At 47.6% G+C, this 57,671-nt stretch carries 50 protein-coding genes and 14 tRNA genes (1 of these 64 running past the window's edge); 54 read left to right on the plus strand and 10 right to left on the minus strand.

All coding sequences use genetic code 11. The features are described from left to right. Nucleotides 1-116 precede the first annotated feature (116 nt). The 17 genes from NFX39_RS04635 (at nt 117) to NFX39_RS04715 (ending at nt 6,196) form a co-directional block, all read left to right on the plus strand. Nucleotides 117-189 (plus strand) — tRNA-Val (locus NFX39_RS04635). Nucleotides 190-223: 34 nt separating this feature from the next. Further along, nucleotides 224-296, plus strand: a tRNA-Thr gene (locus NFX39_RS04640). A 6-nt stretch (nt 297-302) separates the two neighbouring features. Further along, nucleotides 303-374, plus strand: a tRNA-Gly gene (locus tag NFX39_RS04645). 6 nt (nt 375-380) lie between these two features. After that, nucleotides 381-464, plus strand: a tRNA-Leu gene (locus NFX39_RS04650). 6 nt (nt 465-470) lie between these two features. Further along, nucleotides 471-544, plus strand: a tRNA-Arg gene (locus NFX39_RS04655). Between the two features lie 46 nt (nt 545-590). Next, nucleotides 591-664 (plus strand) — tRNA-Pro (locus NFX39_RS04660). A 19-nt stretch (nt 665-683) separates the two neighbouring features. Next, a tRNA-Met gene (locus NFX39_RS04665) sits at nt 684-757 on the plus strand. A 13-nt stretch (nt 758-770) separates the two neighbouring features. Then, nucleotides 771-844: transfer RNA gene (locus NFX39_RS04670), tRNA-Ile, on the plus strand. Between the two features lie 20 nt (nt 845-864). Next, nucleotides 865-954 (plus strand) — tRNA-Ser (locus tag NFX39_RS04675). Between the two features lie 34 nt (nt 955-988). Further along, a tRNA-Met gene (locus NFX39_RS04680) sits at nt 989-1,062 on the plus strand. Between the two features lie 3 nt (nt 1,063-1,065). Continuing rightward, nucleotides 1,066-1,139, plus strand: a tRNA-Asp gene (locus NFX39_RS04685). Nucleotides 1,140-1,159: 20 nt separating this feature from the next. Next, nucleotides 1,160-1,232: transfer RNA gene (locus NFX39_RS04690), tRNA-Phe, on the plus strand. Between the two features lie 32 nt (nt 1,233-1,264). Next, nucleotides 1,265-1,335: transfer RNA gene (locus NFX39_RS04695), tRNA-Gly, on the plus strand. A gap of 5 nt (nt 1,336-1,340) precedes the next feature. Continuing rightward, nucleotides 1,341-1,414: transfer RNA gene (locus tag NFX39_RS04700), tRNA-Ile, on the plus strand. Nucleotides 1,415-1,473: 59 nt separating this feature from the next. Further along, complete coding sequence (locus NFX39_RS04705; protein WP_252443487.1) at nt 1,474-2,685, plus strand: DNA/RNA helicase domain-containing protein; 1,212 nt, start codon at nt 1,474-1,476, stop codon at nt 2,683-2,685. 91 nt (nt 2,686-2,776) lie between these two features. After that, a complete protein-coding gene (locus tag NFX39_RS04710; RefSeq protein ID WP_252443489.1) occupies nt 2,777-4,903 on the plus strand; it encodes an LTA synthase family protein in 2,127 nt (708 codons plus the stop codon). Between the two features lie 369 nt (nt 4,904-5,272). After that, nucleotides 5,273-6,196: an RluA family pseudouridine synthase gene (locus NFX39_RS04715; RefSeq protein WP_252443491.1), complete on the plus strand. Its 924-nt coding sequence runs from the start codon at nt 5,273-5,275 to the stop codon at nt 6,194-6,196. Nucleotides 6,197-6,245: 49 nt separating this feature from the next. On the opposite strand, the gene NFX39_RS04720 is transcribed toward NFX39_RS04715, so the two are convergent. Together NFX39_RS04720 and NFX39_RS04725 are read right to left on the minus strand one after the other, a co-directional pair. Continuing rightward, nucleotides 6,246-6,971: an MIP/aquaporin family protein gene (locus NFX39_RS04720; RefSeq protein WP_252443493.1), complete on the minus strand. Its 726-nt coding sequence runs from the start codon at nt 6,969-6,971 to the stop codon at nt 6,246-6,248. 98 nt (nt 6,972-7,069) lie between these two features. Beyond that, nucleotides 7,070-9,298 carry a copper-translocating P-type ATPase gene (locus NFX39_RS04725; RefSeq protein WP_338030502.1) on the minus strand — a complete coding sequence of 743 codons (2,229 nt, stop codon included), beginning with the start codon at nt 9,296-9,298 and terminating at the stop codon, nt 7,070-7,072. A gap of 476 nt (nt 9,299-9,774) precedes the next feature. Here NFX39_RS04725 and NFX39_RS04730 point away from each other — a divergent pair, with 476 nt between their 5' ends. From NFX39_RS04730 to NFX39_RS04760, 7 genes are all read left to right on the plus strand, one after another. Next, the gene (locus NFX39_RS04730; RefSeq protein WP_252443495.1) at nt 9,775-11,058 is read left to right on the plus strand and encodes a chloride channel protein; all 1,284 of its coding nucleotides are present in this window, start codon (nt 9,775-9,777) and stop codon (nt 11,056-11,058) included. A 134-nt stretch (nt 11,059-11,192) separates the two neighbouring features. Then, nucleotides 11,193-12,854 carry a formate--tetrahydrofolate ligase gene (locus NFX39_RS04735; RefSeq protein ID WP_252443497.1) on the plus strand — a complete coding sequence of 554 codons (1,662 nt, stop codon included), beginning with the start codon at nt 11,193-11,195 and terminating at the stop codon, nt 12,852-12,854. Between the two features lie 409 nt (nt 12,855-13,263). Continuing rightward, the gene (locus tag NFX39_RS04740; RefSeq protein WP_420842958.1) at nt 13,264-14,355 is read left to right on the plus strand and encodes a PTS sugar transporter subunit IIC; all 1,092 of its coding nucleotides are present in this window, start codon (nt 13,264-13,266) and stop codon (nt 14,353-14,355) included. Nucleotides 14,356-14,507: 152 nt separating this feature from the next. Further along, nucleotides 14,508-15,008 carry a TetR/AcrR family transcriptional regulator gene (locus NFX39_RS04745; RefSeq protein ID WP_252443501.1) on the plus strand — a complete coding sequence of 167 codons (501 nt, stop codon included), beginning with the start codon at nt 14,508-14,510 and terminating at the stop codon, nt 15,006-15,008. A 3-nt stretch (nt 15,009-15,011) separates the two neighbouring features. Next, nucleotides 15,012-16,070, plus strand: a complete 1,059-nt coding sequence (locus NFX39_RS04750; protein WP_252443503.1) for an ABC transporter permease — start codon at nt 15,012-15,014, stop codon at nt 16,068-16,070. A gap of 2 nt (nt 16,071-16,072) precedes the next feature. Continuing rightward, complete coding sequence (locus NFX39_RS04755) at nt 16,073-16,747, plus strand: ABC transporter ATP-binding protein (protein WP_252443505.1); 675 nt, start codon at nt 16,073-16,075, stop codon at nt 16,745-16,747. 145 nt (nt 16,748-16,892) lie between these two features. Continuing rightward, nucleotides 16,893-17,651, plus strand: coding sequence for a CPBP family intramembrane glutamic endopeptidase (locus NFX39_RS04760; RefSeq protein ID WP_252443507.1), 759 nt, complete (start codon nt 16,893-16,895; stop codon nt 17,649-17,651). A 52-nt stretch (nt 17,652-17,703) separates the two neighbouring features. On the opposite strand, the gene NFX39_RS04765 is transcribed toward NFX39_RS04760, so the two are convergent. Both NFX39_RS04765 and NFX39_RS04770 read right to left on the minus strand, forming a co-directional pair. Then, on the minus strand, nt 17,704-18,594 hold the full coding sequence (locus NFX39_RS04765) for a metal ABC transporter solute-binding protein, Zn/Mn family (RefSeq protein ID WP_252443508.1): 891 nt from the start codon (nt 18,592-18,594) through the stop codon (nt 17,704-17,706). A 69-nt stretch (nt 18,595-18,663) separates the two neighbouring features. Beyond that, the gene (locus tag NFX39_RS04770; protein WP_252443509.1) at nt 18,664-19,353 is read right to left on the minus strand and encodes a LysR family transcriptional regulator; all 690 of its coding nucleotides are present in this window, start codon (nt 19,351-19,353) and stop codon (nt 18,664-18,666) included. 240 nt (nt 19,354-19,593) lie between these two features. On the opposite strand from NFX39_RS04770, the gene NFX39_RS04775 reads away from it, so the two are divergent. Then, nucleotides 19,594-21,222 carry a malolactic enzyme gene (locus NFX39_RS04775; protein ID WP_252443511.1) on the plus strand — a complete coding sequence of 543 codons (1,629 nt, stop codon included), beginning with the start codon at nt 19,594-19,596 and terminating at the stop codon, nt 21,220-21,222. An 86-nt stretch (nt 21,223-21,308) separates the two neighbouring features. Here NFX39_RS04775 and NFX39_RS04780 read toward each other — a convergent pair whose 3' ends face one another. Together NFX39_RS04780 and rpiA are read right to left on the minus strand one after the other, a co-directional pair. After that, a complete protein-coding gene (locus tag NFX39_RS04780) occupies nt 21,309-22,604 on the minus strand; it encodes a threonine/serine exporter family protein (RefSeq protein WP_420842959.1) in 1,296 nt (431 codons plus the stop codon). Between the two features lie 220 nt (nt 22,605-22,824). Beyond that, a complete protein-coding gene (gene rpiA / locus NFX39_RS04785) occupies nt 22,825-23,502 on the minus strand; it encodes a ribose-5-phosphate isomerase RpiA (protein ID WP_252443515.1) in 678 nt (225 codons plus the stop codon). Between the two features lie 157 nt (nt 23,503-23,659). Here rpiA and rbsK point away from each other — a divergent pair, with 157 nt between their 5' ends. The 7 genes from rbsK (at nt 23,660) to NFX39_RS04820 (ending at nt 29,727) form a co-directional block, all read left to right on the plus strand. Beyond that, a complete protein-coding gene (gene rbsK, locus NFX39_RS04790; RefSeq protein WP_252443517.1) occupies nt 23,660-24,595 on the plus strand; it encodes a ribokinase in 936 nt (311 codons plus the stop codon). A gap of 17 nt (nt 24,596-24,612) precedes the next feature. Continuing rightward, nucleotides 24,613-24,954, plus strand: coding sequence for a hypothetical protein (locus NFX39_RS04795; RefSeq protein WP_252443519.1), 342 nt, complete (start codon nt 24,613-24,615; stop codon nt 24,952-24,954). Between the two features lie 120 nt (nt 24,955-25,074). Further along, nucleotides 25,075-25,698 carry a signal peptidase I gene (lepB, locus tag NFX39_RS04800; protein WP_252443521.1) on the plus strand — a complete coding sequence of 208 codons (624 nt, stop codon included), beginning with the start codon at nt 25,075-25,077 and terminating at the stop codon, nt 25,696-25,698. A gap of 343 nt (nt 25,699-26,041) precedes the next feature. Beyond that, complete coding sequence (locus NFX39_RS04805; protein ID WP_252443523.1) at nt 26,042-26,641, plus strand: hypothetical protein; 600 nt, start codon at nt 26,042-26,044, stop codon at nt 26,639-26,641. A gap of 66 nt (nt 26,642-26,707) precedes the next feature. Next, entirely contained in the window at nt 26,708-27,175 is a 468-nt protein-coding gene (locus NFX39_RS04810; protein WP_252443525.1) for a WxL protein peptidoglycan domain-containing protein, read from the plus strand. Further along, nucleotides 27,142-27,810 (plus strand): WxL protein host-binding domain-containing protein, encoded by a 669-nt coding sequence (locus tag NFX39_RS04815; protein WP_252443527.1) that lies wholly within the window; start codon nt 27,142-27,144, stop codon nt 27,808-27,810. Before NFX39_RS04810 ends, NFX39_RS04815 begins: the two co-directional genes overlap by 34 nt. A 48-nt stretch (nt 27,811-27,858) precedes the next feature. After that, nucleotides 27,859-29,727: a pectate lyase-like adhesive domain-containing protein gene (locus tag NFX39_RS04820; RefSeq protein ID WP_252443529.1), complete on the plus strand. Its 1,869-nt coding sequence runs from the start codon at nt 27,859-27,861 to the stop codon at nt 29,725-29,727. A 92-nt stretch (nt 29,728-29,819) separates the two neighbouring features. Here the strand turns inward: NFX39_RS04820 and NFX39_RS04825 are convergent, their stop codons facing one another. Next, complete coding sequence (locus NFX39_RS04825) at nt 29,820-30,311, minus strand: hypothetical protein (protein WP_252443531.1); 492 nt, start codon at nt 30,309-30,311, stop codon at nt 29,820-29,822. A 261-nt stretch (nt 30,312-30,572) separates the two neighbouring features. Here NFX39_RS04825 and NFX39_RS04830 point away from each other — a divergent pair, with 261 nt between their 5' ends. Beyond that, nucleotides 30,573-31,007, plus strand: coding sequence for a DUF1440 domain-containing protein (locus NFX39_RS04830; protein WP_252443534.1), 435 nt, complete (start codon nt 30,573-30,575; stop codon nt 31,005-31,007). 231 nt (nt 31,008-31,238) lie between these two features. Further along, nucleotides 31,239-31,556: a helix-turn-helix domain-containing protein gene (locus NFX39_RS04835; RefSeq protein ID WP_252443536.1), complete on the plus strand. Its 318-nt coding sequence runs from the start codon at nt 31,239-31,241 to the stop codon at nt 31,554-31,556. Nucleotides 31,557-31,689: 133 nt separating this feature from the next. Here NFX39_RS04835 and NFX39_RS04840 read toward each other — a convergent pair whose 3' ends face one another. After that, entirely contained in the window at nt 31,690-33,651 is a 1,962-nt protein-coding gene (locus NFX39_RS04840; protein WP_252443538.1) for an ABC transporter ATP-binding protein/permease, read from the minus strand. Between the two features lie 138 nt (nt 33,652-33,789). Between NFX39_RS04840 and NFX39_RS04845 the strand changes: the two genes are divergently transcribed. Then, a complete protein-coding gene (locus tag NFX39_RS04845) occupies nt 33,790-34,473 on the plus strand; it encodes an HD domain-containing protein (RefSeq protein ID WP_252443540.1) in 684 nt (227 codons plus the stop codon). Between the two features lie 53 nt (nt 34,474-34,526). Here NFX39_RS04845 and zwf read toward each other — a convergent pair whose 3' ends face one another. Beyond that, nucleotides 34,527-35,987 (minus strand): glucose-6-phosphate dehydrogenase, encoded by a 1,461-nt coding sequence (gene zwf, locus NFX39_RS04850; RefSeq protein ID WP_252443542.1) that lies wholly within the window; start codon nt 35,985-35,987, stop codon nt 34,527-34,529. A gap of 232 nt (nt 35,988-36,219) precedes the next feature. Between zwf and NFX39_RS04855 the strand changes: the two genes are divergently transcribed. The 8 genes from NFX39_RS04855 (at nt 36,220) to dnaB (ending at nt 44,387) form a co-directional block, all read left to right on the plus strand. Continuing rightward, nucleotides 36,220-37,455, plus strand: a complete 1,236-nt coding sequence (locus tag NFX39_RS04855) for an MFS transporter (protein ID WP_252443544.1) — start codon at nt 36,220-36,222, stop codon at nt 37,453-37,455. 20 nt (nt 37,456-37,475) lie between these two features. Continuing rightward, nucleotides 37,476-38,837, plus strand: coding sequence for a Na+/H+ antiporter NhaC family protein (locus tag NFX39_RS04860; RefSeq protein WP_252443546.1), 1,362 nt, complete (start codon nt 37,476-37,478; stop codon nt 38,835-38,837). A gap of 207 nt (nt 38,838-39,044) precedes the next feature. Next, entirely contained in the window at nt 39,045-39,344 is a 300-nt protein-coding gene (rpsF, locus tag NFX39_RS04865; RefSeq protein ID WP_252443548.1) for a 30S ribosomal protein S6, read from the plus strand. Between the two features lie 30 nt (nt 39,345-39,374). Further along, nucleotides 39,375-39,896 carry a single-stranded DNA-binding protein gene (ssb, locus tag NFX39_RS04870; protein ID WP_252443550.1) on the plus strand — a complete coding sequence of 174 codons (522 nt, stop codon included), beginning with the start codon at nt 39,375-39,377 and terminating at the stop codon, nt 39,894-39,896. A gap of 26 nt (nt 39,897-39,922) precedes the next feature. Then, entirely contained in the window at nt 39,923-40,186 is a 264-nt protein-coding gene (gene rpsR, locus NFX39_RS04875) for a 30S ribosomal protein S18 (protein ID WP_213809430.1), read from the plus strand. 162 nt (nt 40,187-40,348) lie between these two features. After that, nucleotides 40,349-42,376 (plus strand): DHH family phosphoesterase, encoded by a 2,028-nt coding sequence (locus tag NFX39_RS04880; protein ID WP_252443552.1) that lies wholly within the window; start codon nt 40,349-40,351, stop codon nt 42,374-42,376. Between the two features lie 58 nt (nt 42,377-42,434). Further along, nucleotides 42,435-42,887: a 50S ribosomal protein L9 gene (gene rplI / locus NFX39_RS04885; protein ID WP_252443554.1), complete on the plus strand. Its 453-nt coding sequence runs from the start codon at nt 42,435-42,437 to the stop codon at nt 42,885-42,887. Nucleotides 42,888-42,890: 3 nt separating this feature from the next. Beyond that, the gene (gene dnaB / locus NFX39_RS04890; RefSeq protein ID WP_252443556.1) at nt 42,891-44,387 is read left to right on the plus strand and encodes a replicative DNA helicase; all 1,497 of its coding nucleotides are present in this window, start codon (nt 42,891-42,893) and stop codon (nt 44,385-44,387) included. A 45-nt stretch (nt 44,388-44,432) separates the two neighbouring features. On the opposite strand, the gene NFX39_RS04895 is transcribed toward dnaB, so the two are convergent. After that, complete coding sequence (locus tag NFX39_RS04895; RefSeq protein ID WP_252443558.1) at nt 44,433-44,933, minus strand: aminoacyl-tRNA deacylase; 501 nt, start codon at nt 44,931-44,933, stop codon at nt 44,433-44,435. Nucleotides 44,934-45,024: 91 nt separating this feature from the next. Here NFX39_RS04895 and NFX39_RS04900 point away from each other — a divergent pair, with 91 nt between their 5' ends. The 11 genes from NFX39_RS04900 to NFX39_RS04950 form a co-directional block, all read left to right on the plus strand. After that, complete coding sequence (locus tag NFX39_RS04900; RefSeq protein WP_252443560.1) at nt 45,025-45,753, plus strand: GntR family transcriptional regulator; 729 nt, start codon at nt 45,025-45,027, stop codon at nt 45,751-45,753. Between the two features lie 188 nt (nt 45,754-45,941). Continuing rightward, nucleotides 45,942-48,395 (plus strand): phosphoketolase family protein, encoded by a 2,454-nt coding sequence (locus NFX39_RS04905; RefSeq protein WP_252443562.1) that lies wholly within the window; start codon nt 45,942-45,944, stop codon nt 48,393-48,395. Nucleotides 48,396-48,500: 105 nt separating this feature from the next. Then, nucleotides 48,501-49,319, plus strand: a complete 819-nt coding sequence (locus NFX39_RS04910) for a Cof-type HAD-IIB family hydrolase (RefSeq protein WP_252443564.1) — start codon at nt 48,501-48,503, stop codon at nt 49,317-49,319. Between the two features lie 128 nt (nt 49,320-49,447). Beyond that, complete coding sequence (locus NFX39_RS04915; protein WP_213809422.1) at nt 49,448-50,428, plus strand: ribose-phosphate diphosphokinase; 981 nt, start codon at nt 49,448-49,450, stop codon at nt 50,426-50,428. A gap of 207 nt (nt 50,429-50,635) precedes the next feature. Next, nucleotides 50,636-51,346: a response regulator YycF gene (yycF, locus tag NFX39_RS04920; RefSeq protein ID WP_252443566.1), complete on the plus strand. Its 711-nt coding sequence runs from the start codon at nt 50,636-50,638 to the stop codon at nt 51,344-51,346. Nucleotides 51,347-51,406: 60 nt separating this feature from the next. After that, entirely contained in the window at nt 51,407-52,417 is a 1,011-nt protein-coding gene (locus tag NFX39_RS04925; RefSeq protein ID WP_252443568.1) for a HAMP domain-containing protein, read from the plus strand. Between the two features lie 17 nt (nt 52,418-52,434). Beyond that, complete coding sequence (locus NFX39_RS04930; RefSeq protein WP_252443570.1) at nt 52,435-53,235, plus strand: ATP-binding protein; 801 nt, start codon at nt 52,435-52,437, stop codon at nt 53,233-53,235. Nucleotides 53,236-53,303: 68 nt separating this feature from the next. Beyond that, nucleotides 53,304-54,428 carry a S1C family serine protease gene (locus NFX39_RS04935; protein ID WP_252443572.1) on the plus strand — a complete coding sequence of 375 codons (1,125 nt, stop codon included), beginning with the start codon at nt 53,304-53,306 and terminating at the stop codon, nt 54,426-54,428. Between the two features lie 139 nt (nt 54,429-54,567). Beyond that, on the plus strand, nt 54,568-55,209 hold the full coding sequence (locus tag NFX39_RS04940; protein WP_252443574.1) for a deoxynucleoside kinase: 642 nt from the start codon (nt 54,568-54,570) through the stop codon (nt 55,207-55,209). Between the two features lie 280 nt (nt 55,210-55,489). Continuing rightward, entirely contained in the window at nt 55,490-56,383 is an 894-nt protein-coding gene (locus NFX39_RS04945; protein WP_252443576.1) for an ROK family protein, read from the plus strand. 34 nt (nt 56,384-56,417) lie between these two features. Next, on the plus strand, nt 56,418-57,671 hold the 5' portion of the coding sequence (locus NFX39_RS04950) for a glucose-6-phosphate isomerase (RefSeq protein ID WP_252443578.1). It continues 99 nt past the right edge of the window; only the first 1,254 of its 1,353 coding nucleotides appear in the window; the start codon lies at nt 56,418-56,420; the stop codon falls past the right edge of the window.

Genomic DNA, 57,671 nt, shown 5'->3' on the forward strand with positions numbered 1-57,671 from the left:
CGAACACAGAAGTTAAGCTCTTTAGCGCCAAAAGTAGTTGCCGGAACGCTGGCTGCGAGGATAGGACGACGCGATGCCTGTACATATAAAACGAGTGAGAAGCTCGTTTTTATTTTGGACGCTTAGCTCAGCTGGGAGAGCACCTGCCTTACAAGCAGGGGGTCACAGGTTCGATCCCTGTAGCGTCCATTGACTAAGGTCAAAACGCCGCGTCGTGCATCCAGCCGACTTAGCTCAGCTGGTAGAGCACCGCTCTTGTAAAGCGGGGGTCGAAGGTTCGAATCCTTTAGTCGGCATATTATGCGAACATAGTTCAGAGGTAGAACATCACCTTGCCATGGTGGGGGTCGCGGGTTCGAATCCCGTTGTTCGCTTGGAATGCCGGCGTGGCGGAATAGGCAGACGCACAGGACTTAAAATCCTGCGATGGAAACATCGTACCGGTTCGATCCCGGTCGCCGGCATCATATGCACCTATAGCGCAATTGGATAGAGCGTCTGACTACGAATCAGGAGGTTGCAGGTTCGACTCCTGCTAGGTGCATCGTCTCAATAAGAGACAACGGGCTAGTAATGGTCCAAAAAAGGAACGGGACGTAGCTCAGCTTGGTAGAGCACCTGGTTTGGGACCAGGGGGTCGCAGGTTCGAATCCTGTCGTCCCGATGGCTGGAAACAGCGGAATCGCGGTGTAGCTCAGCTGGCTAGAGCGTTCGGTTCATACCCGAGAGGTCGAGGGTTCGATTCCCCCTGCCGCGATAGGCTCGAACAGGGACCATTAGCTCAGCTGGTTAGAGCAGACGGCTCATAACCGTCCGGTCGTTGGTTCGAGTCCAACATGGTCCATTTATATGGCCACATATTATGGAGAATTACCCAAGTCTGGCTGAAGGGAACGGTCTTGAAAACCGTCAGGTCGGGAAACCGGCGCGAGGGTTCGAATCCCTCATTCTCCTTAGGGCAAAAGCCCAACAAGTCGAATAATATTATCGCGGGATGGAGCAGTTCGGTAGCTCGTCGGGCCCATAACCCGAAGGTCGCAGGTTCAAATCCTGCTCCCGCAATTTGGTCGCATGGTCTAGGTGGTTAGGACGCCTGCCTGTCACGCAGGAGATCACGGGTTCGAGTCCCGTTGTGACCGTTTTCTTAGTAAGAAAAGTTGGCTCTGTAGCTCAGTTGGTAGAGCAATGCATTGAAGCTGCATGTGTCGGCGGTTCGATTCCGTCCAGCGCCATAGGGTACAACCCCGAAAAGAAAAGATATGATGCGAATGTAGTTCAATGGTAGAATTCCAGCCTTCCAAGCTGGCTATGCGGGTTCGATTCCCGTCATTCGCTTATATGGGCCATTAGCTCAGTTGGTTAGAGCGCTGTGTTGATAACGCAGAGGTCCCTGGTTCGAATCCAGGATGGCCCATCAAACGACATACTTCGGTATGTCTTTTTTTGTGCCTTTAAAAAGCATATACTGAACTTATGAAAACAAGCATTGAAGACAATTTAGATCCCTTTGACCGGGATGAGTTCTCTCCTGAACAAGAGGAAAGCATTTCTGAATTAAAGGCGTACATCAAAAGCTCATTAAGAGACGATGAGCACCACGTTGCTGTTATTGAGGGTTCTGCTGGTACCGGTAAGTCCGTGTTGCTCACAAAGCTTTTTAAGGACATTAGAGAGGAAAAGAGCGAGAAAGCCAGTCCGTATTTTGGTTTAAGGACCGCTTTTACGGTTAACCATCCCGAATTATTGAAAGTCTATGCAGACATGGGCGCTAAGTATCCATTCATCTTTAAAAAGGACTATCAACGACCAACAAGTATCATTAACCGCTTGGACAAGGAAGGAAAAGAACTCGATGTGCTCTTTATTGACGAAGGGCATCTTCTGCTAACGAAGTCGGAGCCTTACATCAAGTTCTTCCAAAATAACCAACTCACTGAATTGATTCGGTTAAGCAAAGTTGTCGTGGTCGTTTTTGACTTTGACCAAGTGATTCAGAGTAAGATGTTTTGGAATCAAAAACTATTGGATAACGTCCTAAAGGGCGTTGACCACAAGGTGTTTCCACTCGACTTTCAGTACCGCATGCAGGCCAATCCTCGTGTCCGTGAATGGATCGATAATTTTGCAGAGGGGAAGCTCAGCCCTTTGCCAAAGGAAAGCGAACGGGCGGGTTACCAGCTGCGTGTGTTTGACCGAGCGGCCGACCTCTTTTCTGAGATAAAGAAGGTCGACAAGGAGATGGGCATGGCCCGCATCGTCTCGACGACAGGTTTTGCACACGATGAAAGCGATGAACACCACGTCAAGATGGATGACTTTGACCAGCCTTGGGATGAGTACGACCCCCAGGAACTGACCTGGGCTAAGCGGCCCGAATCGGTGAACGAAGTCGGATCGATATACACGGTGCAGGGCTTTGACTTGAATTTAGTTGGCCTCATCTTAAGCCCGGCCTATGAGTACGACGAGCAAAACGATGCCATCGTCGTGAATCCTGACAAGGTCATCCACCGCGAAATTTACAAGAAGTCACCTCATCTAACGGAAGAAAAAGACATCGAAAAGGCTAAGCAGGACTTCATGATGCACGCCTTAAACGTCCTTGCGAAGCGCGGTCGCTTCGGCCTGTTTATCACGGCGGCCGACGACAAGCTACGCAAGCGTTTGATGGAACTTGCACGCTAGCAATGGTAATCAAAAGCCTGTTTATAAGCAGGGGTTTTCAGATGGTTTTTCCACTGAAAAGCACATCATTTAACGGTATAATATAACTACTATGAACTGGTTAAAACAAGTCAAACAAAATGGTCGGAACGCTGCTTCCTGGACCTTATCAAAGCTGCAAACACGGATGGGCTTCTTTGTCTTTTCCGTTCTGCTCGTTTGGGCAAAGACACTCTTTGTCTATGGCGCGGACTTCCGCTGGATGCACGTTTCGACACCGCTTCAGGTGGTGCTTGTCATCATCAACCCACTCGGTTTTACGGCCCTCGTCATGGCGTTGCCGCTCCTCTTTAAGAAGAGTCCGCTCTTCTACGGGGCAACCATTGTTTTGAACGGACTCATGACGACTTTCTTATACCTGAACGTCATCTACTTCCGTGAATTCACGGATTTCATGTCCGTGAACACCATGCTGACTTATTCTTCCGTCAACCAAGGAGGAAAGGCTGCTGGAGCCGTTTCCTTTGATTGGCTGGACATTATCCTTTGGATCGATTTGATTGTGTTGATTTACTTGCTCTTCCGTAAGCGAATCAAGATGGACCGCCAATTCATTCCAAAGCGTCGTGTTGCTTCCCTCATGGCAGCAGGCTTCTGCTTCATTATGGCCAACTTGGGTGTTGCTGACATCGAGCGTCCGCAGCTGCTCACCCGTCAGTTTGACCGTGAGTACCTCGTGAAGTACTTGGGCCTTGGACCTTTCCTTGGACTCGACGCTTATAACACCTTTACCACTTCCCAGGTTCGTAAGTCGGCTCGTCCGGAAGAAATGAACCAGGTGAAGAAGTACGTCGATGACAACTACGCCGGCATGAATGTTGATTATGCTGGAAAGGCCAAGGGAAAGAACGTGGTGGTTATTCACTTGGAGTCCTTCCAACAGCTCTCCATCGACCGTCGCGTCAACGGACAGGAAGTCACGCCCTTCTTGAATTCCCTTTACCACAGCAACGATTCCTTGTCCTTTGACAACTTCTTCCACCAGGTCGGCCAGGGTAAAACCTCCGATGCTGAAAACATGTTGGAGACGTCGACCTTCGGCTTGCCGCAGGGATCACTCTTTGCAAAATTGGGGTCGGACCAGACTTTCCAGGCCATGCCAGCCATCTTAAACCAACGAGCAGGCTATTCTTCAGCCGTCTTCCACGGAAATAACGGCTCATTCTGGAACCGCACCAACGTTTACAAGAACATGGGCTACCAGAACTGGATTTCGGGGAACTACTTCAATGCGACCGGCAAGCGCGCAACGGCTTGGGGTTTGAAGGACAAGATTTTGTTCAAGGAATCCATTCCATACCTCGAACAGCTCCCACAGCCTTTCTATGCAAAGTATTTGACGGTCACGAACCACACGCCCTTTGAAATCGATAAAGAAGACCAGGACCCCACGTTCCAAACGACGAATTCTGGTTCCAAGTACATCGATAACTACTTTGTCACGAACCGCTACTTGGACCAGTCCATTCAGGAATTCTTTAACTACCTGAAGAAGTCTGGCCTGTACGAAAACACGGCGGTTGTGCTTTACGGTGATCACTACGGCATCAACAACTCCGAAAGCGCAGAACTTGCCCCAATCCTTGGAAAAGACGCCAACAACTGGACAGATCTGGATAATGTCAACGAACAACGCACGCCGTTGATCATCCATATTCCAGGACTTCAAAACGGTGGTATACAACACACCTATGGTGGTGAAATCGACGTAGCGCCAACGCTCCTGCACCTTTTGGACTTGCCAAGCAAGCGCTACATTCAGTTCGGACAAGACCTTTTGTCAAAGGACCGCGACCAGTTGGTTGTGATGCGAAACAAGGACTGGATCACGCCGGAGTATGCCTCCATTTCCGGAACCATCTGGAACACGCAAACCAACACCATTGTTGAAAAGCCAACCAAGGAGCAAGAAGAACTCTTCGACAAGCTCCAAAAGAAGGCCCGCGAGAAGTTGGCCATTTCCGACACGGTTAACCAGAAAAACTTGCTGCGCTTCTATCATCCAGAAGACTTCAAGAACGTGAACGCCGCCAACTACAACTACGAAAAAGAAGCGACGATGAAACGCCTCCAAAAGGCATCATCCGCTGCCAATTCCTCCTCACTCTTGGCACAAAAGCAATGGAAGAGTACGGCTAACCTGTACGAAACCAACGCACCTGAAGAGACTGGAAAATAAAGAAAAACAGGAGTTTCTCCTGTTTTTTTATTGAGTAATGATAGAATTGAGCTGATTGCAAGGTGGTGTGTTGGAAGGCGGAGTCGTGCATCGTGCGCTGCCACGAGCATGAATGAAAGGCGGAGACGTGCCAAAAGGATGGATGAGAAGGCGGCGCGAGAGGAAATTGTGTTAAGGCGGCGCGACAGGAAATTGTGTTAAGCCTGGTGCTCCAAAAAGATGAGATTAGCAAGCTCACGCCGGTTCAATCGATGAATTGATGGCCCCACGAAGAGGAAATGGTGTTAAGGCTGGCGCGCGAAAAGGATGAGATTAGCAAGCGCGTGCCGGTTCAATCGATGAATCGATGGGCCACGAAAAGGAAAGCAAATGATCTACACAAAAGTGCTGACAATTGAAGAAGGAGCCGCTGGCCACTCGGTTAAAGACTTGTTAACGGCCTGGTACGTGCCTAAACATCTTCGGGGAAAGCTCCGCCAGAGCCGTGGAATCGAAGTGAACGGCAAGTGGGTGTCGACGGCCCACGTCCTCGAAAAAGGCGACGAACTGAAGCTCACCTTTGACGAAGAAGACTTTGAAAAGCAGGGCCCTTATCCTGCCAATTCAAAAGACAAGGTGCCCGTCGTTTTTGAAAACGAGGACTTTTTGGTCGTGAACAAGCCCGCCGGCATGAAGATGCACGCCCATTCCGTCACCGAAGAAGACACACTTTTAAACTACGTGACGGCCGACCTAAAAAAGCGGGGCGTGATGTCGCTTGGCCAACCAGCTTCCGCCTACATGACCCACCGACTTGACCGGGACACTTCCGGTTTAGTCATCATCGGAAAGAATCCGTTGGTCGTGCCCATCATTAACCGCCTGATTAAAGAAAAGAAGGTCGTTAAAAAATACCACGCCCTGGTTTCGGGGGGCTTTACAGAGAATAGCGGTGTGTTCGATGCACCGATCGGACGTGACCCGCAGGATGACCGCCTGAGGACCGTTATGCCGATTGAAGATGGCGGCCAAAGCGCGTGCACCACTTATCAGGTAATCGCGGACTATCCCGAGCTTCAATCAAGCTTGCTCGAGCTAACGCTGCATACGGGGAGAATGCATCAGCTGAGGGTGCACCTCGCAAGCTCAAAGCACGCCATTGTGGGGGACGAATTATACGGGGGAGCACCCGCCTCCCGCCTGCTCTTACAAGCAACAGAGCTCGTGCTGCCGGTGCCGTTTGGTTGGTATGGGGAGCAGTGGGCGTGGTCGTTAGACGACGCCTTTGTCCAGGAGTATTTGAAGACAAAATAAAAGACGACTCGAACAAACGAGTCGTCTTTTTTAATGCTCTTTAAAAAGCTTAGGCAGCTTTCTTGTCTTCCTTTACGAAGTACAAGACAGCCAATCCTGCCAACGCAGCCGCGATGAATTCCACGATCAAGAAGAACCATACGTGTCCCGTTGAGCCCAATCCTGCGAAGAGAACTGGTGCAAAGGCACGTGCTGGGTTCAACAATCCAGAAGTCAATGGGTAAGCCACAAAGGCTGACAAAGTCATACCCAAACCAGCGATTACTGGTGCTTGCTTTGGCATCTTTTGGAAGGCCAAAACCGTGACAAAGACCAAGATAAAGGTAAAGATACCTTCGATCATCAATGACACTGGCAATGAGGCAACAGATGCCGTTGGTTGCAACGTGTCAAAGATTTGTTGTGCCTTCACAGAAGCTGCTTGACCAGTGCTTTGTGCTGATGATGACATTTGTGCGTTGATCACAGGAACCAACGTCGTCACCGCAGCGTATGCACCAACCATGGCACCGATCACTTGTGACAAGAGGTAGAAACCAAACGTCTTCCATGAAATCTGCTTGTTCAAAGCAGCCGCCAATGAAACAGCTGGGTTAAAGTGACCACCGTCTGCAAATTGTCCGAACACGAACATCAACAAAGCGATTGCCAATCCCAACACAGCCATCACATCAAAGAGTTGACCGATTGAGAAAGTTGAAACGTAAATCAAAGCAACCGTTGAAAAGATTACCAAGAAAGCCGTTCCAAGAAATTCTGAGATATACTTACGCATATAAAAAAGCTCCTTTTATTCTTTCTTTACAATTACCTATTGTACGCTTTTTAGAATAAAGGAACTTTAAAATCAGACTATTTTAGAAAATTTTTACGTTATTTATGCAGTAACATCGCGTTTCCGGCCACAATTAACGTTGAAAGGGACATCACGATCGCTCCAATCATTGGGTTAATCATGATACCAAGTCCGGCAAAGACACCCGCGGCCGTTGGGATGGCCAAGATGTTATAACCGGCTCCCCACCAGAGGTTTTGGATTTCCTTCTGGTTCGCGTTGTGGGCCAATGAAATCAAGTCGATGATCTTATAGAGCGACTTGGAAATCAAGACGGCGTCGGCTGAAGCCTGCGCAACGTCTGTTCCAGCACCGATGGCAACAGACAAGTCCGCCTGTGCCAAAGCAGGGGCATCGTTGATTCCATCACCGATCATCATGACCTTACCCTGTTGTTGATACTGCTTAACAATATCAATCTTATCCTGAGGTGACACATTGGCCTTGTACTCATCGATGTTCAAAATCTGAGCTACCTTGGCAGCAGTTTGGTCACCGTCACCGGTCACGATAACTGGCGTGATGTGACGGTCGTGCAGCTGCTTAACGAAGTCAGCGGCTGAATCCTTGATTGAATCACCAAGGGCGATGGAAGCGACGACTTCCTTTCCTTCAATCAAGTAAGAAACCGTACCGTCGGCATCCATCTTTTCGTAATCGATGCCTTGTTCGTCCAAGTAACGACCGTTTACAATGGCGTATTCCTTGCCATCGACGGAACCCTTCACACCGAATCCCTTCATCGTTTGAACGTTTTCCGCCTGCTTAGATGATGCCTTTTCTTCGTTTGCCTTCTTCACAATGGCCTTTGCCAATGGGTGGGAAGACTGGTTTTCCAAGGCTGCCATCACAGCAAGAACGTTTTGTTCATCGTTGTTCTTGCTATCAATCTTTTGCACGTCGAACTGACCCGTGGTCAACGTTCCCGTCTTATCCATCAAGACGTAGTCCAAGTGCTTAGCCTGCAAGACTGCACCGTGCTTCTTAATCAAGATACCGTCCTTAGCAGCGATCGCTTTTGTACGCTGGATAACCAGTGGAATAGCCAATCCCAATGCGTGGGGGCAGGCGATGATTAAGGTCGTGACGGCCATGTTAAAGGATTGGCTGAATCCTGAAATGGCGGTCCAAACAACCAAAGCCAAAACGGCGGATACCAAACCGACCCAGAAGAGCCAGCCGGCAACCTTGTTGGCGAGTGATTCGGCCTTTGAAGAGGACTGTTCCGTTTCGGATAAGGTGCTCTTCAAGTGACCGAGGAAGGAGTCGTCTCCGACGGCCGTGACCCGGACAAGCAACGTTCCATCATCGTTAATCGTTCCTCCGATGACCTTGGCGTCCTTTTCCTTCTTCACTGGCTTTGATTCACCGGTCATCAAGGATTCGTTGACCTGTGAGCTTCCAGAAAGCACAACACCGTCAGCTGGGAATGACTCCCCGGCTTGCACCTGCACTTCCATGTCGGGCTTCAATGACGAAGCGGGCATGTCCATGAAGGAGTCACCGTGCTTCACGTGCGCGGTTTCCGGCGTCAACTTCGACAATTCGGAAGTGGCGTTTCCAGCTGCCATCGTGGCTTGCATCTCAATGACGTGACCAAGCAACATAATGACAACAAGGGAGGCAAACTCGAAGAAGTAGTCCATCGTGTCCATTCCAAAGAAGGTGTTGGCCACAAAGGCGTACATCGAAACCCAGTAGGTGACAAGGAGTCCCATCGAAATCAGGGACATCATCGCAGGTTTCTTATCTTGCAGCTCGCCCTTGGCGCCGGAGAAGAATGGCTTTGTTCCAACCACGTACATGGCCGTTGCCAAAAGGGCTGTTACCCAGTTCGAACCTGGGAAGGTCAGCGTGAATGGTAGGTCAACGCCCATGAAAGGCGTGACGAAGAGGAGCGGAATGAGGAGCCCAAGTGACCACCAGAGGCGCTTCTTCATATCCCCGTGGTTCATGTGCATGTGCATGCCGCCCATGCCCGCCATTCCGGCCATTGAACCGTGGTCCATGTTCATGTGGTCGTGGTCCATCTTGTGCCCATCATGATTCATGTCCATGTGACTCATCTCGTCACTCTTGTGTTGTTGAGCATCGTGCTCGTGCTCCTGGTGATCATGGGTCATGTTACCGTGGTCCATTTTTCCATGGTCCATGTTCATTTTGTGGCCTTCATGGTCGTCGTGATGCATGTGGCCAATCTTTTCGTGGTCCATGTGCCCCATGTCATCCATGTTCATGTCTTTCATTTCTGAATCTTCTTTCTTCATGGAAGGCTCCTTTCACTAGAGAATATGTCTACTGGTCTAGTTTAAATCAAAATATAAAAACGTGCAATAGATTAGATTGAATGTGCTTTATCATCATATTTATCGCTTTTATCTCATGTTATATAGCCACTATCAAAGTCAAACCCGACCCATTCCTCAGAAAAACAAATTCTATTGGTATAGGTCATAATTTCTGAAGTTTGAAGCCGTTCTTGCTTTTTAATGGTGACTTTTGTACATTTAATAGCGTAAGAAAAGCGGTTGTGGCCGCTTTGAATCGTATTAATCGTAGCGTAAGAAAAGTGGCGGTGTCCGCTATATTCGGCCGCTACCCCCCCGTTGGTCCAACACTTCAACGTGTCTTGCGCCAGCACTGATAACTCCCAGCCCGTGTTGTGTCTGCCGAAGCAGGCGAAGGCATAAAACGCGCGGGTCGAATCAAAAACATTTCATTCCATTAATAGAAGGTACTTTTCATGAACGAACAAGCAGCACAACAGAACGGCTTTGACTGGCGCCGCGTCGCCGCGCTCGGCATCGCGACCATCACCCTTGCCGTGATCATCGGTTTTGCCGCCATGCTCCTGTCACTCTTCTTAGATGTCGTCGCCGACTTTTTCATGCAATTCCATGAGAATTACCAGCACGCTGTGCCAAGCGAAGTAGCCCCAATGCGCCGCCTTATCTCCGTTACGGTCGGTGGGGTTGTTGCGGCCCTCGTATGGTATTTGATTCGCCGCAACCAGCCCGCCATTGTCAGCATTAAGGGCGCCTTGGATGGCAAGAAGATGCCGTTTTGGAAGACCATCTTAAACGTTTTGACGCAAATCTTTTACGTTGGAACCGGGGGTTCCATCGGACGTGAACTCGCCCCACGGCAACTCGGTGTCATGCTATCCCAGCGCTACCAGGGCTTGGTGGCCAAGGTCCCGGTGCTAAAAATTGATAGCGCCGATCAAAAGTTGCTCCTGACTGCGGCGGCCGGTGCTGGATTCGCCGGTGTCTACATCGCGCCAATCACGGGAATGCTTTTCTCCGTCGAACTTCTATTGAAGAAAAATTCCATTAAAAACATCGCCGTCTCCATGACGATGTCCACGATTGCCGCTTTGATGGGATCGCTTGCCAAGGGCTTTTCACCTTACTACCTCGTCTTGGACACGCACTTCTCGCTCTGGTTGCTACTTGCCGCCCCCGTGGTCGGACCAATCGCCGGCCTCTTCGGGGCATGGGCCAAGCAGGCCTTTGCCTGGGCGCAAGCCAAGCAGGCGAAGGGGAAGGCGCTCCTCTTAACCATGCCACTCGTTGGTTTGGCCACCGGAATCATCGCCTGGTTTTTTCCTGAAATCATGGGGAACGGACGCGCCGTTGCGCAATCCGCATTCCTCCAGCACAACGAATCGCTGCTCTTTTTCTTCATTATGTTGGGACTGCTTAAATTCGGGATTACCTTCTTCACCCTTTACGGTGGTGGAACGGGTGGAACGCTCACACCTTCCATCGCGCTTGGTTCCGTCGTTGGTCTGGTGATTGCCGCCGGTCTTTCCTGCGTCATGCCGGGCGTTGAACCATGGCACTTCGCTTTAATTGGAGCGGTAGCGCTTTTGGCCGCGAGCCAGCAGGCACCTTTGATGGCGATGTTTATGGTCTTTGAAATCGCGCACCTAGATTCGTCCGCGCTCATTATTTTCGCGGCCACGGTTGCGCTCTCCTCTGCCACGTCAAAGTTGTACCTAACTTGGTGGACGGGTCGGGTCTGACTTTGGCATTGGCGAAAGCTGTAAAAGTCAAAAGCGACCCATCGATGTAAATCGTGCAAAAAGCAGGCAAATGCCTGCCTTTTTTTATGACAAAATTTAGTATACTAAGGTTAAGAAATGCAGGAGGTGTCGGCATGAAAAGTGATATTGAGATTGCCCAAGAGGCAGAGGTTTGGCCGATTCAAGAAATCGCCGAAAAGGCGGGGTTGAAGACGATCGAAATCGAGCCTTACGGGTTCGATAAGGCAAAGATTAACCTGGATAAGAGCCGCCAAAAGGCAGAACTTGGAAAGTTAATCTTGGTGACGTCCATCAACCCAACCCCAGCCGGTGAGGGGAAGTCCACGGTGACGGTCGGTTTGGCCGATGCCCTTTCAATGGCCGGTAAGAAAACGATGATCGCTCTCCGCGAGCCTTCCCTTGGTCCCGTCATGGGCTTAAAGGGTGGGGCAACCGGTGGTGGTTACTCACAGGTCGTTCCGATGGCCGACATCAACCTGCACTTTACGGGTGACTTCCACGCGCTGACGGCAGCTCACAACATGCTGTCCGCCGCCCTGGATAACAGCATCTACCAAGGAAACCCACTCCACATCGATCAACGCCGTGTGATTTGGAAGCGTGTCTTGGACATTAACGACCGTGCGCTCCGCCACACGACAATCGGTCTCGGTGGGCCAACGTCTGGTGTGCCGCGCGAAGACGGTTTCGACATCACGGTGGCCTCCGAAATGATGGCCATTCTTACGCTTTCAACCGACCTCATGGACTTGAAGCGCCGCGTGGAAAACATCGTGGTTGCCTACAACTTCGACAAAGAACCCGTGACGGCCAAGGACCTCGGCGTTGCCGGTGCTTTGACGGTGCTCTTGAAGGACGCCATCAAGCCGAACTTGGTGCAGACGCTGGCCCACACGCCGGCCATCATCCACGGTGGTCCATTCGCTAACATCGCGCAGGGAACGAACTCCGTTCAGGCCACGAAGGCCGCCCTGCAACTCGCGGACTACGCCGTGACGGAAGCCGGATTCGGTGCTGACCTCGGTGGTGAGAAGTTCATGGACATCAAGGTGCCAAAGCTCGGCAAGGCGCCGGACACGGTCGTGGTCGTAGCGACGGTCCGCGCCATCAAACACCACGGTGGCCAAGCACTCGCCGATTTGAACACGGAAAACTTGGCCGCTGTGAAGGCTGGTGTGAAAAACCTCCAGCAAAACATCAAGGCCATGCAGCGCTACGGGGCACCGGTCGTTGTAGCAGTGAACCGCTTCACGGCTGACACAAAAGCCGAGATGGCCATCGTGCAAGAAGCGGCCGAAGAACTCGGCGCAAAGGCGATCGTCGCCGACGTCTGGGCCAAGGGTGGTGCAGGTGCCAAGGAATTGGCCGAAGCGGTCGTGGAAAAGACGGCGGAATCAGCCGACTTCTCCCCACTCTACGCACCAGAAGACGACGCCAAGGTGAAGTTGCAAAAGATTGTTCAGGAAATCTACGGCGGAAAAGACGTGGTACTTTCGGACAAGGCCGAAAAGCAACTCCAATCATTTGCCAAGCACGGCTGGGACAAGTTGCCAATCGTGATGGCTAAGACGCAGTACTCACTTTCAGACGATGCGAAGAAGCTCGGTGCACCAAAGGACTTCACCATTCACGTGCGTGAGTTCGTGCCAAAGCTCGGGGCTGGCTTCCTCGTTGCCTTGACCGGTAATGTATTGACCATGCCAGGATTACCAAAGCATCCGGCGGCCATGGACATCGACATCGATGAGAATGGTCACATCACGGGACTCTTCTAACAAAAAAACAAAATCAAAACACGATTAAAGTCGGCTTTCGCCGACTTTTTTAATTTATTTCTCATTTTTACTTGCATAAGAAATATCTCATGTTATAATAAAATTATCATAAAACAAAGGAAAGGAGGATGACGCTCATGTTTATCCCTGTAATCAAGAACCAAAACACGATCTCATCTGAATTTGCCTTGTTGTTGAGCTTGCTAAGTTAATCCTAGTAAGTTGATTTTGCGTTCAAGTTACTAGGAACAAATCCTAGTAACTGCTCATCACCGAATAGGTCCTGGTAGTTACGACTACCAGGGCCTTTTTATTTTGAAAGGAAACAAGAACTATGGATATGGCACAAAACCCATCACAAGTAAGGCGCGACGATAGCGTCAAGGACTTCGAACAAGCCGAAGAACAAATGTTTGAACAAGAAAACAAGAAGACACCGGTCAAGGAAATGGTTTATAACGTTTCCGCCGCCGTTTCCAACGCCATCTTGGTAACGCTTGGAATGGGACTCTTACTGCAAACCATCGCCGGCTTCATTCACTGGGGCCCAATGGTACAGATGGGGGCAGTGACGAAGGTGATCTTGCCCGCAGCATTCGGAGCAGCCATCGCTTCTCAGATGAAGACGAACACGATGGTGATGTTCTCCGCCATGGCCGCTTCAACGGTTGGTGCAAACGCGGTCTTCTTCACGACGACGCCAATGGTCTTAAAGACGATGACGGGCTTCTCATCCGCCCAAGTGGCAGGGTCAACGGTCATGACGACCGGACAACCAATCTCCGCCGTCTTAGCCGGTGTAATCGCCGTTGTCTTCGGAAAGTGGCTCTCGGGTAAGACGCCGCTTGACATGATTATCGTGCCCGCAGCAACGACGATTGTGGGAACCGTTTCCGGTTACTACCTCGCCATCGTGACGACGCCGTTCCTTGTTTGGCTTGGACACAGCATCGCCTCAATGATTCTGGTTAACCCAATTATCGGGTCCGCAGTCGTTGCCATGGCCTTTGGTGCGATGACGATGACGCCTGCCTCTGCCGCAGCCCTTGCCGTTGCCATCGGTGCGACGGGAATCACGTCACCAGAAGCAGCCGGTGCCATCCTGGTTGGAACGACGGCCGTGTTCGTTTCATACCCAGCCATGTCATTCCACGAAAACAAGATCGGTGCCACGATTGCACAGGGAATCGTGACGCCAAAGATTCAATTCCCAAACGTGATCAAGAACCCAATGATCCTGATTCCACCAATGATTGGTGCCGCTATTGCCGCCCCAATCGCAACGATGATGTTCCACGTAACGGTGCCGTTCACGATGGCTGGAATCGGATTCAACTCCTTCATCGTGCCGCTCGCTCTTGCCGGAAAGAGCATGCCAATGTTCATCGCCTACATGATCGTAGCCGTTGCCATGCCAGTCGTTATCTCATTTTTCACTTACTGGGCAATGCGCAAGATGAACTGGATCAAGAAGGATCAAATGCACCTCGATATGATTTAAGCGCGGATTGCACAATGAATATAAAAGTCAAAGTCGGCCCCGGCCGACTTTTTTACTGCATAAATATTGACACCGTGTCAAAACGGTGTAAAATAGCTCAATGAAGAAATGACACGCTGTCAAAATTCTTAGTCAGCAACAAGGAGGCGGACATGCCTAAAGAAATGTTTTTGAACTTAAAGGATGAAAAAAGAGTCCATCTGGAAGGATGTCTCATTCGTCTCTTTTCCAAAAAGGATTTATTAAACATCTCCGTCAAAGATGTTGTTGAGGAAGCGGGGATTCCCCGTGGTTCTTTTTACACCTACTTTGAAGATTTGGAAGACGCCTACTTGCACGTCTTAAAAATTGTGCTCGAGGAAGTGCACCCGAAGAAATCGGAAAAGGATCCCTTTAAAAAGACAAAGGAATTCTTGAAAGCCGCCGAAAAGACGGCCTACCGTGACTTCTTCCTCCACTACTACGAAATGAACGAGCCGATTCTACTCGCCCAAAAACGGATTCCACAGGAAGCCTTTGGGCAACCTCTAGAAGACTGGTTAGCCGGAATCGCCGTCCACCAGCTCGTCTACGATTACTTCAAGGACGAAGACAAACAAGAACAGGTCCTCCAACGTTTGGATGAACTCAAAGATTATTTTGAAGGGAAGTAAACCATGTTTTTAGCGATTAACGAAATGAAGAAGGAGAAGCTCCGCTACGGGCTTGTCATCGGCGTGATTCTCCTCATCTCATACTTAATTTTCATTCTGTCTGCCTTGGCGGCGGGCCTCTCAAATCAAAACACGGCCGCAGTGATAAGCTGGGACAGCCAGTCCGTTGTGATGTCAAAGGATGCGAACGGGAACCTGGCCCAGTCGCTCGTTAAAAAGCAGGACCTGCCTGGTGATTCTGACAAACAGAAGAACACAGACCTCGTCGGTCTTGCCCAGGGAATTGTGAAGAACGACAAGGATCGCCAGTCCGCCACCTACGTTGGAACAAAGGGTCAGTCCACCATTAAAAAGCAAATTGACATCACGTCCGGTCGCAACTACAGCGCTCAAAACGAGGTTGTGCTTTCAAACAAGCTCGAACAACAGGGTTTCAAGCTCGGCCAAAAGGTTCAAATGGGCCTTTCTGATAACGAATATACGGTCGTTGGATTCGCGAAGAACGCCGTCTATAACATGGCGCCCGTGGTTTACGGTAGCCAGGATAACTGGGCGGACATCAAGGGTGTGGGCAACCAGTTTGTCGGTTCAGGGTTGGTTAGTCAAAAGCAGCTCGAAAACAAAAACGACAATCTTCAGGCTTACAACCGTCAGGAGTTATTCAACAAGATGCCTGGGTACAGCGCTCAGAACCAGACCTTCAAGTTCATGATTGGATTCTTGATTGTCATCTCCGTCGTGATTGTCGCGATTTTCCTCTACATTCTGACGGTACAGAAGCTCGAAAACCTGGCGGTCTTGCGAGCACAAGGAATTCCAACGTCATACTTAATCAAGAACACGCTCGGCCAAACGATTATCATGATGGTCGCCGCGGTCGTCTTGGGAGCGACGCTCGCAGCCCTGACAGCGTTGGGCATTCCAGCCTCCGCACCCATTCTCTTTGATTCGAAGTTGATGGTTGTCACGGGTATCGCACTCGTTGTGACCGGAATCGTCGGTGCAATCATACCGATGCGCATCATTGCAAAGATTGACCCTGTGTCGGTCATTGGAGGTTAACAATGAAAGGTTTAACGTTAGAAAACGTCAACAAAGTCTTTGGTTCTGGACTCAATCAGGTCCAGGCCCTAAAGGAAGTCAATTTTGAAGCGAAGGAAGGGGAGTTAACGCTGATTCTCGGACCTTCTGGATCGGGAAAGTCCACGCTCTTGACGATTCTTGGTGGCTTGCAACAGCCAACGAATGGAACGGTTTTGGTGAACGGCAAGCGCCTCGATAGCATGCAGGGAAAGGCGGCGGACGCCTTTCGCCTGAACAACATCGGCTTCGTTTTGCAGTCCTACAACCTGGTACCGTACCTAACGGTTGAAGACCAGTTCAAGCTGGTCGACAAGGTGAAAAAAGATGGCAATCTCGATGAGAAAACTTTCAAGCGTTACATTGACCGCTTAGGTATCGAGCAACTGCTCCACAAGTTCCCGGGTGAACTCTCGGGTGGGCAGAGCCAGCGTGTGGCCATCGCCCGCGCGCTCTATGCCGACCCCGACTTTATCCTGGCCGACGAACCGACGGCGGCGCTCGACTCCAACCGCGTGAAAGAAGTGGCCCAGCTCTTTAAGGACATCGCCGAGAAATCCGGGAAGGCCGTGGTGGTCGTGACTCACGACCTCCGGCTCAAGGAACAGGCAGACAAAATCTACGAGCTCGTAGACGGTCAAATTTCCCTCGAAAAATAACAATTACCCAAGTCAAAGTCGGCCCCGGCCGACTTTTTTACTGCAGGTAAATCGTCTAGACCCCTAACTGTTTCTTATTGAAATCCACCCTAAAAGCGTGTTATACTGCAAGTATTCCAAACATGTCTGAATAAGGAGGCCCATTTTGGACCAAAACAAAGGATTGAAAAAGTTAATCACGTTGACGGCCATCTTTTTGGTTGTTGACCTCGTTGTTGAACAAATCGGTGTGTACCAGTTGTTGAACTGGGCGTACGACCAATTCCACATGACGCAGTTCCAAGCCAACTTCTCATTCAAGTTGATTGAATTGATCGTTGTGTTGATTTTGAACGCCTTGATTACGAAGCAAAAGTTCTACATGAAGCCAAGCTTCTCTTGGGTTCAGGCCGCTTACTGGGTCTTCATCGTGGCTGTGATGTTGCCATTCCTCTCCGCTGATAACGTGGTGGAAGGATTGCTCACGGGTGCCATGGGTGGTTTCCCTGAAGAATTCCTAGCTCGTGGTGTGTTGCTTGGCCTCTTCTTGACTTACCTCTTGAAGGAAGACTACAGCCGCAAGACGTTGGTGAAGGGAATCTTTTACTCCAACTTGGTCTTCGGTTTGATGCACATGACGAACTTGAGTCACCAACCAGTTGGCTACGTGATTGTACAATGTGTCTTGGCCTTCGTGGCTGGATTGGCATACACGGCCATCTACGTCCAAACGGGTACGATTTTTTCAGCGGTTGCCATGCACTTTGCTAAAGACTTCATGTTGACGGCAACGTCTGGAAGCCAAATGGCAATGGTCGCAACGGCGGCCTTCTCCTACTTCAAGATTTTGTTGGTCATCGTGGCCTTCCTTTACTGGAAGAACCACGAACCAGCACTTTCAAAGAAGATTCGTGGCGCAAAGTAATTCATATAAAAATAAAAAGCTCGGCCAATAAGGGCCGAGCTTTTTTACGTTCTTACGAAATTGCTTTTTCGATCTGTGCTAATTCTGAAAGTTTCCAGTCAACATAGGACGTTTTATCTGGGGAAGTTTCCGTGACATTAATCACCGGAATGTCCTTTTCCTTGGCAACCTTCAAGAGGGACTTCACGTCACCACCGGTCGTCTGAGTGTTTTGAACAAAGATGTTGATTTCCTTGTTTTCCAACTTGGACTTGATGTCCTTCAACACGGCCGGACTTGGGTCGGTTTCCTTTGAAACAGCGGCGGAGAAGTCCTGGCCAACCATCGAAAAGCCGAGGTCTTGGAGCATGTACTCGTAAACTGTTTCCGTTTGGAAGGCCGTCTTACCAGCGGCCTTTTGCTTCAATTCGTTCACCTTGTCGGTCACCGGTTGTAGCTTTTCTTCATAGGCCTTGGCGTTTTGCAGGTACTGGTCCTTGTGTTCTGGATCCTTCTTGGCCAATTCTTCGGCCAAGCCCTGCGCGGTCTTAATCATGTTTTCGGGGTCGTTCCAGAGGTGGGGGTTATCATCTTCATCCTTCTTCAAAATGGATGAGGCCAATACTAACTGCGTCTTCTTCGAAGACTTCGTCAACTTGTTCAACCAGGCGTCGTATCCGGCACCGTTTCCAAGGGCAATGTCCGCCTTTGAAACCTGCTTGGCTACGTTGTTAGTGGGCTCGAAGTCTTCCGGTGAAACGGATTGCTTTTCGATTACCGCTGAGACGTGGGCGTTGTCGCCCGCAACCGTCTTTGCCAATTCGGCGTAGACGTTCGTGGAGGCAACAATCGTGAGCTTGCCGTCCTTCGGTTCACTGTTGTCTGCCTTTGGCCAGAGCGCAACGGCCAAAACGGCCACGAGGGCAACGGACAATCCACCGATTAAAATCCCTGTTTTCTTCATTTTTTACGTTTCCTTTTTCGTTGTGTTTTGTTCGAACACGTTAAGCATACAAAAGTAAAAATCTTATAGTCAAACCTTAGGCATGCGCTCAGTTTTGCTTATAAGGGCAAAGTCAGACCCTTCTGCTACCGATACGGCCTGCCCCAATTCCGAGAGGATGGCCGAAAGCGTGTCGCCGTTTCGTACAGCAGTATCATCCGCCCCCGCTTCTTTGCGATAAGCGAAGCTTAATGTGAAGTCGGGTAGCGAAGAACCGATGGTGTGCTGCAACGCCGGGTGTTTAACTTCCTCAATCACCAGAAAATCACTTTCGTCAATTTCACCAGCGACCAAGGCCGCGTCGATTTTCTTTTCTTTTAATAGAAAGACGGCTTCCGAAGCGGAAATGCTTTTTTTCTTCAAATGAACGAAGAAGTGCTCGGAGAGGTGTTCTTTGATGGCGGGGAAGTAGGCGAGGTCGACGACTTCGGACAAGCCCAACACCAACTTTTGTTCCGCTTCCTTTTGAATTTCTTCTTCGGCCTGGTCGTATTCGTTGACCATAACGCGGGCGTGTTCAGCCAGGATTCGACCGGAGTGGGTCAAAGCAATTTTCTTGTGGCCGGGATCACGCCAGATTAATTCCGTTTTCATTTCCTTTTCCAAGCGTTGCATGGCGAGCGAAATGGTTGGCTGCGAAACAGAAAATTTTTTAGAAACTTGCGAAAAATTCCCCAGTTCGGACAAAGATAGATAATATTTCAAATCTTGAATTCGCATGCGCCACTCCTTTAAAAAAGATAAAAAATATGAAAAAGATAAAATGCTAATAGTGAAAAAATGTACTTAAAGTATAACAGAAAAAATGCCTATTAAAGCGACAGATTGCCTAGATTGTCGGGTTTATGAGACTCGTTCCATTTGACGATACAGTGAATTCGGCGTAAAATATTCAAATAGTTTAGGAAATCGATGCGACATATGTCACATCGAAAGTAGACAGAAAAAGGAGTTCATCTCATGAACAAGACACCAATCGAGATTTTGAATGATCCCTTCTTGAACAAGGGAACTGGTTTCACGATGGAAGAACGTAAGGAACTCGGCGTTGCCGGTCTCTTGCCTCCACGCGTGCAAACTTTGGAAGAGCAAGAAGCACAAACGTACCAAATGTACCAATCAAAGCCATCTGACTTGGAAAAGCGCTTGTTCTTGATGGAAATCTTCAACACGAACCACACGTTGTTCTACTACATGTTCTCACAACACGTTGTTGAATTTATGCCAATCGTTTACGATCCAGTTATCGCTGACACGATTGAAAACTACTCAGACTTGTTTGTTAACCCTCAAAACGCGGTTTACTTCTCAATCGATAACGAAGAAAACTTCGAAGAATCATTGAAGAACGCCGCAAACGGACGTGACATCAAGTTGATCGTTGTTACGGATGCCGAAGGTATCTTGGGTATCGGTGACTGGGGTGTTAACGGTGTTGACATCGCCGTTGGTAAGTTGATGGTTTATACTGCAGCCGCAGGTGTAAACCCAGCCGACGTATTGCCAGTTGTCTTGGACAACGGTACGAACAACAAGGAATTGTTGGAAAACCCTAACTACTTGGGTAACCGTCACGAACGTGTTCGTGGTGAAAAGTACGACAAGTTCGTTGACGACTTCGTACAAGCCGCAGAAAAGACATTCCCTAACTTGTACTTGCACTGGGAAGACTTCGCCCGTCAAAACGGTGCCAAGATCTTGAACAAGTACAAGAACGACATCACGACGTTTAACGATGACATCCAAGGAACTGGAATCATCACGTTGGCCGCTGCATTGGGTGCCATGAACATCACTGGTGAAAAGTTGTCTGACCAGACTTACTTGTCATTCGGTGCTGGATCAGCCGGATGTGGAATCGCCGCACGTATCTACGACGAAATGTTGCAAGAAGGTTTGTCAGAAGAAGAAGCCAAGTCACACATCTACATGGTTGACAAGCAAGGTTTGCTCTTCGACGACATGGACGACTTGACGCCAGAACAAGCACCATTTGCACGTAAGCGTTCAGAATTCGAAAACGCTGACGACTTGACTGACTTGATGTCAGTTGTGAAGGCTATCCACCCAACGATCATGGTTGGTACTTCAACGGTTCCTGGTGCCTTCACCAAGGAAATCGTTCAAGAAATGGCTTCTCACGTAGAACGCCCAATCATCTTCCCATTGTCAAACCCAACGAAGTTGCTTGAAGCAACTGCTGCGGACTTGCTTGAATGGACTGATGGTAAGGCATTGGTTGCCAACGGTGTTCCTGTTGACCCAATCGAGTACAAGGGTGTAACTTACAACATCGGACAAGCTAACAACGCCTTGGTTTACCCTGGTCTTGGACTTGGAACGATCGCTTCAACTGCTACGGTATTGAACGACGAAATGATCTCAGCCGCTGCTCACTCATTGGGTGGAATCGTTGACGGATCAAAGCCAGGTGCCGCTGTGTTGCCACCAGTTTCACAATTGACGAAGTTCTCTGAAGACGTTGCCATCGCCGTTGGACAATCAGCCATCGACCAAGGCATCACGAAGGAAAAGATTGCTGACATTAAGGAAGCAATCGAAGCCCTCAAGTGGGAACCTAAGTACTAATCTAAAATTAGTTCAAATTAAAAAGCATCGCTCGAATGAGCGGTGCTTTTTTTGTTGCCTATAAAAGTCAAACCCGAGGGCGATGATTAATCCACCATCCGCCAGTCCTTGTCCATCAAGAAACGGGCCACGTAAAGTCCGAATGGCAGGAAAATCATGATGAGTGCGGCGCGGGTTAGCCAGGTAGCTCCAACGCCAATGTTGTTCAAACCGAGGTTGTAAACGCCTCGATAGATGTATAACCCTGGAACCATGATGACGATGGCGGGCACCGTCAAAGAGATTCTTGGGAAGACCGTGTAGCGGTTAATCAAAGAAGCGGCCAGACCGGCAATTAAGGCGCCGACGAAGGCGGCCGCAGCGGGTGGCAACTGTGACAAATCAACCAATTCCAAGCGGGTCGTGTTGGCGACCGCTCCGATCAAACCGGCGGTTGCGGCCATCTTGAATTGAGAGTTGAACATCAAGGAGAAACCGAAGACCCCGCAGAAGGAGGCAATCAACCGGCATCCGATGAGGGCACCCAACCCTAGTCCCTGTGGCAGGAAGTTTTGTGGGTGTAGACCGAAAATCATCGCCAAGAGCCAACCAACCATAGTGGCTGAGAAAATGATCATCAACGCGAAGGCCAAGCGTTCCAATCCGGAACGCATATCGTTTTTTGAGATGTCCAAAATCGATGTGATAAAGGGGAATCCCGGAATGACGAAGAGCATCGCCCCGATGTAGCCGGCCTCGTGGGCGGGGGACAAATGCACGAAGAGTCCGAGCACGAAGAGTGCAATTACATAGGACAGGCAAGCAACCCCGACACCAAGGCAGGTTGTGGCGACCGCGTTCCAACGACGACCACCGAGTTTCTTACGTGTGAAGTTTCCAGCGCCGGCACCGATGAAGCAGCCGAAGATTTCGACTGGTCCACCACCGAGCAAAAAGATAAAGCCCGCGCAGGCAAGAGCGGCGGCAAATCCCGCCATGAAGGCGGTGTAATTGCCGGGTTGGTTTTGAATCTCGTTCAAGCGCTTGTGTGCCAGGTGTGGCTTTTGGTCGGCGTAGACCGTGGCGAAGTCATCGACGAACTTCTCAATCAACGTCATTTTATGGGTGTTCACGCCGGTCGCTGCCAGAGAAAGCGATTCTGTGAAGGATTCGCTTCCGTCAAAACAGGTGAGCGTTAAAGCGGTGAATCCGATGTCAGCGGAAATAGTCATCTCTAAGGCACGGGCCACTTTATTCATCGCAGCGCGCACACGCCAGGCTCCGGTTCCGGATGACAGCAGGAGAATACCGACGCGTCCGACAATGGAAGCGCGGACGGAAATAGAGGCCGTTCGTGCGGCGCTCTCCTCTTTTGAAAGCATCCGGTCCCATCGCACGGCCATGTGCTGGTGGAGTCGTTCGGGATGCTCGGTGTCTCTGATGGCTGATTCAGTCGTCGTGGAATTCATGAAAAAAACCTCGAATAGAAAGTTTCTAAATAAAAATCAATATAGCCTCATAATAGGCTTTTGAAGCCAAATTTTCAAGGTCGTTTCGGACTTTGCAAACTACTTTAAGAACAACGAAAAAAGCGTCCCAAAGGGGACGCTTTTCATGATTAAACTATTCTTTTGTGCGGTAAATGGCTTCACCCGTGTTTCCAACGAGCAAGACATCGCAGACCTCGATGAAGAGGCCGTGTTCGACAACACCCGTGAGAGACTTCAAATCATCCGCCAAAGCTGACAGGTCATCGACGCGTGAAATGTCGATGTCGATGATGTAGTTCCCGGAGTCGGTCGTGAGGTAGTTCCCATCTTCTTGTTGGCGGTAGACCGGCTTCAAGTCCTGCGTTTTCAAGTAGTTGTAGACGTGGTGAACACCAAACTTCACCACTTCCACTGGCAACTTGTAAGAGCCGAGGCGGGGGTGGCGCTTTGATGAGTCGACAACCCAGATGTTTTTGTGGGAGTTCATGGCGACAATTTTCTCAAAGAGAAGGGCGGCACCACCACCCTTGATTCCGTTCAAGTCAGGGTCGACTTCGTCGGCCCCGTCAACAGTGATGTCGATGTGGTCAACGGCGTCGATGTCGACGACCTTCAGACCGAAGCCCAAGGCCAACTGCTGAGTTTGACCAGAAGTGGCCACGCAGGTAATGTCCATCGATTCTTCGTGGGCCTTTTTGGCCAACAAATCGATAAAGATGGAGGCGGTTGAACCCGATCCAAGGCCAACAATGGCTTGGTTTGGGATCAAATCAACGGCCATCTGAGCAGCTTTTACTTTATGGTCATCCATCACACAATCCTCCATCAAAAGTTAACAATCTGTTTCCATTATAGCAGATAAAACCTTGATACTTCGGGACTGATTTCCGATTTCCGCTGAAAACGGCGCCTGTTTCTTGTAAAATAAGAGATGAAATCAACTTTAGATAGAAAGAATTGGGATTAGCATGAAAAAGCAAGTAACCATTGTTGGTTCAACGAACATTGATAAGGTCACTCGAGTGCCGCGTCTCGCGCTATCTGGCGAAACGCTTTCCACACCCCAACACCAAGAAGAAGTGATGGGAGGAAAGGGGCTCAACCAAGCCGTTGCCATCGCACGCTCTGGTGCAAAGGCCAACTTCATCACCAAGGTCGGGTCTGACTTTGACCTCAGCCAAAAAGTTAATGAAGAAAACTTAAACCTGGAATACGTCCTTCGCTCCGAGAAGTTCGAAACGGGGCAGGCTTACATCACGGTCTCAAAGGCAACGGGTGATAATATCATCTACGTCTACGAGGGCGCAAACGGCGATTTGTCTGCCAAGGATATCTGGGACCAGCAAGAAGCCTTGAAGGGTTCTGATTTCTGCTTAACGCAACTTGAGATTCCTTTGGAAACGGCCTTGACGGCCTTTAAAGAGGCAAAGGCAGCCGGGGTGACCACGGTGTTAAATCCGGCACCGGTTCCGGACCAAGACGACTTGCCAAAGGCTTTGTTGGAACAAACGGATTTGATCATTCCAAACGAGCACGAAGCGGCGTTGATCACGGATATTCCGGTTTCAGACCGCGCGTCGTTGATTGCAAACGCCAACTACTTCTTTGATTTGGGCTTGAAGCACGTGTTGATTACCCTCGGTGATAAGGGGGCCTTCTACAAGTCTGCTTCAGGTAAGGAAGTGATGGTGCCCGCCATCAAGACCACAGCAATCGATACGACTGCCGCTGGGGACACCTTCATCGGGGCCTTGCTTTCCCGCTTGTCACCATCATTTGACAACGTGGAAGGAGCGATTCGTTACGCGGTCGCGGCCTCGTCACTCACGGTGTCACAAGCAGGAGCGCTGCCATCCATTCCGGTTGAAAACGACGTCTTGGCCCAGTTGCCGAAGATGAGCTAAGAAGACGGAGGTGAATCTTGAAAATCAAAGACATTAAACTGAGACGAAAAGATTACTGGGTTTCCGTTGAACCGATTGAAACGCCCGAAGAGGCGCTGAAGGAAAACGAAGGCTCCAATTCCGAGTACCCGAACCAGGTAATGGATTACCGGGTGCTGTCCTTTACCTTCGAAGACTACTTGATCATCGAGTGGGCCAAGGCCTTTCCGGGTCCCAACCCGCTCGACATCCTGCCCAGCCGAATGCAAGAAGATGACGTGACTGGCCTAGATATGAGCCACGGCATCATCTCCTTTGAAACCAAGGGGGCGAAGGATGACCGTGATTATAGGGTGACGATTAACACGGTCCGGTCGTAAGTTCTTTCTATAATAAGGGCTGGCGTTTACTTTTAAAGAGAAGAACAGCCTTTTTAAAAGTAAGAAAAGCGCTTGCGCCTTTATAAACAAACGAGTAAGCTTAGGTTGAGGGATAAGAAAATGAAGAAATTATTTGCATTTATCTGGAACTGGGTTGTTCCAATCGCCATTGGTATTTTGGCTTACGTAGCCATCACTACTTTTTGGATTAACATCGTCACGATTAACGGTGACTCAATGGACCCTAACTTGTTAGACCAACAAAAGGTTTTGGTTCAAAAGACACAAAACGTGAAGCGCGGTGACGTGGTCGTCTTCGACGCCCGCGAAGAAGATCCTCGCATCAAGACTGGTAACAAGGACTACGTCAAGCGCGTAATCGCCGTTGCCGGTGACACAGTTTCTTACAAGAACGGTGACCTCTACGTCAACGACAAGAAGGTCGATGAATCCTACATCAGCTCAGACGAGCGTAATGCTGGAACGGCCTCATCATTTGGTTCAAGCTGGAACCTTGATTCATTGGCCAAGACGGGCCTTTGGTCAGCTGAAGACCAAAAGGAAACGGTTGTGCCAAAGGACTCCTACTTCGTATTGGGAGACCATCGTTCCGTTTCAAACGATTCCCGTTACTTCGGATACATCCACAAGAAGCACGTCATCGGAAAGATTCACGTACCATTCTGGTACTCATCAACGGTGAAGAACAACATCTCAAAGGATAGCGATCACTATTTCGCTTAATCCAATAAAAAAGATTTTAATTTAAAAAGTCAGACCCGACCGGGCCTGGCTTTTTTTTGCGCCCCTTTAAACAATTCTATTCTGGTGTTACCATGGACGTGGGTTAAAAAATTTGAAATATAACCGCATCTTTTAATGTTCAATTTTTATAATAATTGTAATATTTAAGTTGATAATACGTCGTTGGTTTCTAAAGAACAAACCCTAATTTATTATATTGAGACCCGTCCTTATGCGGTCTATACACTTTTATTAAAACTGTTGCTTTTATATTGACAACCGAAATAAAAGGGCATAAATTTACATATATTGTAATATAAATGCAAAGAAGAGGACGAATATAATGAAGAATTTTAAGAAGCTTAACTTAGCTGTTGCTACTTTGGCTGTTGCATCTGCAATGGCACCTGTTTCAGCATTTGCTGCTGACACAAACAACTCAAAGGAAATGACGGGTCATTCATCAATTGAATTTACTGGAACAGATGGTGACATTACTTTGCAACAAGCACCAGACTTCGAATTCAAGTCACATGATTTGGCTGGTTTGAAGAACACCAAGGAATTTACTGCTGATGGTTCTACGTTCAAGGTATTGAACTTGTCAGGTAACGACAAGGGTTACTACATCACTGCCCAAGCTTCTGATTTGAAGACTGAAGGTGATGCATACACTTTGCCAACTGACCAGTTCTTCCTTCAAGCAACAAACGGTGATGAATCACAAAGCTCAATCAAGGGAAACATGACAGGATTTGATGCTTTGGACATCTTCAACAAGAAGCAAACTGTTGCAGTTGGAAACAAGGATGCGAACGGTACGATCGAATCTGGTAAGACGAACGCCAAGTTGACGCTTAAGAACGATAACGTTAAGGCATTGGCTTACAAGGGAACGATTGATTACACGTTGAACAACGGCCCAGTGAGCTCAGACAAGTAATGAACGGCGGGCAGAAGCTTCTGCCCGTTTTTCTTTCGATGCGCTTTTTAGAAAGGAGATGGGCACATGAAGAAACTCTCTGTCCTGCTGGCATTCTTAGCTAGCTTAGTAATTTTTGGAGGCCAAATGGCTTCCGCAAACGATACGGATTCAAAGTTTAATGTTGAAGTTGTAAAAAACGACAAACAACGCGACAATTCAAATTCTTGGTACGATTTGAAGTTGAATCCAAATGAATCAACAACCTTGACGTTGAAGGTCACAAACCGTGATACGTCGGCTTCAACTTTTGATTTAGTTGCTTCACAGGCAACGACTGGTACTGGTATGACCATGTCAGCCAGTGATCCAATTGCAAAGGTCCAAAACGCGGTGATTCCATCGTTGCGTTTGGGTAATCAAATGCTGAGTTTTGACTCTTCTTCTGTAACCATTAATCCTGGTGAAACGAAGGAAATCAACTCGCACGTTCAAATGCCAGATCGTGAATTACCTGGTTCTTGGTTGGGGGACTGTACGTTCAAAAGCGTGTAACTAGTCGGGCTGCTAACGGGTACACCAACCGATTTTCTTACTTAGCCTACGTTCAGTTATCCAACACGGATGCTGTCACAAAGGCAGATCTTTCTTTGAAAAACGTTTTTTACAAAGAACAGGGACAAACTGGTAGAGTTAATATTGCGCTTCAAAACGATAAGCAAGGTTATGTTGGCAACGCTAGCTCAACGGTCGCTTTGCACCAAAAGGGTCAAAGCAACAACGAAGTCGTCTATAATCAAAAAAACCAATCGATTGCGAATGGTTCAATCTTTACTTATCAGGTACCAACTAAGAAGTTGTCAGCCGGTAAGACTTACGTTGCTGATATCACCATTCACGATGAAAAGAACAACTTAACTTGGCACTGGAGCAAAGAATTTAAGACTTCTGCTCTTTTGCCGGTTACTGGTTGGGCAAACAATAGCCCGTTAACCCGTGATTATCACTGGCTCTGGTGGTTGTTGTTAATCCCAGCATTAATCTGGTTCTTTATCATCTGGCGTCGAAACCGCAAGATGGTTGATATCATCGAAATTGTTTCAGGAAACCGATTCGAACGTCGTGTTTCGTACAAGGTTTACAAGCAAATGCTGAAGGATGGCATTGTTGTTCTCCTGAAAAATAAATAAAATACACTCGCCTAATGAGAGAATTTTAGAGGGAAAGGAGGGCGCACGATGAAGAAGATGCTATTAGTATTGGCAGCTTTGTGCGGCCTCTTTTTCGTACATACAGAAAATGCATCGGCAAATTATACAAACCACACCGACAACACTGGACAAGTAACTGGTGAAAAAGGGGCGACCTACTACAATGTTTCCTCGTGGGAGGAAATGTTTGATGCTTACAGCGATTCCGACGAGTCAACCGTTTACTTGAATGTGACGGATGATATAAAAGGCTCACAGGACGCCTACACTGGAGAGCGTGTTTCGGAAGGAAAGAGTCTCAAAATCATCGGAAATGGTCATACCCTTTATTTTGGCCAGTACGCAGATCCGACGCGCGGGACAAGTATTGGAGAAAGTTCTTCAAAAACGTCCGGGTTTTACGCTGATCGTAAACAATTGACTAGTAAGACAACGATGACGCTTGAAAATGCAAAGTGGGTTAATAGTATTAACTACGGTATCTTTGAAGTGTCTGGTGATGCTTCGGTAACAACGGTTTATAAGGATGTTACAGAAACAAACGGTGCCGTTCTTGGTGGAACAGCTATCATGAACCGAGCTGGTGCAATTAAGTTCTACGGCACGAATACCTTTAACATTACCGGAGCCCTTGGAAAGGACTGGGGAAGCGGTAAGCAAGACCCTACGAAATTTGGCGCAAAGCTGACAGAGGGTGGGGGATATGTTAACGCCAATTGGATTCAGGGTGGTAATGACATCACGGTTTACGATGGTTCCACAACGGTAAATTCAAATGCGATGTATCAGAAAACAATCCACCACTTTGACTCCTCTAATTTTGATGACCAATTAACCGTTAAATCAAACGCTAAAATGGTTTGGAACTTGGATAACGTTTGGTTTTTGGAAGAACGTCCGGTCAAATCAAAGACTTGGAACATTGAAGACAATGCCCAATTCTTGATTAATGGAACCAAGAACACTTGTCGTTCAACGATTGAAAATGAATGGTTTGGTCGTGGAGCGGAAGCTGACCCATGGACCGTTAATGTTGGGAAGAAAGGTGTCTTTGACGCCCAGACTGCCGGAGCAATCAATTTGCTGACTTATGGTAATCGAAATGTTGCTTGGAATGTTGCCTCACGAGGAACATTTGCAATCCGCAACTTATCAACTGATCAACCATTGGTTACTGGCCGTTTCGGAACCGGAATCAACCTTGCTAAGAATGCACACATGGTTCTTCAAGCGAATAATCAGATTTTTAAAAACCTAAGTGATCCGATTAATTTGAACGGATCAGGTTTGCCGGTCTCTACTTCACGGAACTTCGATGGAAGTAATGCGACAAAGGGGCCCGAATCAATTGGTCGTATTGGAATGGCCTTTGGATTGGGAAGCTTTTTAAGTCCTGAATACCCAAAGAGCCTTTTAACCGAGTTGCAAAATGCCCATTACATTGAATGGGGCCATGGGACACCGGTTGTTTCATTTGGACAAAGCATTCTGGATCGTTTATTTAAATTTAGTTCTGATAGTTTGCCGAAGTCGGGCCTTTCAGCCTTTATCCCGGGACAGGACAAGATGAGCTTTACAGTCAATTCGAATATGGCTGACCCAGATGTTTCTGTCCAAGCTCGAATCAGTAAGCAGTCGATGCCTAACACCTTCCATTACTCATGGATGGATAATAAGGGCAACGTTACAGGTCTTTCTTCGGATCCAAAAACAATTTGGACAATGAAGGACGGATACGACTATCGAGAAGATTTCTCTGGTTATAATTACACAGCAAACTATGATCGTAATCATGGATTGATGTTGCAAACCACAAATCAATTAAAATCTGGGACGTATGATGATGCGACGATTGACTATACGTTAGTTGATGGTCCTACTAGTTCAGACGACTAATAAAACTTACGAAAAGAACCGCTGTGATGCGGTTCTTTTTTTGTGTATCGAAAAAGACCGGCGGAGCCGGTCTTTGTTTTTAGATGGGAAAATTACTTTTTCTTTTTACGAGACCACCAGTGCTTCTTTTGGTCTTCTTCCATTTCGATTCGTTGCACACGGGATGTCACCTTGTCCAACTGGCTCAACGTTGCCATTTGAAGGTGCTGTTGCTGGTCCACTGTCGTTTGGGACTTCTCCAAGTTGGATTCCGCACTCTTCAGGCTCGCCTTCAAGGTCGCGATGTGTTCCTGGCGGTCTTCCAATTGCTGATCTTTGTATCCGAGCTGCGATTCGAGCATCTGCAACTTCATCTTAAGAATCTCAACTTCAGCTTCCGTTTCAGCGTTCAATGAACCAAGATAAGCGTCGTTTTGAGGCTTCAAGGCCGCCAACTCGTCTTCTGTGTATGTTCCGTTCAAATCGATTCCACGCAACTTTGCACGGTGGAAGACCGTTTCGCGGTCAACACCGAGGTACAAAACAAGTTCTGCGGTTGAACCAAACGTATAGTAATCAATCATATTTTCGCGTTTAACTTTCAACTGACTAACCTCCATTGGACACAGCCTTTTCGTGCTGGCTGTTTGTCTGAGTCAAAGAGTTGGTAGGCTTCATTAACCACAATTAAGAGATGGAATCTCTTTTCTTCGGCTAACCCTACAATGGTTTATTATACCAAAAAACATTGTTAGGGCGGGCTTTGTGGGGATAAATTTATAAAAACGCAAGACTCTTCCATGAAAAGCGAAAATTAAGTGTGCTATCATTGAGAAGAAGATTAGAATGGTTAAAAGGAGGACAACATGTTCATCACCATTATTTTTAACGCCGTTTGGGTCGGCGTTCTGGCTGGTATCTTGGGCTTCTTGGTCCAATCCGGATGGAAAAACGTTGTGAAAAGCGAAGAAGATAAAAAGACAGAAGCCTTGAGTATTGGAGCGGGGATCTTCATCGATCTCGGTAAGATGCGCCTGTTCTTATTGTCTATCCTGATGGGAATTATTTTTGTCATTTGGGCTAATTACGATTCAGCCATTACCGATGGATCAGGAACGGTCTTCGGGTTCATTGTTTGGTTGGCTACGGAGGGAATCTATGAACCTGTCTTCAAGAAGAAGGACTGGTTCTTCCACAAGCCATGGCAGCAAGTTGTTTCGCACATTTTGGCCTTTATCTTGTGGGGCTGGACCATCTACTTGGTGGCCATTGGTTTGCCAATCTCCGGTGTTTATTTCTAAGCGAAGGTGCTTATGTTTTAATTGTTAGTGAAAAGAGGCAAAAAAGCCTCTTTTTTCTTTGTTGTCATTCGAAATATGAGAGCTTTCATATCGATTTGGAATATTTACGAACAAATGTTCGTATTTTTGTGGTAAATGGTGAGGGAAGCGGGTATAATATAGACAGAAATCGAAGAAATGAAAGAACCTGCCTCCCACTAGATCGCGAAGCGATAGATAGGAAGGTGTTATATGGTTCTTGTTGGCAACACAATGTTTAGAGGTATCAATCAGAAGCGGGTCGAGTCGGAGTTGCGAGGCTACTTCCAGATTGATTTGGCAACCCGGATTAAGAATGCTCGACATGTGCACGGGCTTTCTCAGGCGCAGGTAGCAGCGCTGCTACATTTGTCCCAGTCCGCGATTTCCAAGTACGAATCAGGTCAGGTTCTTCCTGATTTGCTTGTGCTCTTGTCCTTCTGTCATCTGTACAAAAGAGAGCTAGAGAAGGCGTTTGACTGCCCTTTCTTTAGAGAGTATCAAGCCAAGCTTCCAGACATTGAAGACTGATCAGCAAAAGCGGCGTCGACGTTATCGTTGGCGTCGTTTTTGTTTGGTCTGGATTTGTATCAATTTTTAGCCAATAAAAAAGCACCGAAAGCAGGGGGCTTTCGATGCTTTTATGAAACTTAAGTTATGATGCTTAGTCGGCTGACAAGGCATCGATTGGGTTCAAGCGGGCAGCTCGACGTGCTGGCAAGAGTGCTGCAAGCAGTGAGATGAGCAATGCCAAGATGAAGGCGGTGATAACGTTACCCGTTGAAATTTGGATAAAGGCGTAGTCTGCGATGTTCTTCAATGCGCCGTTGATACCGTTTTGTGCCAAGAAGGCAATTCCAGTAGCAACTACCGCTGACAAGACACCAGTAATCAAAGATTCAGCGATGAAGAGACGTTGGATGTCCTTCTTTGATTCACCCAAGGCACGGAGGATTCCGATTTCCTTGGTACGGGCTGAAACAGACATGAACATCGTTACGATAATCATCAAGGCTGAGACAAGCAATGAGATTCCAGCAATCGTTGACAAGATGGTCGTAACCAAGTTGACGTAAGTCTGGATTTGCTTAATCAAACTTTGAATCGTTTGAGACTTGAAGATTTGGTTCTTGTTATCCTTCAAAGAATCAATCTTTTCGGCAGTTGGCGTTACGTTGTCCAAGTCGTCAACCTTAACAGAAACAGATTGTGGATCCGTTTCCACGTTGGCTGCTTGCATGGCCTTCACCAAAGTGTCAGTGTTCACTGCGTTGATGGCCATTCCCTTTTGTGAGTCAGCGATACCTGAAACAGTGGCCGTCATCTTAATCATGACAAGTTGCTTGTTCTTGTCCATCGTCTGGTATGACAAGTCTACTTGCTTACCGATGATGTCCTTGTAGTTGTCCTTGTTGAACTTTTCAGCGATGGTCTTCTTATCAACCAGTACTTCGCCTGCCTTAGTAGGGGCGTGTCCATACTTCACAGAGTCGGTTGAATCAGCGGCTGTCCAGTTTTGCGCAATACGCATCTTTTGCGTTTGGTTGTTGTACTTCACGTCAACGTTTGCAATGTTGTATGAACCTTCAACGGACTTCACGTGCTTTTGCTTCTTCAACTGTTCCATTTGGGCAGATGAGATAGCAGGGGCATCTGAATCTTCAGTATCCGCAAATTGTGACTGATCGGAATCCTTCACGTAGCGTGAAACAGACATGACTTGTGGGTTGGCAACCTTTGTGATTTGGTCGCCCATGTAACCACCAACACCGTTTCCAAGACCGGCGAAGAGAACAACAGAGAACAAACCGATTGACGTTCCCAAGATGATCAAGGAGTTGTGCTTGATGTTGTACTTGAAGTGCTTGAACGCGTTCTTGATGGCGGCCATTCGAGACAACTTCTTGGAACCAATCATTTCCTTGTCTTGCAATGGGTAAGCGTCCTTGATGCGTTCGTCTGATTCGATTTGACCTTCGGCCAAGCGCACGATGCGCGTTCCTTCAGAAGCAACCGCTTCGGAGTGGGTAACCGTGATAACCAAACGACCTTCTTCGGCGATTTGGTTCAACAGTTCCAAAACTTCCTTCGTGTTTTGGGCATCCAAGGCTCCGGTTGGTTCGTCGGCGATGATCACCTTAGGGTCAGAAGCCAAGGCACGAGCGATGGCAACACGTTGCTTTTGTCCACCAGACAATTGATTTGGATACTTGCGCATTTGTTCGCCCAAACCAACCTTGTGGAGCAATTCCTTGGCGCGTTGTTCGCGTCCCTTCTTTGACAAGGTCGTCATTTCAAGGGAAACCAACACGTTATCCAACACGTTCAAGTGGGAAATCAAGTTGTAGGACTGGTAGATGTAACCAATCGTTTCACGACGGTACTTGTCTAAGGCCTTTTCCTTCTTGTGGTCCAATGCTTGGCCTTGCAGCTCAACAGAACCTTCGAAGTTACGGTCCAAACCACCGATGATGTTCATCAACGTTGACTTACCACCACCAGATTCTCCCAAGATTGAAACGAAGTCTCCAAGGTCGAAGTCGAGGTTGATTCCCTTCAATACAGGGAATTCTTGTTGTCCTAAGAAATAGGACTTCTTAATGTTCTTTAATTCTAAGAATGCCATAACATATCCTTTGCTTGTTTTATTAGCTTACTGTAACAGTATAACGGCTCACTTTTTCTTTTGTGCTTACAAGCTTGTAAGGTTAACCTTACACGGCTACAATGGTGGAAACAGGGGAACTTTATAAAGGAGGTCGGGATGGATATTACGAAGATTGAAGCGTTTAGCAAGCAGACGCTGGAAGGGGATGCAACGGGTCATGATTGGTTCCATGCGGAACGTGTCGCTGACTGGGCATTGCGTTTCTATGAAGAGGACCACGGTGAAGCGGACGGGCAGACAGCGACGATATTGCGCGCGGCTGCTTACTTGCATGATACGATCGATGACAAGGTCGTTGTCGATGTGCAATCTCAAATCGAGGCAGTGGGAAAGGTCATGGTCGGAGCGGACTTTTCCAAAGAGCAAATCGACGAAGTGATGGATACCATTACGCACTTATCCTACTCGGCGAATCTGGAGGAAAAACACGAGCTTTCCCTTCTCGGTGGGTACGTTCAGGATGCCGACCGGATTGAAGCGCTCGGGGCAATCGGGATTGCCCGCGTCTTTGCCTACGGTGGTGCCAAGGGACGTGAGATGGCGGACCCTCGCGTCCTCCCCATCACGGACTTTTCCGACAAAGAAGCCTACCGAAAGAACGCTAATCCATCCGTGAACCACTTCTACGAAAAGCTCTTCAAGTTGCCCGCCCAGCTGAACACACCGGCCGGTCGCCGCGAGGGTGAGAAGCGGGTGGCCTACATGAAAGACTTCCTGCGAACATTTAATGAAGAAACTGGTCTGTTGAAAGACCCAGCCTTTGATTTGAATGATATTTAAAGACAAAAAAAGACCTTTCCGATTCGGAAAGGTCTTTTTCATTTAAGCGATGATTATTCGCCACGGTATACCCAGGCGTCACCGTTTTGGGCCAAGAGCTTGTCAGCTGCTTCAGGTCCCATGGTATCTGATTCGTAGATTTCAAGCGGTGCCTTGTCAGCTGCGTAAACATCTGAAAGGGCGTCCGTAAACTTCCAAGCGGTTGCAACACCGTGCCAGTCGGCGAAGTTTGAAGCGTTTCCGTCCAAGCAATCGTGGATCATACGTTCGTATGGTGCTGGCGTTTCGGCCTTTTGCTTGTCAGTAGGTGCCCAACCCAAGTTAACGGTTTGCGTTGAGAAGTTGTCGGCAACTTCCTTGGCGTTCAATGACATCGTGATCTTTTCGTCTGGTGCGACTTCGATCGTCAAAACCGTTTCTTGTGGTTCTTGTTGGCCGCCGAACTTGAAGGCGCCGGCCTTGAAGACAACGTCGATGCGAGTCGTCTTCTTCGTCAAGCGCTTTCCTGAACGGATGTAGAATGGCACGCCTTCCCAACGTGGGGTGTTGAAGTGCAATTCTCCAGCGATGTAAGTGTTCGTCTTTGAATCCTTAGGAACATCAGGTTCGTCCGTGTAAGCCACGTGACCTTCTTGCTTTCCAGCGCCGTATTGTCCTCGAACGAAGTAACGGTTAACGCCGGCTTCGTCGTAGATTTCCAAAGCAGAGAAGGCTGTGTTCTTTGCTTCACGGATGGCAACATCAGAGAAGTCCTTTGGTTCTTCCATGGCCAACCAACCGATGATTTGCATCGTGTGGTTTTGGATCATGTCCAAGAGGGCTCCGGCTTGGTCGTAGTAACCAGCACGTTCTTCAACTCCGAGCGTTTCCGCCAAAGTCACTTGAACGTTCTTGATGTAGTCCTTGTTCCAGGCTGAGTTAATCATTGGGTTACCGAAGCGGAGTGGGGCGATGTTCATCACCATTTCCTTACCCAAGAAGTGGTCGATTCGGTAAACTTGGTCTTCAGAGAAGGCAGCCGTCAATTCGTTTTGCAATTGTTCGGCTGTTTCGTAAGAGGTTCCGAATGGCTTTTCAATCATGATGCGGTTGTAACCTTCATCAGCCAAAAGACCTTCGGACTTCAAGAATTGAGCGATTGTTCCGAAGAAACGTGGTGCAACAGACATGTAGAAGATGCGGTTGCCCTTTACGCCAAACTTTTCAGAAGCCTTTTCGATTTCTTCCTTCAAAGCAGCGTAGCCAGCAGCGTCGGTAACGTCTGAGGCTTCGTATGAGAAGTGAGCCAAGAAGGCTTCCACTTGTTCTTTGTCTTGTCCAGCTGAGATGGACTGACGAACCATGTCTTGGTATTCAGCGTCCGTCAAATCTTGACGGGCCGTTCCAACGATGGCGAAGTGCTCTTGCAAGTAGCCCTTCTTAAACAAGTTGAAAACGGATGGGTAAAGCAGGCGCTTGGCAAGGTCACCAGTAGCACCGAAGAACGTAACTAAGGTCTTTAATTCATCAACCATAAGATTCCCCTTTATCTCTTTTCTTATCTCCTTCATTATAAACGATTCGGCTTTAAAAATCAGTTGGAATGGGTTAAAAAAACAAAAAATGCAAACGCTTACTTTGTGATAAGGCCGGGAATACTGAAAGTAATGCCCTTTTTGCGCGTCGTCCCTGTTAGAATAGAGGCAGTATATCTTTTTTTAAATCTGTTAGAAAAGTCAAAAACGACGAGGACAAGGAGGAAAGTGTATGGTGGCAGTTGAAAACAAGAAGTTAAACGAAAAATGGCTGTTGATTGCCAACTTAGCGGCCAATACCGGTCATGCGGTGATTTGGCCGGTGACGACGCTGCACATAACGCTGAACCTAGGCCAGTCCTTGACTGTTTCCGGTCTAGTTTTACTTGTCGCCGCCTTGATGAATGTCTGTGGAGCCTTCGTTGCCGGCCAGCTCTTTGACCGTTGGAAGCCCTATCAGTCCTTGATTGGCTTTTCCGTTCTGGCCTTCCTTTCCGTGTTGACGTTATTCTTCTTTAACGGCTGGCCAATCTTTGCCATTTTGATTTGGTTGACTTCCATCGGTCTTGGTGGGATTACGACGCTGCTAAACGCCTATGCTACGACGGTCACAGGGAAGCAAACCCGCGTGATTTTTAACAACATGTATATCATGTTGAATGTCGGTGTTGTCTTTGGAACCTTGGTGGTTGGCTATCTCTTTAACTATGGTTTCTCCTGGCTGATGCTCATTGCCTCTACTTTGTATGCGGTTTTGGTTGTTATCGTCACTATTTTCTTTAACGTTGATACGGAACCCGTTCAAGAAAGCGTGGAAGAAGTGGCGACCGAAGGTGTGACCGCTGATCCAGAAGACCTGCAAAAGGCCGTTAAGACCGACGCTTCTGGTAAGAAGGCCAAGCTGAAGTTGACGCCGTTGCTCCTTTGGATCGCAGGTTTTCTTCTATTAATATATCTTTCCTATATGCTCTGGGAAACGGTCATGGCCAACTACCTGTATAAGATTGGGATCTCCACGGCGCACTATGCCAACCTCTGGGTCTTGAACGGTTTGACGATTATCATCTTCCAAAAGATGATTTCAAACTGGGCCAACAAGCGTAATTATGCCATCTCAGTCATTTCGGGTGGATTGATTTTCGCTCTCTCTTTCATCTTGATGCTGTTTGTGAACCAGTTCTGGCAAATCGTTCTGGTGTTTGAACTGCTTACGCTGGGTGAAATGTTGGCATCACCTCAGGTTCCAGCCTGGGTAGCACAAGTGACGCCAAAGGAAGTTTCCGGACAGGCGCAGGGATTTGTCGGTATGATGATTTCCCTCGGCCGAATGATTGGACCGGTTTATGGGGGGATTATGCTGGACCACGGTTGGTTCGACGCCCTCTTTATTTCCGTCTTTGCGGGGATGGTTCTGGTTAACTTTGGTTTGTATTTAATGGTTGCAAAAAAGAAGACAGAAAAAGTATAAGAATTTAATAGGTAAACAATATGAATAAACAAGTAAACCGCACCTTTGCGAGCCTTTTGCTCGTCGGGGTTATCGTTATTTTGGCCGGGGGAATTATCGGACTCGGCATGGCGCCAATTGCGCCATTATTGGGGGCCATCGCTTGGGTGGTCATACTCATGCGCATCACCGGTGTTTCCTTCAAGGAAGCGCAGGGTGCTTTGATCAAAGGGATTGAGCCGGGTATTGCGCCGCTCTTCTTGTTCTTGTTGATTGGTGCCATGATTGCACTTTGGCTCGGCACCGGTGTTATTCCAACCATGATTTGGGCTGGATTCCAGTTGATCAATCCCAACTGGTTCTTGCCGACGGCATTGATCACGTCTGCTGTTGTCGGAACGGTCATTGGTTCCGCCTTCACGACGCTTTCAACCGTTGGTGTGGCTTTGATGGGGATCGGAATCACGCTCGGCTTTAACCCGGCTTTGGTGGCGGGGATGATTTTGTCCGGTGCCATCTTTGGGGACAAGAGTTCACCACTTTCCGACTCAACCAACTTAGCCGCTGCCGTTTCTGAAACGGACTTGTTCGCCCATTTAAAGAACTTGATGTGGACGACGATTCCGGCCTTGGGCGTGACTTTGATTTTAGCCGTTGTTCTTGGCTTTAACGCCGGACACGGCCACTCAACTTACCAAGGCTTGTCATTGACGAACCTGCTCACGCCAACTTGGTGGGCAGTCGTTCCAATTTTGCTCATCTTGATTACGGCTTTGAAGAAGGTGCCGGCCATCCCGGCTTTGTTACTAAACGTCGTTGTTTGTTCTGTTTTCTTCTTATTAAATGGTCATTCACTTGCCCAACTTTCCGACTTAATTGTGAGCGGCTTCCACACGACCTCAAACAATAAGACTTTGGCGGCCTTGTTGAACCGTGGGGGCATGGTGGCCATGATGGATACCATCATGTTGATCATGTTGGCGCTTGGTCTTGGGGGACTTTTGTCTCACTTAAACATCTTGAAGGCGGTTATGAACCCCTTTGTTTCCAAGTTGAAGTCCCAACGTTCGTTGGTCTTTGCCACTTTGGTAACGGGAATTGCCACGAACTTCTTGGTTGGTGAACAATACTTGTCTACGATGCTCCCGGGTCAACTCTTTAAGGAAGACTACAAGCGCTTTGGTTTTTCACCGCTGGCCTTGTCCCGTGCGATGGAAGACTCTGGAGCCATTGCCAACTACCTCGTGCCTTGGGGTGTTGCCGGAGCCTTTGCGAGCCAGACGCTCCACGTTTCAGTGTTGGCCTTCGTGCCATTTACCTTCGTTGCATTGCTTTCACCAATCTTCTCATTGCTGTCCGCTTTGACGGGTATCGGTTTGAAGCAAGCTGATCAGACGAATTAAAATATTTTTGGAAAAGTCAGTGACGATTGTCGCTGACTTTTTGCGTATAATAGGGCGAAGGGGAAAGAGAGAGCAAATTTCATGGTTTTTCAAACCCCTTGCCAAAAGGCTAAAAATTTAGTATATTTAATAGATGTGAGTACAGAAATCTGTACGCACTCCTTGCAACCAATAAGGGTTGCCAGAGACCAAAAGGAGGAAAAATCGATGACTACAGCATACGAATTAACATACATTATTCGCCCTGATATGGAAGCTGATGCCAAGAAGGCGCTCGTTGAACGCTTTGACGGTATCTTGACTGACAACGGTGCGAACATTGAAAAGTCAGCTGACTGGGCCGCTAACCGCCGTTTCGCTTACGAAATCGCTGGTTACCGCGAAGGTACTTACCACGTAGTTGAATTTACTGCCGACGTTAACGACGCCGCAAACGAATTCGACCGTTTGGCAAAGATCTCAGCTGATATCTTGCGTCACATGATCGTTAAGACTGACGAAAAGTAATCAGGCATTCCACAGGGAGGGACCTAAAAGATGATCAATCGAGTTGTATTAATTGGACGGTTAACCCGTGATGTGGAATTGCGTTATACCCAATCAGGTGTTGCAGTTGGTTCATTTACGATTGCCGTAAATCGTAACTTTACGAACGCCAATGGGGATCGCGAAGCTGACTTTATTAACGCCGTTATCTGGCGAAAGGCAGCGGAAAACTTTGCCAACTTTACTGGTAAGGGTGCCCAAGTTGCAATCGAAGGTCGCTTGCAGACTCGTAACTACGAGAACAACGCTGGCCAACGAGTATACGTGACTGAAGTTTCTGTCGACAACTTCTCATTGTTGGAGTCAAAGGCTGATTCAGAACGTCGCCGTGCTCAAAACGGTTCTTCTGACCAAGGTCAAAACTTCCAAAACGGTGGTTTTGGTGGTGGCCAAGCGGATCCATTTGCAAGTAACAACCAAAGCAATAATCAAAGTGCTGGTTCAAACGCAAACCCATTTGCGGCCAACACAAATTCGGAAATCGACATCTCAGATGACGATTTGCCATTCTAAAAAATTCTTTTTGAAAGGAGCTAATTATGTCAGAACAAAACGCACGTCCACAACGTCGTCGCCCACAAGGTGGACCACGCCGTCGTCGTAAGGTTGACTACATCGCAGCTAACCACATCGAATACGTGGATTACAAGGATACTGAATTGTTGGAACGTTTCATCTCAGAACGCGGTAAGATTTTGCCACGTCGTGTGACTGGAACTTCAGCAAAGAACCAACGCAAGGTTACGGCCGCTATCAAGCGTGCCCGTATCATGGCATTGTTGCCATTCGTCACTGAAGACTAATGGTATTGAACCAAGACAGAGATGTCTTGGTTTTTTTGTGTCCAAAATCACCATAATGCCCGTATTAAGGCATTTATTCGCACCAGGATGGGCTGGACTTTTTATCGAAACAGCCGAGATATGGTAAAATAGGTCTAACATTCAAAGAAATTTGAGGCATTCATGAAAACATTTTTAAACATTGGAGCGTTATTCCGCTACCAACAAAGTAAAACTTTTATCATGTCGCTTTCCATGGCGGCGGTTGTGACCTTGCTTTCATTGATTTTGGCAAGCATGTACAGCGTGCTTTTTGGATTCATTTGGTTCATCTTGCTCTTATTGATGGCAGCTGTTTTAATCCGCCAATTGATTCTGGCGAGTCAGGATTCCGAATCCTATTTGGATGAGCTGACCTACCGCGTGAAAAACGGCCAACAAGAAGCCATTTTGAAAATGCCACTCGGAATCATCCTTTTGGACGGTGACCGTGTGGTTTGGGTGAATCCATACTTGCAAGAACTGTTGAAGGAACGAGATTTAATCGGGTCTTCACTTTCAGAAGAGGAACCGGAACTCGGCGAAGCAATGGCAAAGGAAGACGAAGAATCAACCATCGACTGGTTGGGGCGTTCCTTTGTGGTTGACTACCAAGCCGAGCTCGGGGCCTTGTACTTAATGGATTCTTCTGAAAACGTGGCTTTGAAGCAAGACCTAGATGACCATCGTTTGGTAACGGGAATTGTTTCCGTCGATAACTACGAAGAAGTGACGGAAGGAATGCTGGATTCCGAAACGTCGAAGTTGCGGACGGAAGTGACCGGTCAGTTGACTGACTGGGCGCAAAAATACCGTCTCTATGTTCGTCGCCTCTCGCCAATTTCTTACCTCTTGATGGGTTATCAAGAAGATTTGAAGAAGGCTGAAGACGACAAGTTCTCCATCGTAAAGATTGTACGTGAAGCCACGGCACAGCAAAATTCACCATTGACCCTTTCGATGGGAATCGCCTACGGAGAACAAGACATTAACTCCCTTGTTCAATTGGCACAGACAAATCTCGACTTGGCCCTCGGACGTGGTGGAGATCAAGTGGTTGTGAAGGCAGAAGATGCCCCTGCTCGTTTCTACGGTGGAACAACCAACCCGATGGAAAAGCGGACGCGTGTGCGTGCTCGTGTGATTTCACAGACCGTTTCCGAGTTGATCGACCAGGCCGACCAGGTCTTTGTCGTTGGACATAAGATGCCCGACTTGGATGCTGTTGGATCAGCCATGGGACTGTGGCGCTTTAGCCAGACCCGTGAAAAGAAGGCCTTTGTTGTTGTCGATGAAGAAAACATCTACTCCGACATTCAGTCCTTACTGAAGGCGGTTCGCAACACGGATCCTGAAGATGCGGAGCCAGGTGTGAACCTGGGGGCATCCGTCATCGCAGAAAAGGATGCCTTGGAACGCGCAACGGATCGTTCGCTCTTGATTTTGGTTGACCACGCGCGTGAAGCGTTGACTGGTGCACCAGAACTTTTGCACGAGTTGGACGAACACCTGGTAGTTGTTGACCACCATCGTTTGGCGGAAAACGGATTGACGGAAAAGCCAATCCTTTCATACATCGAACCATACGCGTCATCAACTTCAGAATTGGTGACGGAATTGTTGCAGTACCAGAATCAAAAGGGTGCGCCAATCACGCGCTTGGAAGCAACCGCCATGCTTGGTGGAATCCAAGTCGACACGAAGAACTTCGTCTTACGGACGGGTTCTCGTACCTTCGACGCGGCTTCTTACCTGCGTGCCAACGGGGCCGACAGTGAATTGATTCAATCCTTCTTGAAGGAAAAGTTCTCAGACTTCAAGGCGCGTGCTGAGTTGATTTCAGCTGCCGAAGTGAAGAATGAAGCAGCCATTTCGGTTGGTGATAACGAGAAGGTTTACCCTGGTGTTATCACGGCTCAGGCTGCCGATGAATTGCTTCAAATCGAAGGCGTCAAGGCTTCCTTTGTTTTGACAAAGCGGGATGATGGACGTGTTGGGATTTCTGCTCGTTCAAACGGGGACTTCAACGTTCAAACCGTTATGGAAGACTTGGGTGGTGGTGGCCACTTGTCCAACGCCGCCACGCAGATGGCCGACGTCACAACGCAGGAAGCGTATGAAAAGTTGGTTCAAGCCATCGAAGGTCAGGAAGAAGAGGAAGCGGCTAACTAAAAGCTGCTGTATAATATAGAAAAGAATGCGGGACTGAGTCCCCTTAGAGGAGGCAGATATGCAAGTAGTATTCTTGGAAGACGTAAAGGGTCGTGGTAAGAAGGGCGAAGTAAAAAACGTCCCTGATGGCTACGCAAACAACTTCTTGATTAAGAACAAGAAGGCAGAGCCTGCCACTGGAAAGAACTTGGGTGCTGTAAAGGGGCGCCAAAAGGCTGAAGAAAAGCAAGCGGCTGCTGAATTGGCCGCTGCAAAGGACTTGAAGGCCATGTTGGAAGACGACAAGACAGTCGTCACGATCCCAGGTAAGGCCGGAACGGACGGTCGTTTGTTCGGTGCCGTTTCAACGAAGCAGATTGCTGCCGAATTGGAAAAGCAATACAAGGTGAAAATCGACAAGCGTAAGTTGTTGTTGAACCAACCAATCCACGCCATGGGATTCACTTCAGTACCAGTTAAGCTACACAAGGAAGTTCAAGCCGAACTCCGCGTACACGTTAAAGAGGGGTAATTTATGGCCGACGTTTCATTAATGGCCAACGAATATCGCCAAGCGCCTCAAGACATCGAAGCTGAAAAAGCCGTCCTTGGGGCGATTCTCTTTGATGTTTCTTCTGACTCAGCGATGGTGACCGCCGAATCAATCTTGGATGCCAAGGACTTTTACCGCAGTGCCCACCAAGAGATTTTCAAGGCGATGCACTTGCTCGTATCAGAGAGTCGGCCAATTGATATCCTGACCTTGCAGGACAAGTTGAACGGTGAGGGACAACTGGAAAACGTTGGAGGTTTAGCCTACCTTTCCGAGTTGTCTGAATCCACTGCGTCTGCTGCTAACTTGAAGCACTACGCCTCCATTGTTCACGAAAAGGCAGTTTTGCGCCGTTTGATTGAATCACTCACGAAGTCGATGTCATTGGCATACGACGGTGGGAAGAATTCAACCGAACTGTTAGAAGAAGTGTCACACGAAGTTGACCAATTGGCGTCCAACCGTGGAAACGATGAACTTCGTCCAATCAAAGAAGTGATTGACGAATTCAACGCGAACTTGGAAGAAGCTTCAAAGAACGAATCCGACGTTGTCGGACTCGCGACGGGGTACCAAGAACTTGATAAGTTGACCCACGGATTCCGGGAAGATCAAATGATTGTTATCGGGGCGCGTCCTGCCGTTGGTAAGACGGCCTTTGTGTTGAACATGGCGCGTAACGCAGCCAAGTCCGAAAAGGTTCCCGTTGTGATTTTCTCACTGGAAATGGGAGCTGTTGATTTGGTTACCCGTTTGGTCGCCGCCGAAGGTGGAATTGATTCCAACCATTTGACGACTGGTCAGATGACAAAGGAAGACTGGTCAACGTTAACGGTTGCCACGAATTCATTGGCCCAGATGAAGATTTACATGGATGACACGCCTGGAATCCGAATAACGCAAATCGCTGCCAAGTTGCGTCAGTTGGAAAAAGACTTGCTTTCAAGCATGTCCGAAGAAGACCGAATCAAGGATCCACATCCTTTGGGAATGGTCGTGATTGATTACTTGGGGCTGATCGAATCAGGAAACACCGAGAGTCGTCAGCAGGCGGTTTCTGAAGTTTCTCGTTCTATCAAGAAGCTGGCAAAGGAATTGCACACGCCAATCGTTGCCCTGGCCCAGCTTTCCCGTGGAGTGGAACAGCGAACGGACAAGCGTCCGGTCCTTTCCGATTTACGTGAATCTGGTTCTATCGAACAGGATGCCGACATCGTTGGCTTTTTATACCGTGATGACTACTACCGAAGCGACGGTGAGGATGATTCCGGTCCGGTTGAAGAAGAACCGGAGCAAGAGTCAGTACCCATTGAAGTCATTTTGGAAAAGAACCGTGCGGGTGCACGAGGAACGGCGACGTTGATGTTTAACAAGCCGACCTTTAAGTTCGCGGACCGAGCACCGGGCTACCGGGATGAAAATCCATACGGCCAAGCGCCGTTGCCCCCAATCCCGCCTGAAACCTCTAACGGTTATTAAGCAAAATAAAAAAGCACATCATTCGATGTGCTTTTTTTATTTGGATTAGCTTTCGGTTAATTCTTCAAAGGAGGCGCCAATCATGTTGGCTAAGTCCTGTGGATTCATCTTATCAGAATGACCGAGTTCACCGGCTGAGACCATGAAGAAGTCCTTGTGCTCCGCCTGTTGTGCGAGATAGATGGGAAAGCCTTTGTTCTGCCAAATCCCAACGGGGTTATTTGCCCCATGAACATAGCCGGTCGTCTTTTCCAGTTCCTTTTGAGGGAGCATGTGCACTTTCTTATTCCCAGATACAGAAGCGAGTTTTTTGAGGTCGAGTCGCTCCGTGAGGGGCACGACGGCAACGACGGGCCCCGTTTTATCACCCTTAGCAGCCAGCGTCTTGTAGATGTCGGACTCCTCGATACCGAGCTCTTCAAAACGGGCGGCCTTTTCCTCTTCGCTCAGTTCAAGCGCGTTAATCTTCATCGGCTCGTACGCCACACCGTGCTTCTCGAGCACCTGTTCCGGTAATGTTTTTTTGTCTTTTTTCTTCTTTGCCATAGGGTTATTTTAGCACAATTTGGTAAAGTCGAAAGCGCCTCGGACAACCAATTGGAGAACTGGTCCGACCAATTCGTGATAAAATGGAGCCATGACAGAAGCTAAATACGTGGCTGTTCAAGCCGACATCAAATCAAAAATTTACCAGGGGGCTTATCCAGACTTGAAGCTCCCGGACGAACGTTCCATGGCCGAGGAGTACGGTGTGTCCCGTTCTTCCATCAAACGTGCGTTAAACGTGTTGGTCCAACAGGGAATCATCTTCAAAAAGCGCGGCTCCGGAACCTTCGTGAACCCGCTTTATTTGAAGAACCAAGCCATCTTCCAACACGAAGGATCGAACTTGGGCGTGTCCGACTCCTTTCGGATTAACGGGCAGGCGCCATCAATCGAACTCCTGGATTTCCGAGTTATTCAAGCGACTCCGGAACAGCAATCCGCCTTGTTTTTAAACGACGGAGATTTCGTGTACGAAATTAAGCGACTGCGTAAGTTGGACGGCGTGCCCTTCATGATTGAGTACGGTTACGTGCCCATCGCCCTTCTTCCTGGATTGAAGAAGGGGGATGTCACGCAATCCATCTACGGCTATGTCGAAAAGGAAAAGCAACGAAAGGTAACGCGTTCCTTCATGACCATCATGGCCGCGCCTTCAAACGATGAGGAACAAGAGCTGTTGCAGCTAAAGAAGACGGAGCCGGTCGGAATCATGGAAGGAATTTTCTTCATGGACGACGGGACACCGTTGGAATACGCTAACATGCGATTGCACTATGAATACTTGCGTTATAACGCCTTTGTTTCGCTTGGCTCAGAATAAGAATTGAAAGCGGTAATAATTGGACCGGTCCAATTAAAATTTAAATGCAACCAAAATCGAGAAAGTTGGTCCCAAGCGTCGTTTTTTCTTGAATCACCATTTATCACTCGATATAATGTACTTGTAAATATTTAATCGGAGGAACGCATAAGCGTCCTTCGTGTAAAGAAAAAAGGAGTACTATTTACATGGTTGATTACAACTCAAAAGAGTACTTGGAACTCGTTGATAAGTGGTGGCGCGCAACCAACTACTTGTCAGCTGGGATGATTTTTTTGAAGTCAAACCCATTGTTCTCAGTTACTAAGACGCCAATTCAAGCTGAAGACGTGAAGGTTAAGCCTATCGGGCACTGGGGAACGATCTCTGGTCAAACTTTCTTGTACGCTCACGCAAACCGTCTGATCAACAAGTATGACTTGAACATGTTCTACATCGGTGGACCAGGACACGGTGGCCAGGTAATGGTTACGAACGCCTACCTCGATGGTGAATATACTGAAGACTACCCAGAAGTTACGCAAGACTTGAAGGGTATGTCAACGTTGTTCAAGCGCTTCTCATTCCCAGGTGGAATTGGTTCTCACATGACGGCCCAAACACCAGGTTCTTTGCACGAAGGTGGAGAATTGGGATACTCATTGTCTCACGCCTACGGTGCTGTTTTGGATAACCCTGACCAAATTGCTTTCGCAGTTGTTGGTGATGGTGAAGCCGAAACTGGTCCATCAATGACTTCATGGCACTCAATCAAGTTCTTGAACGCCAAGAACGACGGTGCTGTTTTGCCAATCTTGGACTTGAACGGATTTAAGATTTCTAACCCAACTGTCTTCTCACGTATGTCAGACGAAGAAATCACGAACTTCTTCAAGGGTCTTGGATTCTCAGCTCGTTTCATCGAAAACGACGACATCCACGACTACATGGCTTACCACGAAAAGACTGCTAAGGTCATGGACGAAGCTATCGAAGACATCCAAGCTATCCAAAAGGATGCCCGTGAAAACGGTAAGTACGAAGATGGTTCAATCCCTGCATGGCCTGTAATCATCGCTCGCTTGCCAAAGGGTTGGGGTGGACCAACGCACGACCAAAAGGGAATGCCAATCGAAGATTCATTCCGTGCCCACCAAGTTCCATTGCCTCTTGGCCAAAACAACTTGGAAACGTTGCCACAATTCGAAGAATGGATGAACTCATACATGCCTGAAGAATTGTTCAACGCTGATGGTTCATTGAAGGATGAATTGAAGGCAATCGCTCCTAAGGGCGACAAGCGTATGTCAGCTAACCCAATCGCTAACGGTGGACGTAAGCGTGGGGAAGCCTTGAAGGACTTGGATTTGCCAAACTGGCGCGACTACACGAACGACATCAACGATGACAACCGTGGAACTTTGTTGCCAGATGGAAACCGCAACATGGACATGTTCACTTTGTCAACTTACCTTGAAAAGGTAATGCAAATGAACCCTAAGTCATTCCGTGTATTCGGTCCTGACGAAACGATGTCAAACCGTTTGTGGTCATTGTTCGACACGACTAACCGTCAATGGATGGAAGAAGTGAAGAACCCTAACGATCAATTCGAAGCTCCAGAAGGTCGTATTTTGGATGCTCAATTGTCAGAACACCAAGCTGAAGGTTGGTTGGAAGGTTACACGTTGACTGGACGTGTTGGAATCTTCGCATCATACGAATCATTCTTGCGTGTTGTTGACTCAATGATCACTCAACACTTCAAGTGGTTGCGTCACGCCTCAGAACAAGCATGGCGTAACGACTACCCATCATTGAACTTGATTTCAACTTCTACTGCATTCCAGCAAGATCACAACGGTTACACTCACCAAGATCCTGGTATGTTGACTCACTTGTCAGAAAAGAAGTCAAACTTCATCCGTCAATACTTGCCTGCCGATGGTAACGCTACTTTGGCTGTTATGGAACGTGCGTTCTCAGAACACTCAAAGGTTAACCACATGGTTATCTCAAAGCAACCACGTCAACAATGGTTCTCAGCTGCTGAAGCTGAAGTCCTTGCTAACGAAGGTTTGAAGACGATTGACTGGGCATCTACTGCACCTTCTGGTGACGTAGACATCACGTTTGCATCTGCTGGTACTGAACCAACGATCGAAACGTTGGCAGCTTTGTGGTTGGTTAACCAAGCCTTCCCAGAAGTTAAGTTCCGTTACGTAAACGTTGTTGAATTGCTCCGTTTGCAAAAGAAGTCAGAATCAGCTGGTAACGACGAACGTGAATTGTCAGCCGAAGACTTCGACAAGTACTTCCAAGCTGATACACCAGTTATCTTCGGATTCCACGGATACGAAAACTTGGTTGAATCATTCTTCTTCGAACGTAAGTTCCGCGGCGATGTATACGTTCACGGATACCGTGAAGATGGTGACATCACGACGACTTATGACATGCGTGTTTACTCACACCTTGACCGCTTCCACCAAGCTAAGGAAGCCGTTGAAGTTCTTTCAGGACGTGGCGTAATCGAACAAGCTGCTGCTGATACGTTCATCGCAAAGATGGATGACATCTTGGCAAAGCACTTCAAGGTTACCCGTGAAGAAGGACATGACATTGAAGAATTCACGAAGTGGCAATGGTCAGCTTTGAAGTAAGCTGAACACCTCTTCAAAAAGAGCGAGCGAAAGCTCGTTCTTTTTTTATACAAAAAGACCGGGAAATTCTGCTATAATAGCCCTAATTGAGGAAGGAAGACCGCTATGAATACGATTAAATTGATTTCGATTGATATTGACGGAACACTTTTGAACGATAACCGGGAAATTACGCCCGCTGTTAAAAAGGCTGTGCAGGAAGCAACGGCCAAGGGAATCTACGTTGTCATTACAACTGGACGTCCTGCAACGGGAGTGAAAAAAGTTCTTTCTGATCTCGAACTTATTGCGGAAGATCAGTACGTGATTACCCACAACGGAGGGGTAGCCCGTTCAACGGATCACGCAAATGATGTTTATCATGAAGAGTTACCCTGGGATTTGTTCGAGGAGGCTTTGACTTTTGCAAAGGAAAAAAAGGCCTACTTGCAAGTTGAATCCGACGAGTATGCCTACACGTTGAACCGGGAATCCAACGTCTTTGTCGCACAAGAAAACTTCGTTGTGCAGTTGCCTTTGAAGACGGTTGATTCCGTTGATGAATTGAAAGACGTGCCTTTCGTTAAGGCCATGATCATTGGGACAGAAGATGACATGGACCGGATTCAAGCGGCCGTTCCAGCAGACTTGAAAGAACGTGCGAACGTCGTTCGCTCAACGCCAAATAACTTGGAGTTTATGAACAAGATTGCTTCCAAGGGGAACGCCATGTTGGCATTGGCTGACAAGCTTGGTATCAAGCAAGAAGAAACAATGGCCATCGGTGATCAAGAAAACGACGTTACGATGATCAAAGCGGCCGGTATCGGTGTGGCTATGGGAAACGCCGTACCATTGATTAAGAATGCTGCCGACGTTGAAACGACGGATAACAACCATGATGGGGTTGCAAACGCCATTGAAAAGTATGCCTTGGGTAAGTGAGGCATTATAAAGAATTATTTTTATTCAAGGAAGGGCTGATTTGAAATCGGTCCTTTTTTCTATCCAGTTTTTAGTCAATTCTTGGTATAATAGACAATGAATTAGTCATTTTATGCTTGGAGTAGTCTATGTCACAGTCAAATCTTAAACTTTTTTCCTTGTCATCGAACCATCCTTTAGCTGAAAAAATCGCAGCCGAAGTAGGTGTACCGCTTTCTGATATTTCCGTTAAGCGTTTTGCTGACGGTGAAGTGCAGATTAACATTGAAGAATCTGTTCGTGGTGCCAATGTTTTCGTTATCCAGTCAACATCACAGCCGGTTAATGACAACTTGATGGAACTCTTGATCATGATCGATGCGTTGAAGCGAGCATCTGCTGAACAAATCAACGTTGTTTTGCCTTACTACGGTTATGCTCGTCAAGACCGTAAGGCCCGTTCACGTGAACCAATCACTGCTAAGTTGGTTGCGAACATGATTGAACGTGCTGGTGCTACGCGTGTGATGGCGCTTGATTTGCACGCAGCGCAAATTCAAGGGTTCTTCGATTTGCCAATGGATCACCTTCAAGGTGCGCCGCTCTTAGCTGACTACTTGATTGAAACGGGAATTGCCGATAAGGAAAACGCCGTTGTTGTCTCACCTGACCATGGTGGAATGACCCGTGCCCGTAATTTGAACAACATGTTGGGCTTGGATGCACCCGTTGCTGTGATCGACAAGCGTCGTCCGAAGCCAAACGTGGCTGAGGTTGGTTCAATCGTTGGTGATGTTGCTGGAAAGACGGCAATCATGGTCGATGACATGATTGATACCGCCGGAACGATTACTCAAGGAGCACAACTGGTACTTGAACACGGTGCCAAGGAAGTTTATGTTGCCGCTTCTCACGCGGTCTTCTCAGGGCCTGCTTTGGAACGCTTGCAAAACTCCGTTTTCACGAAGGTTATCGTAACGGACTCTATCAATTTGCCAGACTCCAAGAAGTTCGACAAGTTGGAAATTGTGTCAGTTGGTGAATTGATTGGTGAAGCCATTCGTCGTGTATCCATGAACGAAGCCATTTCACCAATGTTCAAGCACCGTTTCCGTCGTCGTAATCAATAAGTAAAGTAAGTGATTTCAAGTACAAAATTGTCGTTTTCGTCTTTGAAATCAAAATGAAATAAAGCGGAAAGAGCCCTGTACAGGCAATGGTTTGCCTATGTACAGGGCTCTTTTTTATGTGAGCAATATCGGTAAAAAAGTCAACATACGACGCAACTGTGTTACAATGACACATATATAGTAATTTTTTAAATGGAGTGTGGGGTTATGTATAAGATTTTAGTCGTAGATGACGAAAAGCCTATTTCAGATATCATTAAATTCAACTTGGTAAAAGAAGGATACGAAGTTGTTACGGCAAGTGACGGTCAAGAAGCTTTGGACTTGTACAAGTCTGAAAATCCTGACTTGGTTTTGTTGGATCAAATGTTGCCTGAAATCGAAGGAATCGAAGTACTCCGCCAAATCCGTGCGAAGGATAAGACGCCGGTTATCATGGTAACGGCCAAGGATTCCGAAATCGACAAGGTTATCGGACTTGAAATGGGTGCCGATGATTACATCACCAAGCCATTCTCAAACCGTGAATTGGTCGCTCGTGTTAAGGCCGACCTCCGTAACCGTCACACACCAGGATCAAACGATGACAACGCCGTTAACCAAGATGACATCCAATTGGGTAACTTGGTTATTCACACCAAGACTTACATGGTGACAAAGGACGGTGTTGACGTTGAATTGACACACCGTGAATTTGAGTTGTTGGCGTACATGGCACAACACATCGGTCAAGTGATGAACCGTGAGAACTTGCTCCGTCAAGTTTGGGGTTACGACTACTTCGGCGATGTTCGTGCAGTCGACGTTACGGTTCGCCGTTTGCGTGAAAAGATTGAAGACGTACCTTCTCACCCAGTTTGGTTGGGAACTCGTCGTGGAGTAGGATACTATCTCTCATCAGGAAAGCAAGCAAACTAAAATACAATTTAAGGAGGGCAAGGCAGTAGCCGATTTGCGAATATGAAATTTTTTGCCAGCATGCTACAATCAATTCGCTTCCGGATGTCACTGGTTTTTGTCCTCTTTTTTGTCGTCTTATTTGAATCGGTTGGGGTCTTCTTCGTTCACCAAATTGAACACTCCGATTTAGTTTCATCTCAAGATAAGTTGACGATGCCCACCTATTTGCGTAATCAAATTGTTAATGGGATGGACAACCCGGAAGACAGTGACGCACAAAAAGGAATGAAACGGGCGATTACTGACTTTGATGACCGGATGGTGGACAATGTTGTTGTCTATGACCAAGAAGGTAAAATCATCACCGATCAGCATGACCTGAAGAAAAAGGGGCCGGTCACTACACGCTTAGATACGAACACTAAAATGGCTTTGCGCGGTGACTTGGCATACCGAAAGGTGCGAACAAATGACGGGGCCCAAGGACAAGAAGTTATTGTGACAAACGTCCTGAAGGGAAGCGACAACCAAACCGTTGGTGCCGTGGTGGTGTACGGAAATCTCCACCAGATTTATTCCAACGCCCGGCGCATCATGTGGCTCTTCATTTTGGCGGGAGTCTTGACGGTCATCGCAGCCTTCTACTTAGCGGTGATTCTCTCAAGAACGGTCACCCGACCAATCGAACAAATCTCTAAACAGACCGCTCGAATTACCGCTGGTGATTACGCCATGGTCAACAAAATTGGCGGTTCCAACGAAATCGCGCAGTTGGCCCAGTCTGTTAACGTGATGTCGCAAAAAATTGCGTCATCAACGGAAATGATTTCCAATGAAAAGAATCGACTCTATTCCGTTTTGCATCACATGAATGATGGTGTCTTACTGACGGACGCACGTGGTCGATTAACAATCATTAACCAAGCGGCATCTAACTACCTCAAAATCAATGAGTACGAGACGCTTGGAAAGCCAGTCTTTGATATTTTGGATATGCCAGAATATCAAAACATTCGTGACTTAATTAAAACAAAAAGCCTTTCACGATGGACTTGGGGGATCGAATTATTGAAGTTCGAATTTCGATGATTAAGGATCCTTCCGGAATGATTAACGCCTTAATCCTGATTCTTCGGGATGTTACCATTCAGTTGAAGACGGAAGAAGAGCGAAAGGCCTTCGTTTCAAACGTCTCTCACGAATTGCGAACCCCTTTGACGACAGTGACTTCATACGTTGAAGCCTTGGTCGATGGCGCAAAAGAAAATCCTGAAGTGATGAATGACTTCCTTTCCGTGATTCAAAATGAAACGGGACGTATGTCTCGAATGGTTTCTGACCTTCTTGAACTGTCACGAATGGACCAAGGAACAATGGAGGTTAAAACGGAGTTGGTTAACTTGAACTCCTTGATGAACTTCGTCTTGGACCGTTTTGACATGATTTTGTCGAATGACAACAACGAGCTGAACACGAAACCCCTCAAGATTGAGCGACAAATTCCAGAAGATGAATACTGGGTTGACGTTGACCACGATAAAATCATGCAGGTTTTGGATAACCTTTTGAACAACGCCATGAAGTATTCGCCGGATGGGGGAACCATTACCGTTACACTCCAAAAGAATGGCGAAAACGTTCAAGTAGCGATTTCCGATCAAGGTCTTGGAATCCCGAAGAAGGATCAGGCTCGGGTCTTTGATCGATTCTTCCGAGTGGATAAGTCACGTTCACGTGCCATGGGTGGTACGGGATTAGGATTAGCGATTTCCAAGGAAGTCATCGAGACATTTGGTGGTAAAATTTGGGTAGAGTCCAAGGAAGGTGTTGGTTCAACATTCAAATTAGAACTCGCCTTTGTCGACGATGAATTACTTCAGTCTGGAAAGCGCTGGGATGACGATTAGCCTGCTTTCTTAATTTATAATTAATTAGGGTTCGCTAAACTGATAGCAGTAAAATTTGGAGATTTGATATGGAAAACAAGCTTACAAAGTTAATGTTAGCTGGTGCTTTTGCCGGTTTAATTGGTGGGTCTGCCGTTCTTGCAGGGCAAGAAATCTACCAGAACTATCAAGTAACCCATACCAAAGTTGCACTGAAATCTTCGAAGACCGAAAAGTTATCTTCTTCTGACACCGCCCAAACGGCCTACAAAAAAGTAGCAAACGCGGTTGTTTCGGTCATTAACTTTAAGAGTGAAAACCAAGAAGCATCAGAAGGTTCGGGTGTTGTATACAAGAAGGCGGACGGATCGGCTTTCATTGTGACGAATAACCACGTCATCGATGGTGCGAAGAAAATTCAAATCATTACACACGGTAATCAAACACTGGTGGCTGAATTAGTTGGAAAAGACGCCTTAACGGATTTGGCCGTTTTGAAGGTATCGGACACGAATGATCTTTCAGCAGCTGCTTTCGGCGACTCCGAGGTGATTTCGGTTGGTGAAAAGGTATTGGCCATTGGGTCGCCGCTCGGGTCTCAGTATGCTTCTTCCGTAACGGAAGGGATTGTATCTGCCACGAAACGTTTGGTGAACTCGGATACTAAGTCTAGCCAGAACTACGGTGGGTCAACGGTTATCCAAACGGATGCAGCCATCAACCCTGGAAACTCTGGTGGTGCGTTGATTAACCTGGCTGGACAGGTCGTGGGAATCAACTCCATGAAGCTGTCGAGCTCGAACTCCGGTTCCGCTGTTGAAGGGATTGGTTTTGCCATCCCATCAAACCAAGTGGTCGACATCGTTAACAAACTAGTGAAGTATGGAAGTGTGACGCGTCCGGCTCTTGGGATCTCGATGATTAATCTTTCCCAGGTTCCAGCAGATGAACAGAAGGATACGCTGAAATTGCCAACGGACCTCGCGGGTGGTGTTGTTGTTTACCAAGTAAACGATGGTTCACCAGCAGATAAGGCAAAGCTTCAAAAGTATGACTTAATCGTTGCCTTGGATGGCGACAAAGTGTCATCACAAGCTGACTTGCGTGAAAAGCTATACACCCACAAGGTCGGTGATAAGATTAAGCTGACCTACTATCGTGGTACGGACAAGAAGACGGTCACGGTAAAGTTGAACCAGTCTTTGCAATCGTAACCAAAGTGAAAAATAACTTGCTAAAGAGCACCAACTAAGCGTTGGTGCTCTTTTTATTTGCCAAATTATAAATGTCAAGACTGCTTTCTTTTTGTTTCCTTTGCTATACTAAAGAAAGCGAGTTTTAGGAGATAAATAGATGATTGTATTGGCAGGAACCATTGGTGCCGGAAAAACAAGTTTGACCGATATTTTAGCGGAACATTTAGGTGGAAAAGCATACTATGAAAGTGTGGATAACAACCCAATCCTGCCGCTCTTTTACCAAGATCCCAAGAAGTATGCTTTCTTACTGCAGGTATATTTCTTGAACACACGTCTTGAACAAATTATGGAAGCGCAAAAAGAAGAACGTGCCATCTTAGACCGTTCGATCTTCGAAGATGCTTTGCTCTTTCAGTTGAACGCTGATTTGGGACGTGCAACACAAACGGAAGTTGAAATCTACAAAGACCTTGTTAACAACGTCTTAGAGGAAGTTGATGAAGAACATCAGCTCAAGACACCGGACCTTTTGATTCACGTCCGTGTGTCCCTTGAGACGATGCTGAAGCGTATTCAAAAGCGCGGCCGTCCATTCGAACAGGTTGAACAAGACCCTGATTTGTTCCAGTACTACAAGGACTTAAACGAGCGTTACGAAGCTTGGTTTGATGAATACGATCGCTCACCAAAGTTGCTCATCAACGGGGATGAATTGAACTTTGTTGAAGATCCGGAGGCCAAGGAAAAAGTTTTGCAAATGATTGACGACAAGCTTGCCGAAGTGAAGGCTGGTTAATCTGTCGTGAAAGGCACGAGCATGCGATTGCTGCGTGCCTTTTTTCTTTCCTTTAAAATTAATCTTATAAATTCTGAAAGAATTACAAAAAAGTTAATGAAACCGCTTTCATTTTAAAGAGAGTTGTTCTAGAATGAAAGTGTACAAAAGATATGGATGTGTATAAAGGAGTTTGTTATGGGGGTTTTGTAAACGTTCATTAACGGCATGCATTTCGTCAGGAAAGCTGTTCTTAATGAACGGGAAGTGGAACTGGAACTTGTGAGTAAAGAGGTTTGCTATGCTATTAGGTAGTGTTGAAGCCGGTGGCACAAAGTTTGTTTGTGCCGTTGGTGATGAAAATTATCGTGTTATTGAAACAGTTGCCTTTAAAACGACAACACCAGAAGAAACTTTAGGTCAGACCGTTGCTTTCTTCAAGCGCTTTAAGGATTTGAAGGCCATCGGCATTGGTTCCTTTGGACCGATTGAAGTTCGCAAGAGCGCGCCAGAATATGGCTGCATTACGAAAACACCAAAAAAGCACTGGGCGCACGTTAATTTTGTCGAGTACATTAAGAGTCACATCAACGTGCCCATCTATTGGACGACGGATGTTAACGGATCGGCCTACGGAGAATACATCTTATCAAAACAGGAAAACGAGAAGCTTGAATCAATCGTTTACTTCACGGTTGGAACGGGTGTAGGAGCCGGCACCATCATTGATGGTAAGTTTCTTGGTTCCTTAGGACACGCGGAAGCGGGCCACATTCGAGTAAAAAGGCATCCTAAAGACATGAGCTTTTCGGGTATCTGTCCTTATCATGAGGACTGTTTGGAAGGGCTTGTGTCGGGTCCGACTTTTGAAGCCCGATTAGGAAAGAGCGGAAGGGAAGTGCCATTTACGAATCCGGTGTGGGGCTACATGGCCTACTACATTGCCCAGGCCGTTTTGGACTACACGTTAACGATTCGTCCAAACCAAATTGTCTTTGGTGGTGGGGTCATCTCCGAGACGTTCTTGGATATGATTCGAAAAGAATTCGCCGACTTGTTAAACGACTATGTCGACGTTCCGGATTTGAAGGAATACCTCCGAATGCCACGGGCGGAAGATAATGGTTCTGCAACGATTGGTGACTTTGCTTTAGCCACAAAAGCTTTGGAAAACGAAGCCGTTGAAAAGTTATAATAAGAATAGATAGAAACTCAAAGAAGGTAAAAGAATGGCACACATTAAGTTTGAGACGAAAGACATCGCACAATTTGTCGCTGACCATGAATTGGATGAAATGCAACCGCTCGTCACGATGGCGGATCAAGAACTCCGCAACGGAACGGGCGCTGGTGCTGACTACACGGACTGGGTTGATTGGCCAGAAAGCTACGATAAGCAAGAATTTAACCGCATTAAGCAGGCCGCAAAGAAGATTCAGTCGGATTCCAAGGTTTTGATTGTCATCGGAATCGGTGGTTCTTACCTCGGTGCGAAGATGGCGATTGACTTCTTGCACCCAATGTTTGCAAACGAATTGCCAGAATCAGACCGTAAGGGCGTAAAAATTTACTATGCAGGAAACTCGACGTCTGCTTCTTATTTGAACGACTTGGTTCGTGTCTTAGGGGACCAGGACTTCTCAGTGAACGTGATTTCCAAGTCCGGAACGACGACAGAACCATCCATGGCCTTCCGTGTCTTCAAGCAACTGCTTGAAAAGAAGTACGGTGCTGAAGAAGCCAAGAAGCGAATTTACGCGACAACGGATGCCAACAAGGGGGCTTTGCACGGCGAAGCCGAGTTGGAAAACTATGAAACCTTTACGATTCCGGACGGAATTGGTGGTCGTTTCTCCGTCTTGACTGCCGTTGGGCTTTTGCCAATCGCCGCATCAGGTGCTGACATCGACGCTTTGATGCAAGGAGCGGCTGACGCCAAGAACGAATACACGGAAAAGGATTTACGCAAGAACGACGCTTATAAGTATGCGGCAGTTCGTCGCATCTTGTACGACAAGGGTTACACGACCGAGTTGTTGACCAACTGGGAACCTACCATGCAGTACTTGTCTGAATGGTGGAAGCAGTTGATGGGTGAATCTGAAGGAAAGAACCAAAAGGGAATCTACCCATCATCTGCCAACTACTCAACGGACTTGCACTCCCTTGGCCAATACATCCAAGAAGGTCGTCGCGACCTCTTTGAAACGGTTGTTAAGTTGGACAGTCCAGTTTCAAACTTGGACTTGCCAGTTGAAGAAGAAAACAACGATGGCCTTCGCTACTTGGAAGGAAAGACGATTGACGACGTCAATACGAAGGCCTTCCAGGGAGTTGTGATGGCCCACGTTGACGGTGGTGTGCCAAACTTGGCCGTCCACTTGCCAAAGCAAGACGCTTACACGTTGGGTTACATGATCTACTTCTTCGAAATGGCAGTCGGCATTTCCGGCTACCTCTTTGGTATCAACCCATTCAACCAA

This window comes from Fructobacillus apis, from assembly GCF_023893635.1.
GTDB lineage: Bacteria > Bacillota > Bacilli > Lactobacillales > Lactobacillaceae > Fructobacillus > Fructobacillus apis.

Excerpts from the sequence above, each read along its gene's own strand:
- NFX39_RS04735 (WP_252443497.1), top strand. The coding sequence starts at position 11,193 with ATGAAAAGTGATATTGAGATTGCCCAAGAGGCAGAGGTTTGGCCGATT.
- NFX39_RS04880 (WP_252443552.1), top strand. The coding sequence starts at position 40,349 with ATGAAAACATTTTTAAACATTGGAGCGTTATTCCGCTACCAACAAAGT.
- rpsR (WP_213809430.1), top strand. The coding sequence starts at position 39,923 with ATGTCAGAACAAAACGCACGTCCACAACGTCGTCGCCCACAAGGTGGA.
- NFX39_RS04930 (WP_252443570.1), top strand. The coding sequence starts at position 52,435 with ATGATTAACGCCTTAATCCTGATTCTTCGGGATGTTACCATTCAGTTG.
- NFX39_RS04810 (WP_252443525.1), top strand. The coding sequence starts at position 26,708 with ATGAAGAAACTCTCTGTCCTGCTGGCATTCTTAGCTAGCTTAGTAATT.
- NFX39_RS04860 (WP_252443546.1), top strand. The coding sequence starts at position 37,476 with ATGAATAAACAAGTAAACCGCACCTTTGCGAGCCTTTTGCTCGTCGGG.
- rplI (WP_252443554.1), top strand. The coding sequence starts at position 42,435 with ATGCAAGTAGTATTCTTGGAAGACGTAAAGGGTCGTGGTAAGAAGGGC.
- NFX39_RS04845 (WP_252443540.1), top strand. The coding sequence starts at position 33,790 with ATGGATATTACGAAGATTGAAGCGTTTAGCAAGCAGACGCTGGAAGGG.
- dnaB (WP_252443556.1), top strand. The coding sequence starts at position 42,891 with ATGGCCGACGTTTCATTAATGGCCAACGAATATCGCCAAGCGCCTCAA.
- NFX39_RS04910 (WP_252443564.1), top strand. The coding sequence starts at position 48,501 with ATGAATACGATTAAATTGATTTCGATTGATATTGACGGAACACTTTTG.
- NFX39_RS04755 (WP_252443505.1), top strand. The coding sequence starts at position 16,073 with ATGAAAGGTTTAACGTTAGAAAACGTCAACAAAGTCTTTGGTTCTGGA.
- NFX39_RS04805 (WP_252443523.1), top strand. The coding sequence starts at position 26,042 with ATGAAGAATTTTAAGAAGCTTAACTTAGCTGTTGCTACTTTGGCTGTT.
- NFX39_RS04905 (WP_252443562.1), top strand. The coding sequence starts at position 45,942 with ATGGTTGATTACAACTCAAAAGAGTACTTGGAACTCGTTGATAAGTGG.
- NFX39_RS04945 (WP_252443576.1), top strand. The coding sequence starts at position 55,490 with ATGCTATTAGGTAGTGTTGAAGCCGGTGGCACAAAGTTTGTTTGTGCC.
- NFX39_RS04745 (WP_252443501.1), top strand. The coding sequence starts at position 14,508 with ATGCCTAAAGAAATGTTTTTGAACTTAAAGGATGAAAAAAGAGTCCAT.
- NFX39_RS04750 (WP_252443503.1), top strand. The coding sequence starts at position 15,012 with ATGTTTTTAGCGATTAACGAAATGAAGAAGGAGAAGCTCCGCTACGGG.
- NFX39_RS04710 (WP_252443489.1), top strand. The coding sequence starts at position 2,777 with ATGAACTGGTTAAAACAAGTCAAACAAAATGGTCGGAACGCTGCTTCC.
- NFX39_RS04780 (WP_420842959.1), bottom strand. The coding sequence starts at position 22,604 with ATGGCCGTGCGATGGGACCGGATGCTTTCAAAAGAGGAGAGCGCCGCA.
- NFX39_RS04730 (WP_252443495.1), top strand. The coding sequence starts at position 9,775 with ATGAACGAACAAGCAGCACAACAGAACGGCTTTGACTGGCGCCGCGTC.
- NFX39_RS04895 (WP_252443558.1), bottom strand. The coding sequence starts at position 44,933 with ATGGCAAAGAAGAAAAAAGACAAAAAAACATTACCGGAACAGGTGCTC.
- yycF (WP_252443566.1), top strand. The coding sequence starts at position 50,636 with ATGTATAAGATTTTAGTCGTAGATGACGAAAAGCCTATTTCAGATATC.
- lepB (WP_252443521.1), top strand. The coding sequence starts at position 25,075 with ATGAAGAAATTATTTGCATTTATCTGGAACTGGGTTGTTCCAATCGCC.
- rpsF (WP_252443548.1), top strand. The coding sequence starts at position 39,045 with ATGACTACAGCATACGAATTAACATACATTATTCGCCCTGATATGGAA.
- rpiA (WP_252443515.1), bottom strand. The coding sequence starts at position 23,502 with ATGGATGACCATAAAGTAAAAGCTGCTCAGATGGCCGTTGATTTGATC.
- NFX39_RS04925 (WP_252443568.1), top strand. The coding sequence starts at position 51,407 with ATGCTACAATCAATTCGCTTCCGGATGTCACTGGTTTTTGTCCTCTTT.
- NFX39_RS04935 (WP_252443572.1), top strand. The coding sequence starts at position 53,304 with ATGGAAAACAAGCTTACAAAGTTAATGTTAGCTGGTGCTTTTGCCGGT.
- NFX39_RS04830 (WP_252443534.1), top strand. The coding sequence starts at position 30,573 with ATGTTCATCACCATTATTTTTAACGCCGTTTGGGTCGGCGTTCTGGCT.
- NFX39_RS04765 (WP_252443508.1), bottom strand. The coding sequence starts at position 18,594 with ATGAAGAAAACAGGGATTTTAATCGGTGGATTGTCCGTTGCCCTCGTG.
- NFX39_RS04725 (WP_338030502.1), bottom strand. The coding sequence starts at position 9,298 with ATGAAGAAAGAAGATTCAGAAATGAAAGACATGAACATGGATGACATG.
- NFX39_RS04705 (WP_252443487.1), top strand. The coding sequence starts at position 1,474 with ATGAAAACAAGCATTGAAGACAATTTAGATCCCTTTGACCGGGATGAG.
- NFX39_RS04855 (WP_252443544.1), top strand. The coding sequence starts at position 36,220 with ATGGTGGCAGTTGAAAACAAGAAGTTAAACGAAAAATGGCTGTTGATT.
- NFX39_RS04840 (WP_252443538.1), bottom strand. The coding sequence starts at position 33,651 with ATGGCATTCTTAGAATTAAAGAACATTAAGAAGTCCTATTTCTTAGGA.
- NFX39_RS04775 (WP_252443511.1), top strand. The coding sequence starts at position 19,594 with ATGAACAAGACACCAATCGAGATTTTGAATGATCCCTTCTTGAACAAG.
- NFX39_RS04915 (WP_213809422.1), top strand. The coding sequence starts at position 49,448 with ATGTCACAGTCAAATCTTAAACTTTTTTCCTTGTCATCGAACCATCCT.
- NFX39_RS04740 (WP_420842958.1), top strand. The coding sequence starts at position 13,264 with ATGTTTGAACAAGAAAACAAGAAGACACCGGTCAAGGAAATGGTTTAT.
- NFX39_RS04940 (WP_252443574.1), top strand. The coding sequence starts at position 54,568 with ATGATTGTATTGGCAGGAACCATTGGTGCCGGAAAAACAAGTTTGACC.
- NFX39_RS04770 (WP_252443509.1), bottom strand. The coding sequence starts at position 19,353 with ATGCGAATTCAAGATTTGAAATATTATCTATCTTTGTCCGAACTGGGG.
- rbsK (WP_252443517.1), top strand. The coding sequence starts at position 23,660 with ATGAAAAAGCAAGTAACCATTGTTGGTTCAACGAACATTGATAAGGTC.
- NFX39_RS04820 (WP_252443529.1), top strand. The coding sequence starts at position 27,859 with ATGAAGAAGATGCTATTAGTATTGGCAGCTTTGTGCGGCCTCTTTTTC.
- NFX39_RS04835 (WP_252443536.1), top strand. The coding sequence starts at position 31,239 with ATGGTTCTTGTTGGCAACACAATGTTTAGAGGTATCAATCAGAAGCGG.
- NFX39_RS04900 (WP_252443560.1), top strand. The coding sequence starts at position 45,025 with ATGACAGAAGCTAAATACGTGGCTGTTCAAGCCGACATCAAATCAAAA.
- NFX39_RS04715 (WP_252443491.1), top strand. The coding sequence starts at position 5,273 with ATGATCTACACAAAAGTGCTGACAATTGAAGAAGGAGCCGCTGGCCAC.
- zwf (WP_252443542.1), bottom strand. The coding sequence starts at position 35,987 with ATGGTTGATGAATTAAAGACCTTAGTTACGTTCTTCGGTGCTACTGGT.
- ssb (WP_252443550.1), top strand. The coding sequence starts at position 39,375 with ATGATCAATCGAGTTGTATTAATTGGACGGTTAACCCGTGATGTGGAA.
- NFX39_RS04720 (WP_252443493.1), bottom strand. The coding sequence starts at position 6,971 with ATGCGTAAGTATATCTCAGAATTTCTTGGAACGGCTTTCTTGGTAATC.